The sequence below is a fragment of the Psychrobacillus sp. NEAU-3TGS genome (genome assembly GCF_029955155.1).
Taxonomy (GTDB): Bacteria; Bacillota; Bacilli; order Bacillales_A; family Planococcaceae; genus Psychrobacillus.
On the sequence record NZ_JAPNOZ010000008.1, the window covers coordinates 57672 to 115342 of the forward strand.

A 57671-nucleotide genomic window follows, 5' to 3' on the forward strand; every position below is an offset into this window, starting at 1 on the left:
GCAGAAAAGATGAAAAGATAAAGGCTTTTTTTGAATTACATATAGAGCAAGGACCAGTATTAGAGAATGAAAATAAGAAGATTGGCATTGTTACCGGAATAGCGGCTCCGGTTAGATTTTCAATAAGAATAGTAGGAACCCCTTCCCATTCTGGCACAACCCCAATGAATATGCGAAATGATGCGCTTCTTGGTGCATCCCAAATTGCATTGGAGCTTGAAAAAATTGCGTTAAATGAGCAAAGTTACGGAACGGTTGCTACGGTTGGTGTTTTAGATATCCCAGCTGGTGCGATGAACGTAGTGCCGGGCGAAGTAGAAATCAAAGTTGATATCCGCGGGACTTCATTAGAATCACGCCAGCGCGTGTTAGATCATCTTAATCAAACGATTGAATTAGTAAAGAGAAACAGACAGCTAGAAATCCTAAGTCAAGAAATCATTTCGGAAGAACCAGTGTTACTCTCTACTGAAATTACAGAAACAATGGAAACAATTTGTAAGGATCAGGCTATTTCTTATAAAATGATGCCAAGTGGAGCAGGACATGATGCGATGAACATGGTAAAGCTATGCCCTACTGGACTTATCTTTGTTCCATCTGTAAATGGTCTTAGCCACCATCCAGATGAGTATACCGACCATGATGATATATTAATAGGTATTGATGTGTTAGAGAAAACTGTCATACATTATGCTAAAATGGAATCGAACATTTAGGGAAATAAGAATAAGTGAGCGAGTAAGTAAGTAATTCTCACCTCATAAATATAGATATAACCACTTCTCAAAATCAGAGAGGTGGTTATTTTTTTGCGTTTTGGATTTAATATATGTGGATTACTTTTGGCGTTCAACTATTAGAGTTTTTTAAGATGCATTATCTGTCTTGGTATTAATCAGCCAACTTCAGAGCCTGTCTGTTCTTCTAGTAGTCATAAATTATATAAAGTCTTTTTAAGTAATCAATGAGATGTAATTTTTAGAAATTTCAATAAAAGAGTATAATAGACCTATTATAATTTTCTGTCATTTGTAAATAAAAAATACTAGTGTCGACAAAAAATGATAAGTTCTTTATACTATTATAGTAATATGAAATCGTGATATTAGTACTATTATACTTATAATTGAAAAAGGCAAACTTATCGAAAGGTAAGGACGCAAAGCTACGAGTCTAAAATCCTCTTGGATAATGATAGTCGGGTTGCCAAGAGTAGTAATGAATGATTCTTTGGCTATCCCTATCTAGGATTGGGATAGCTTTTATTTTAGACTCCCCAATAAGCAAATAAATGTCACCTAAGAAATGTAGCAGACTATAGGAAAAAGGAGATTAGAGATGATAGTAGTAGATAAAAGGAAATATAAAATGGCAATTAATGAGGTAGCGAAGGAAGTTCAAGTACAGGTGCATGGATTAATGAGAGCGGAAGATGTAGAAGGGTATTTGGTAGATTTACAGGATACGATTAATAAAGTCTCAAGACAAGAATATACGTTTGTTATCGATGGGACTCACCAAACTCCTGTCCCATCAAAAGTTGTACCGCAGTTGGAGCAAACGATGCAATTTTATTCTAGCTTAGGTTTTAAGGATATCCTTGTAGTAAAGCCTGCCTCTAAAATTGCTCAAGTGCAAATTAGGAATGTGCTTGAAAGAATTGAGTTCACAGGTACATTTATCGATAAAGTACGTCATTCTATGTAATGTTAGATCTACTAGAAAGAAATTTTAATAATTTGGAAGGAAGATCAATAAGTGCAAACAATACAAGAGTTATATACATATGAAATTATAACGAAGGAACAAACAGATGTAATTCCGAAAGCAGCTGCGTGTTTAGCTCGTTCGTTTATTGGAGTAAATGTTTCAGGGAAATGGGTTCAGGAACCAATGGTAGGTCAATTAAATTTAGATTATGATGACTTCTATCAGTTTACATTAGGTTATTTAGAATCTACTGTAGAGCAAGGTTATTGCGCAGTCGCTAAAGATATTCATGAAAATGTTGTTGGCGTGCTTGCTGGAGACACAAATGCACCAGAGATTATTGGAGAAGATGTATTTGAAGGTTCTTTTTATGATATGAATGTAATTCTGCGTGTACTGGAAGATGTAGATAAACGTTTCATGGAAGATTACAAAAAGCGAAACGGTGAAGATATTAAAGATGGAGAGTTATTACACTTATTCATGTTAGGAGTGACAGCTGAACATGGCCGCCACGAGATTATTCAACAATTAGGAAGTAGATTAATGACAAAAGCATCGTTACAAGGAGTAAAAGCTGTTTTAGGGGAAGCAACAAACCCGAAGTCGATACGTGTAATGGAAAAATATCATAATATGAAAAAATATAAAGATTTAGAAGGAAATTATATTGTTCATAAATATCAGGATAATAATAAGTTAAATGGTATTCCTGCAAATATAGCAGATGGAACGTATATCCTTTTGAAGGAGCTTTAAACTGTTCATCATTACTAATTCAATACTAAATAGGAGTTAGGAGATTTATTTATCATGGAAGCTATTATGCTAGGTATAATTGTTATCTTATTAGGGGTCTCGGTGTATTTTGCTTACCGTTATTATTCGCTAAAACATCATCCTCATATTAATAAAGAAATAATAAATGGAATGAAAGAATTGTCAGCAGGTAATATCACAAGCCCAGTGGATGAAAAGAGTGCTGATTATGCTATTTTTAATCAGCTGATTGAGTTTTTCAGCCTTGTAAGGGAAAAGTTTTTTTCATTTTCAAAAAATGTCCAAGAAAAGGGAGAAAATCTAGCGGAGATCGGTGAATATGCTTCTGAGAAAGCGGATATTGTTAGAGCGGCAATTGATGAAGTAGGTAGAGGATTACAAAAACAATTAATAGCTACCGAAGAAAGTGCCGAATCAATGGAAGAAATGGCTCAGGCTATTGAAGATTTATCTGTAAGATCCAATCAAATCTCAGAGCAATCGATCACTACTTTAGAATTGACCGAAGAAGGAAACGGAAAGTTAAAGAATTCCTTAGAAAAAATGGAGCAGTTTAACCAAACGATCAATACTACATTTGATGCCATAAACAAACTTGGAGAAAAGTCTCACGAAATCGGTACTATTGTAAAAGTGATTACAGGAATATCTGAACAAATTAATTTATTGGCATTGAATGCGGCAATAGAAGCTGCCCGTGCTGGGGAACATGGGAAAGGATTTGCGGTTGTTGCTGATGAGGTAAGAAAATTGGCCGAACAATCACGCCAATCTTCTTCTGAAGTATCAAATATAGTAAAGAATATACAAGAAGAAACAGACACAGTTGTCAAGTCAATGCAACAGGGAACAGAAGAATTTAAAGATACAAATACAACTATTGTAGAAGTTGGAACTATGTTCGAAACAATTCTGTCAACTACAAAAATCATTGCTGAAAACAATGAAAACTCCTCTGCAAGCACAGAAGAACTATCTTCTGCTTCTCACCAGATAATGACAACTATTGTTGAGATAGCTTCTATCTCTCGAGAATCTGTTGAAATGTTTGAGGAACTAATAGAAATTAGTGATGATGAACTGCAGACAATGCAAAAGCTTGTTCGTGAAGCTGAGAATCTTGTAGAGTTAAAAAATGAGGTTAACAAATTGATATATGCATGGAATGATGGGGTAGAAACAGCAGAAGCTAAAGCTGGTCAAAGTACTGCACAATAAGGCTTAGGCTGATAAATATAAGAGTGCTTCTTATAGGTTGATCCAACTTGTGGGAAGCATCTTTTTTATGCATAAAGCTACTTCTAGTAAAACATCAAGGAGGTAAAACGATGAAGAAAGTACAAAAGCTTTTTCCTAGTATGGACGGGAATGACTTTCAAAGAGAAGAAATATTATCCTATTTTAGGACTATTTTAACGAAAATAGATGAATTAAAGGATCCTAACAAATTAACGCTAGGAGAAATGCCCAAATACACAGAGGATTACTATAATCGTGTCATTCAAGAGGCGGATGTTCCGAAAAAGGGAGTGCCAATGGAGGAAGTGATCCAAGAACTTCTAAAATTAGTAGAAGGACACCGCTACGTCAATCGAAATTATGTAGCCAATGCAGCGCCCCTTCCGAATATTGCTAGTATTATCGGAAATTTAGTAATGGTACTAGTCAATGGGAACAATCTTTGGGATGTGGAAGGTCCAGCAGCTGCAACAGCAGAAATTGAGATAACTAGCATGCTATCTAAACTTATCGGATACGATGAAAGCACCAGTGCAGGATACACAACTTGGGGTGGACAAGGGGCTGTCTTTAACTCTTTACGTCTTGCCATCGCTCGTTACGCTCCGTCGTCTAATCAAAATGGTGTGCCGCAAAATCTCTATTGCTTCTGTTCTGAGCTTTCACACTATAGTCTGTATAAATCTGTAGAAGCAACAGGGATTGGCGTAGAAAACATGATTCGTGTGAAAGCTAATATTGATCATTCTATAAATCTAGAAGATTTAAAAGAAAAAATGGAGCATGTTATTGCTATAGGCGGCATTCCTCTTTATGTCCTTGCCACAATGGGAACTACTGACACTTTTGGGGTTGATGACATTAGAGGAATAAAGAGGATAGCAGAAGAATTGGAACACACATACGGTATATGTCCAATATATATCCATGCAGACTCTGCGATGGGAGGCATGTATACTTTCTTTAATGATTACAACTTTGAAAGCAATCCTCTCCTATTGGAAGATAACGTGAAGGAAGTATTAAATACCTATCAACAGAAGTTTGAACATATCAAACTTGCCGATAGTATGGTCTTTGATTTCCATAAGCTTGGCCAAACACCATATATTACGAGTTTATTTTTAATCAAAAACAGAGAGTATCTTAAGTATGTTGATTTAGATGTAGCAGAAACGCCGTATGTTGGAAATCGCGGTTATGGTAGTTATCATACAGGATATACGCTCGAATGCTCACGGATGGGAAGTGCTCTGACAATATATGCGTCTTTATTAGCATTTGGAATAGAAGGCTATCAAGAGCTTTTAGCCAACTATATTCGTGTCAATTTTGCTTTTAGAGAGACGTTAACAAAAGAAATTTCGAATGTAGTGATTACGAATGAGGTTTCTCCGATTACAACATTCCGTTTTTATCCAGAACAGATAAGATGGAATGAGGAATTGAACGGAATCTTAACGGTAGAAGAAATAACCGAAATTAATCAATTTAATGACGATTTCGCAGAAGTAATTGGTGCCGAACGAGATACGGTCTTCTATGGAAATACCAAAAAGCAGCGTCTCGTAAAAGCTGCAAACTCAAACAAACCGGTATCCATATATGCACATAAATTTTTTACAATCTCGCCATACTCAACAATAGAAGAGGTAGACCGTTACGTAGGATTTCTAAAAGAACATCTAGCATTCTTTCAGAAAACAAGTAGTAATAAAAATATGATTCTAACAACAGGTTAAAGGTACGATACACTCATATTTCAGGCTTTTAAGAAGGTCTTTCATCAGTTTGCAAAACTGTTGGGAGTCCTTTTCTTCTTGTTTTCTTTACATATTGAGTGCGACAGAAAAAGTGTAAGAAGGGATAATAACACGGTTATTAAACCTCAGTTAGATTAGTAGAAAGAAAATAAATTTACAGTCGCAAGTTTATACGCAAGCAACAAACCAGATTGTTTGAGTAAATACACACTATTACCTATAAAATATAGATACCTCTATTGATTAACTGAAACAAAAGGAGAAGAAACATCTTTCGGTTAAATATTGAAATGAAAAGAGTAAAATAACTAAGTTTGAATCAAACTGTATAAAACGGTTTTGTCTTCGAATCTCTGTGAGAAAACAAGCAGGGTTCTATTAAATAGTTATCTTACAAAAGCAAGGAGTTATATAACATGATGTATACTGCTCACCAGAAATTAGAGGAAATCAGACAGGCGCTCAATTCCAAGTTTCTTGAACGAGAAAATGAGGTGGAGGGAATTCTAGTTGCATTACTTTCCAGGCAGCATATGCTCATGATTGGGCCTGCAGGAACAGCTAAATCAGCTTTGTCGAGTGAATTATCCAAAATTATCGAGGGGACTACCTATTTTCAGTGGTTGCTGACAAAGTTCAGTACACCCGAGGAAGTATTTGGTCCATTGTCGTTAAAAGATTTAGAACAGGGCGTATATAAGCGAATTACTAAAACTAAAATGCCAGAAGCGAATATAGTTTTCTTGGATGAAATATTTAAAGCGAACTCAGCAATTTTGAATAGCTTACTGACCCTTATTAACGAAAGGCTATTCTATAATAACGGGTCACCGGCTAAAGTTCCCTTGATATCTGTAATAGGGGCTTCCAATGAATACCCTGAGGAGGAGGAAGAACTTGATGCACTTGTTGATCGTTTCCTCTTACGATATGAAATTAAGCTTATAGTAGATGAAAAGAATTTCATCTCGATGCTAAAAGCAGAGGAACAAATTATGCACATGCCGTGTATGTCAATGGAAGAATTGATGCATCTCCAGTTCTTGACTGATAAAGTAGTCATTCCTGACGAGGTATATAAAGCATTATCAAAGATTCGCGTGGGATTAAGAGATGAAGGAATTCATCCATCAGATCGAAGGTTCAAGCAGTCTTTAAGTGTATTGCAAGCAAAAGCATTGATTAACCAACGGCAAATCGTTCAGATAGATGATATGAAGATTCTTGAGAACGTTCTTTGGGAAAAGGTGGACCAAAAAGAGGTCGTATCATACATTATTCGAAATAATGCACATGATGTTTTAACTCAAACTCTGTATTCCTTGCAAAATGAAGCAGATGAAGTGTTTTACTCCATACTCCACGATCAGTCACCAGAGGCAGGAATAGAAGCAACTCAAAAAATGAAAGACCTAGTGGCTGATTTAAATAAGCTTAAAAGTCACTATTCAAGTAGAGAGGCTGATATCGATGTCTTACTAAATAAAGTAATCTTAATGCAACATGAAATTTTGAATAGGATTTTAGAACCTTCTTATTTAGATAATCTAGAAGAAAAAAGATGGTCTACAAGTATCTTTTTTAAAATGTGAAAAGGGGTGACATCTATGAATTCTTCTATTGGTTACAGAGATAACCTCTCCGTATTAAATACGGACTCATTCGATAAAAGGCGTTTCAAAGAAGTTTTGGAGATGTCACCTGGTCTTCAAAAGATTAGAGGCGAAGGTGTATTACCCTTGTTCGAACCATTACTGGGAGACATTTGGGCTTCGTTATATAAGATGAAACCTAAAATTACGGAAATCGATATAGATAACGTTCTGATTGTCAATAAATCACTCATGGAAAGAATTATGAAGGATGAATATTTTGTAGACTACCGGCACTTCACTCGATTGGATGATTTGTCTTCGGCTATTGCCACGGTGAAATTCGGAGAGAGGACAAACCAATGGCTAGCTGAACAAGATGAAAGATTTCAGAAACAGCTGAAGGAACTTCACACAATTCACAGGGAATTCCAAAAGCAAAAACGGCAAGAAGATACAGCAAATGAGACGGTGTTAGAAGAGAAACTTAAAGAAGCGATGAATAAGTTTAATGAGAAATTGCAATGGCTGCTTCAAAGCAATAGGGATAACTTTTCCCAAGCCATAGCACAAGCAATGGAGGAAACAAAACAAGTGAAAGAGGGGCTGAAATCGTTATTTGGGGGCTACAGTGCAGGAAGTGGTGATGCAGAATTGAAAAAGATTCCTTTGCGTGATCAAATTACCTTAGCTGAAAAAATTGCATCTAATAGAAAAATGAAAGAAATTGCAGAGTGGGCTGGAAGATTCAAACAGATAGCTCACAATAAGCAAAAGCCTAAGCAATGTGATTCAATAGGAAAAGGTGGAGTTACATTAGGCAATGATGTGGAGAAATTACTACCGATAGAGTTGAGCTTATATATGCACCCTTTAACAAAGAAAGACTTTCTCCGTCGTTTTGTAGAGGGTCAGACGATGCAATATGAGCAAAAAGGGCGGGAGGTATTGGGGAAAGGACCAATCATACTTTGTCTAGATCAATCGGGAAGTATGCAAAGGTTGGATACTCAATCCAAAGGTTTTGCGTTAGCTCTTATGTCCATTGCAAGGAGGCAAAGAAGAGACTTTTGTTTAATATTGTTCTCTTCCTCTATGCAAATATTAACATTCGAAAAAGGACATGTAAAAAGCACTGACATGATCCAGTTAGCCCAAACCTTCTTAGGTGGAGGTACGAACTTTGTGCTTCCTCTTGATAGTGCATTAAATGTAATTAATGAAAGCCGTTTTAAACTAGCAGACATTGTGTTTGTTACGGACGGAGAAGATAAGGTACCGACTTCGTATATCGAAGCTTTTAATACAAAGAAAAAGGAAAAAGATTTTAATGTTCTATCTCTTGTAATAGGAAATAGTATTGATGCCGTTAAACAATTTGCCGATAAAGTGATTCAAATTAATGATCTTGATGAAGAGGGAAGTTTTACTGCATTTGAAATATAAATGTACTTTCCTAATTCGGCTCTTCTTTTCATCTACTTTAAAGAGAAAGAAGAGCCATCAATCATTTCAATATCTTTTCTTGTTTTTACTTCCTCCATTAATGTAAAAAGTGCCTCATCTTTCTTTTTAGCTTCAATCATACAATCAATTTGTGGAGTACTGCCTTTAATTGTGTAAAGGAATTTAAAAAACATATCGATATCCACATAATCTGCATGATGGCGAAAAGCTTTTTCACTCTTTGGACTCGATATATGCATTTTGATGGGAAGAGGAGAATGTCTCCATGTCTGCACAACTCTATTCCAGTTGTTTTCCCAATTAGCATCTTGGTGATAGGCAAGATGGTGGTGATAATCGAAAACTAGTGGTATATCTAGTTTTTCACATAAGTATAGTGTATCTTCTAAGGTAAAGGAGGTATCATCGTTTTCGAGCATAATCATATTTTGAATCACCTTTGGGACGTCCATCCAATTATCAACAAAACGTTCCAGTGACATTTCGGTTTCTTTATAATTACCACCAACGTGCATGACACAGCGATGAGTTGGATCAATTCCCATTGCTTTTAATAATAAGTAATGTAGCTTTAAAGTATTGATAGAATTTTTGAAGATATGCTTTTCTTTCGAATTAATGAGAACAAAGTGATCAGGGTGAAAATCAATTCTAATCTTATGTTTTATTGCAAAATTCCCAATCTCACGCAGTGTTTCTTTTAATGGCTTTATATAATTCCAATCGGGAAGCTCTTCATGGTTTGCTAAAGGAATAAGGTGTGAGGTTAATCGATAAAAATGGATATCAGAAGCAACATTATGTTTTAACAGTCTTAGTGTGTTGTGTAAGTTCGAAAGTGCGATCCGTTCTAATTTACGAATAGCGGCTTCCCGATCATCAATTTTTGTGAATTGGGTAAAAGTCATTGTTTGAGATGGGGATGCGCTTTTTAGTTCCATACTCATTGCGACATAACCAAGACGTACAATTGTCATTTATTTCACCTCATCAATTTTATTTATTCTATTCCCTGCTGTTACCATTCCACAGATGAGCTTGTAATCCGTTTAACTCCCCGAAGTGCAGCTATTTCCTCTACGAGTCTTTGCATTGCAAGGTTCTTTTGTTTTGCTTCTATCATTATGTCAAAGTCATGGTTAAGCTCCTTTGCTAACTTTAAAAAGGGAAGAATAAAGTCTAAGGAAACAAAATTCGCATGGGAACGATAGGATTCATCTGATTTTGGAGAAGAAATGTGCACTTTCGGCACCATATTAAAGCTATTCCAAGTGTTATATATACGTTGTAGGTAAAGAGAGAGTTCATTCTCGCCGGTATTTGCCATGTGGTGATGATAATCGAGTACCATTGGAATGCTTTCTTTTTCACAAGTAATGAGTGTTTCTTTCACATCATACGTTTTATCATCATTTTCAAGGGTCATATGCTTCTTAATTTCGTTTGGAAGTTTTTTAGATTTTGATGGAAACGGTTTATAGTATTGTTTTTATCTCCATAAGCACCGCCGATATGAATATTAATTAATCCTGTATCGAGGGCGTTCATTGCTTGGAGCATTTTATAATGATATTCCATATCTTTTACCGCATTTATTGTAACTTCTTCTTTAGGACTGGTGAAAAGTGTAAATTGATTCGGGTGAAAGCTTACTCTTAGTTTAAATTTATGGATAATACTTCCAATTTCATCCCATTCCTTTTTAAATGGAGTTAGGAAATCCCAACTCACTTCGGGGTGGGTTGCTAAAGGGATAAGTGAGCTGGAAAGTCGGTACAATTCTATTTCATGTGCGATATTGTAGTACAAAATTCTTTTTGTGTGCTGTAAATTTTGTGCGGTAATAGATTTCAGCTTTTCTATTCGCTCATTTTTAGGAAGAGTTGAATACCGTGTAAAAGTTAAAGTTTTTGATGGACTTGCATCCCATAATCCTAATGCATTTGCCACATAGCCGAACCGAATCTTCATCTTTTTCCCCTTTATCTATTGCTGTAGCAGATTTTTTATAATGCATTTATAGCTTATCTTCCGCAAAACCTAATAATGTATACGTAAAACAAATGAAATGGTAAATGCTGCGTTTTACTATGTAGAAATCCAGACTTCCTTCCAAATATGTATAAACAATCAAAATGGTACTTGTTTCAGTTGAGCTGATTTTGTGTCTAAATTATGTATTAGGATACAATTAGAGTGTTAATAAAAACTTGAATTATATCATTTTTTTTTGTTATAGTTAAAAACAGACCGGTTGGTATGGTGGAGGTGTGCTACGGGAATGGATACAAAATCGCTGATAATAGAAATCGCGACGAATCTTTTTCAACAAAAAGGATATAAAGGAGTAGGACTAAATGAAATTATTAAAGCATGTAATATTTCAAAGGGTTCGCTTTATCATCACTTTCCAAATGGAAAAGAAGAATTACTCATTGCTTGTCTTCAATTGTTGAATGAAGAGATTACAAAGGATATTGTAGAGATTTTCGAACGATATCCGACTACACGTGAAGCCGCAGAAGCAATGATTTCAAAATTAGTGGAAAATTTTGAGGCGGAGGGAACCCTTACTGGATATACATTTAGCAGTATTGTGAGTGAAATGGCTTCGTTAAGTGAGCCAGTTCGAAATGCATGTGCTCAGTTGTATCAAAAGATACAAGCTATTTATATGGAAAAGTTATTAGCAGATGGATTTACAAAGGATAAAGCTAATGCTATTGCACTTATGATGACAGCTTCCATTGAAGGGGCCATGCTTCTTTGCCTGACTCAAAAAGAGGCAGAACCGCTTAAGATTATTTCACAGTTATTACCCAAAATGCTTTAGAGGAGATTTATTAAGTGAAGAAAGAAATAAAAACTGGCCCTATAATGACAGCTCTATTAGTTGCTGGCTTCGTAGGACTTTTTAGTGAAACGGCATTAAATATTGCTTTGGGGGACTTGGGTACTATTTTCGAAGTTGGACCAACAACAGTTCAATGGTTGGCAACAGGTTACTTTTTAACGCTAGGTATTTTAATACCAGTTACAGGTATTCTTATGCAAAAGTTCACAACAAGGCAAATGTTTTTAACTTCTATTATCCTAACTATTTTAGGGACAGTTTTAGCTGCATTATCACCTTCATTTGGTTTTTTATTGGCGGGCCGTATTATCCAAGCGGCAGGGCTAGCTATTAACTTACCGTTAACGCAAAATGTCATTTTCACTATTTTCCCTCCAAATCGACGTGGAGCGGCTATGGGGATTATGGGATTAGTTATGTTAGCTGGACCAGCTTTAGGTCCGACAATAGCTGGACTTATATTAGATAAATTATCGTGGGATTGGATTTTCTGGGCTCAAGTACCGTTCCTATTACTGTCACTTATTATCGGAGTCTTTTATGTACCGAATGTGAATGAAGTACGTAAAATTTCCATTGACCTATTATCCGTCATTCTTTCAACGATTGGATTTGGTGGGATTGTGTACGGATTCAGTGTATCCGGTGATAATGGATGGACTAGTTCAATAGTTATCGGATCAATTGTTATTGGTTTAATAGGAGTTATTATATTCTCTATGCGTCAAATGAAAATGGAGCAGCCAATGATGAATTTAAGAGCATTTAAATATCCTCTTTTCGTTCTTGGTGTATTTATGAGTTTTATAACTTTCTTCAATATGCTTTCCATGCTCGTTATTTTACCTATGTATATGCAAATGGCTTTATTAATCGCAGCATTTACAACTGGGCTTGTACTTCTGCCTGGTAGCTTACTCAACTGTATTTTAGCACCTATAATAGGTGGGTTATTTGACAAATATGGTCCAAGAGCAATTATCACTCCTGGTACAATTTTAGTAATTATTGCATATACACTTTACGCACAATTAGGGACAGACGCGGCTCTATGGGTTGTTATCGTCATCCATATCATTATGATGCTAGGGATCGGTGCTGTACTTGCTTCTACACAAACAAATACACTAAATTCTTTGCCGAAACGATATTATCCAGATGGGATCGCTATCACGCAAACCATCCAACAAGTAGCAGGTGCGGTTGGAATTGCAGTAATGGTTTCATTGTTATCTGCTAAACAAAATAGTTATCTAGTATCAGTTAACGATCGTTTACCGGAATCTGTAGCATCTGGCACATCCTTTGTATTTAAGATAGGTTTGATATTTGCAGTGATTAACTTTATATTGTCATTGTTCATGAAAAAACCAGTAGATGTAGATTAATTATTAAAAAAGAAGTCATGACTGAATGTCATGGCTTCTTTTTGTGAAAGTATTAAACCCATTTTGTAGTAATCACTTTTTTTCTTGTGTAAAATTGTAATCCATCTTTTCCGTTGGCATGTAGATCTCCGTAGAAGGAATCTTTCCATCCTGAGAAGGGGAAGAAAGCCATTGGAGCGGGAACGCCAATATTTACACCTAACATACCTGCATCGATTGTTTCCCGGAACTTGCGAACACTTCCACCATCGTTTGTAAAGATACAAGCACCGTTCGCAAAACGTGATTGGTTACTTAAATCAATTGCCTCTTCCAGGTTTTTTACTCTGGAAATCGACAATACTGGCGCGAAAATTTCCTCCTGCCATATTTTCATTTCTGAAGTTACATTATCAAAGATAGTAGGTCCTACAAAATATCCTTCTTGTTTGGCAGCTTCGTCTAGACGACCATCACGGACAAGTTTAGCTCCTTCTTTTTCGCCACCTTCGATAAAGTCAAGTGTACGCGTTTTATGATTATCACGGATGACAGGACCTAGGAAAATCCCTTCATCTAATCCATTTCCAATTTGAATTTGGTTCGCTTTTTCTGTAAGTAATGCAATAAACTCATCCGCTATTGAATCTTCTACCGCAACTACAGAGGCAGCCATACAACGTTCTCCAGCAGACCCAAATGCAGCATTCATAATTTGTGTTGTCGCATTTTCCAAATTCGCATCGCTTAAAACGATGGAATGATTTTTCGCTCCTGCTAGGGCCTGAACACGTTTTAGGTTACTTGTACCTCGTTTGTAGACATAATCGGCAACAGGTTGAGAACCAACAAAAGAAATGGCTGCTGTTTGTTTGTGATCCAATAAACTATTTACAACATCATGTGCTCCGTGCACAATATTAAATACGCCAGCTGGTAAACCTGCTTCTTCCAGTAGCTCTGCCAAGCGATTTGCAAGTAATGGTGTGCGCTCTGATGGCTTCATAACAAATGTATTTCCAGTAGCAATAGCCATTGGGAACATCCAGCAAGGTACCATCATTGGAAAGTTAAATGGTGTAATTCCTGCAATAACGCCAATTGGATAACGGTATACGCCCGATTCCAAATCTGTTGCAATCGATGGAAGTGATTCACCCATCATTAATGTTGGGGCACCTGCAGCGAATTCCACATTTTCAATTCCGCGCTGCACTTCACCATATGCTTCTGTAAAGTTTTTACCGTTCTCTATTGTGATCAATCTTGCCAGTTCATCATGATTGTCTACCAATAATTGCTGATATTTAAATAGAATACGAGCACGTTTTGGAACAGGGACATCTTTCCAAGTTTCGAATGCTTCTGCGGCTACCTCAATAGCATGGTCTGAATCTTTTGTAGTTGAAATTGGGACATGGGCGATTATTTCACCTGTTGCTGGATTATAGACTTCAAGTGATTGGTCTGTATTTGCCTCTATCCATTTACCACCTACATAGTTTTTTAGTGTTTTTAATGTTGTTTGTGTCAATGAAAAAACCTCCTGATGTATTTCTTATTTTATTTTGTTACCATGTTTTCTGAGCTGAATTGATAGTCGAAGCATACTTCATAGAGTTCTTCGATTTCTTGTTTCGTAGGTACTTTTGGATTGTTATTTGGACTTCCGCTTGCTAGTGCATCTTCTGCCATTTTGCTAATTGCATTATTAAATGCCTCTGGTTGGATACCCCAGCCTTTTAAATTAGGAATCTCTAATTCTTGGCAAAGTTTTTTTACTTCGTATACAGTTAGCTCAGCAGCCTCTTTAGTGGAAAGATTACCACAGTCAGGCTGAAATAATCTAGCTAAATCAGCTAAGCGTTCAATACAGGCATCTAAACTGAATTCAAGAACAGCAGGCAGTAGCATAGCATTGGATATACCGTGCGGGACATGAAATAATGCACCGATTGGCCTAGACATTCCATGGACAAGGCAAACGGATGCATTGGTAAAAGCCATTCCAGCTTGTAGGGATCCTAGTGCCATGGCTTCTCTTGCATCAATATTTTTTCCATCCTCATATGCAGTTTTTAAGCTTTTTACTATTTTTTCTATAGCCGAGAGAGCAAGAGTATCTGTCATTGGCTGTGCTTTTATAGATAAGTATGCTTCGATTGCATGGCTTAGCGCATCAATTCCCGTAGCTGCTGTAACACCTTTGGGAGAAGAGAGTGTCAATAATGGATCGACAATGGCAACTTCCGGCATAAATGCGGGTTGCTTAATCATCATTTTACATCATTGGTTGTATTTGTAATAATGGTAGCATCTGTGGCCTCTGAGCCTGTTCCGGCAGTCGTCGGAATAGAAATATGGGGAATTGGCTGCTTATCAGCAAGTTTTTTCCCACCCATGTAATCGCCTATGTAACCACCATTGGTTGCCAACACTGAAATTGCCTTTGCAGTATCAATACAGCTTCCACCACCAAGGGAAATGATTACATCGCAGTTTTCTTTTTCAAATATTTCAAGTGATTCCGCTACATAAACATCTGTTGGTTCGGAGGCGACTCCCGTGTAAAAAGCACTTTCAATTTTCCAATTCAAAAGTAGATTGTTACATTCCTCTATATAGCCTAAGCTTTCCATCACTTTATCACTGATGATCAATGCTTTTTTCCCTTTGGCTGACGTTTCCTCACCGACTTTTTCAAAGGCTTTTCGACCATAGTGAATTGTTTGGGGTGTACGAAAAACAACAGGTTGATCCAATTAAATTACCTCCCTTTCTTTTCACATATAACTATGCAAGAACCATGCCAAGTTATAACGGTAGTAGGGGGAAGTACTCCAATAAAAAAAGTGTAGCTAATAAGCTACACTTTTGTAGAAGGTGTTGCTTTTAAACTACACTAATCGATTACTGCAAGCCGTGTTTCTTCAATTTTTTATATAAAGTCGTACGGTGGATACCCAGTTTATCGGCTGCTTTTGATTTATTTCCTCCCGAATCCTTCATTGCTTGTATGATTATTTCCTTTTCTTTATTATCGTCCTCCTTTTTCAATTGATTGATCGGAGAAAGAGGAGGGATAGAGGAAAAATGCTGACCTTTAATATAATTAGGGAGATGGTGTGAATCAATAACATTTCCATCTGTTAAGATGACTACCTTTTCAATAATATTAGCTAGTTCTCGTATGTTTCCATACCACTCATAATTCATTAAAGATGAAATTGCATTCTCTGTAATTTCTTTTTCCGCCATCTCATATTTCTTACAGATGTCTGTCAAGAAATGAGCGATTAGAATGGGAATATCCACCGATCTCTTTCTGAGTGGTGGGATAGCAAGTTCAATCACATTTATTCGATAATATAAATCCTCCCGAAAAGTACCTGACTGAACCATTTCCTTCAAATTTCGATTCGTTGCTGCAACAACTCTCGCCTTTAATTGGATTGGTTTAATTCCTCCAACTCGTTCAAACATTTTTTCCTGTAAGACGCGAAGCAATTTTGTTTGCATCATTTGGGGCATTTCACCAATCTCATCTAAAAATATCGTGCCAGATTCCGCTAATTCAAATTTACCGGGTTTACCACCTTTTTTTGCACCGGTAAAAGCACCTTCTTCATAGCCAAATAACTCTGATTCAAATAGATGGTCAGGAATTGCCCCGCAATTTACACTTATAAAAGGACCTTGGGTATAGTGACTAAGATCATGAATACTATGTGCAAACATTTCCTTCCCTGTCCCGCTTTCCCCTGAAATTAAAACGGTTGCTTCTGTTTTAGCCACTTTTCTCGTCAGACGTTTGAGATTGGCAATAGCATCACTTGTACCAATGATTTGATCTAAAGTTGAGTTACTTACTTTTGTATTTTCAACAAGCTTTTGACTATTAATTTTTCCGGTCTGTGCCGTCTTTTCTAGAAAACGTTCATAAATACGGTAAAGCTCTGTCACCCCTTCAAAAATCAACATACCAACAGCTCCAACCAACACTCCTTCTTTCCATAATGGAATACGGTGAACGACCATTGGTTGGCCTTGAATATATTGAATGACACCTCGTTCAGGAATTCCAGTATTTACCGTATGATGAAGATTTGTATTGTCGATAACTTCGGAAACAGGACGACCAATTGCGTCTTTTTTATCTACACTTATAAATCGACTGTAAGCATCATTAAACTCTACTATAATTCCGTTCTTATCAACAACAGTTACTCCTTCGTAGGCACTGTTTAAAATGATTTCTAATATGTCCGTAGTATGTAAGTCTGGAGTTTTTCCTGCTAGTTTTCCTTGTCGCAAATTCTCACCCCGTATCATTATATCGAAAGACTAATCTTCTATTAGTATACCTGTTTTTTAAGAACATAGAATAGTCAGATTGGTTATAGAATAATAGAATACGTGAAATAATCTGAAAATTATTCTATAATGATTAATCTATTATGTGTATCATGTAAATATGGGGTTAGATTCATTAACAAACTCCGCAAGTAAATAAATGATTTTAACAATAATAGGAGGGGTATACGTGAAAACTTATAGCTATTTTTGCTCTACTCAAATCGAAATGGGAATCGGAAAAGCAAAACAACTTCCAGAAATGCTGCAATCGCTTGAAATCGGCTCATCTATTTTATTAGTAAGTGATCCTGGTGTAGTCCGCGCAGGACTGGTTGCACCGATAAAAACTGCCCTAGAGACGGCTGGTTATCGTACATTATTATTTGACTCCATTGAACAAAACCCTCGAGATACAGATTGTTTGGAAGGGGCCAAAATATTTCGCGACTTTGCTACAGACGCTGTAGTAGCTATTGGCGGTGGAAGTGCGATGGATACAGGGAAGACTATTGCACTATGTGGACCAAATGGTGGAACTCCTTCTGATTATGCCGATGGTTTACGTGCTTACACGAATATTGCTCCAATTATTTGTATTCCAACTACAGCTGGAACAGGCTCAGAAGTGACTCGATCGGCTGTTATTACCGAGAAATCAACACATCGAAAGATGACACTCAAAAATGCTTCCTTGAGACCGACCCTAGCTGTACTTGATCCTTCCTTAACATTTAGCGTTCCATCAGCTGTTACCGCTGCAACTGGTGTGGATGCATTAGTTCACGCTATTGAAGGGTATACATGTAAAGTAACTAATCCCATTTCGCAAGCCCTAGGTGCTAAAGCGATGGAAACGATTGTTTCTGCGTTGCCTATTGCTTTTCGTGATGGACAAAATGAAGAGGCTCGTCATGACATGTTAGAAGGCAGCTTACTCGCTGGTTTATGTTTTGGGTCTGCGGATGTCGCAGCAGTTCATTGTTTAGCAGAAGCACTTGGTGGGCTTTATGATACTCCTCATGGTGTTGCAAATGCAGTGTTCTTACCGCATGTATTACGTTTCAATGCTGAAGAAGACAAACAAATGCATGCAACATTGGCACGTTATATGAAATTTGCAAATGATTCGGACACAGAGGATATGGCTGTTGAAAAGCTAATAGAAGGGATTACCTCCTTTACAGAGCAACTCAAAATCCCTAAGTTAAAAGATTTACCGGGTGTACAGGAAGAAGATTTCCCACGCATTGTGGAGTTAGCAATGCAGAACAATTCGACCCCAAGCAATGTTCGTTCCGTTACATCTGCTGATTATTTAAAGATTTTGGAGAATGCTTACTATAATGTGCACCGTAACTTTAAAGAAGTAAGTAGATAAACAAGCTATAACCACTTCTCAAAATTAGAGGGGTGGTTATTTTCGTAGATTAAGAGTGAGAAAGGTAACAAAAAACGATGCTATTATGCATTTCAAAAGACCTTTAGTTTGAAGGGAAAAAATGACTTATGAAGCAATTGTAAGATATTAGCTGGATTTCAATTGTTCAGGTCAAGGAATTATGCTAATTATTAGAATATGAAGTAAATAGAATCTACTCATGCATTTATTTCTTTAAGGAGTGCTGTCATGTGGAAAAATTATAGTTTAATAGTATGGCTCGTAATCATTGGCTTAGTAATGGGAGGTTGTCAAATGGGAAAGGGAAGTGAAAGGGATATAAAACCTTTAGAAATGAAGGCGGAGGATTTGCCGGATGTCCGGGCACTACAAGACGAATTTACGCGTAGTTTCATTGAGTCCACTGAAGAGGTGGAGCCAGGATATTATTCTTTCCTTTCGGGGACGAAGCAGTATCGAATGCTATTTCCAAAAGAAGGAGTAATTCATCAAGGGTATGGGGTGAAAGAAGATCAATTTGAAGGCTTTTTAATGAGTACTATAAATGACAATGGAACCGATTCCCAAATTAAAATCAACTATTATGCCTATGCGACTATAGAAAGCGTTGAAGGTGGATTGGAAATGTTGGAAGGGAGTGTTGGACAAAAGCTGGAGTTTGAAAAAGTGAAAGCTGAAACTTCAGAGCTATACTATGCGCCATTCCAATTTGATTCAGATACATTCGGCATAGCAGCATTGGTCGCAAGTCTAAAAGAGAACGGTGTGATTCAAATTGTATATGATACGCAATGTAAGAAGGATCAAAATGAGTGTAAGCAGATAAAAGAAGAAGAAGTGGATAAGATGATCCATTGGGCCGAATCGATTGAGTTCGTAGATAAAGAAATCAAATAAAAGTGTTGATGGAGTAGTTGAATTGAGAACATTTCGATAATCTTCGGGGCAACCAACTTTATTGAAAGGAAGCTTTATCTTAATTTTACCAGATAAAGGGCTTCACTTTACTTCAGATTACAAGTGTAATCTGCTAGTAAAGCTAGGTAAGTTGATGGTGTAATATCTACTTCAATAAGGAGTGCTGACATGTGGAAAAACCATAAACCAATATTATTTATGGTAGGCATTAGTTTAGTGCTGGGAGGTTGTCAAATAGCAAAGGAAAATGGAAAGGAAATAAAATCTTCAGAAATGCAGGAGCTCGATTTGCCAGATGTCCGAGCGCTACAGGATGAATTTACACGAGGTTTCATCGAGTCTACTGAAGAAGTGGAAAAAGGATATTATTCTTTCCTTTCGGGGACGAAGCGTTACCGGATGCTATTTCCAAAAGAAGGAGTGATTCATCAAGGGTATGGAATAAGAGGCGACCAATTTGAAGGTTTTTTAATGAGTACTATAAATGACAATGGAACTGATTCTCAGATTAAGATCAATTATTATGCTAATGAGTCGACTGAAAACGCCTCAGTAGTCTTGGAAATCTTAGAAGGGCGTGTCGATCAGAAGCTAGAGTTCGAAAAAATTACTTCTGAGTCTTCGGAAGTCTACTATGCGCCAATTGAATTCGAACCCGATGTGTTCGGTATAGCTGCATTGGTCGTAAGTTTAAATGGTGAAGGTTCGGTCCAAATCGTTTATGACACGCAATGTAAGAACGATAAAAATGAGTGTCAGCAGATAAAAGAAGAAGAAATAGAGAAGATGATCCATTGGGCCGGGTCTTTTGAGTTCGTGGATCAAGAAGTCCAATGAAAGAGGTGATTACAAATGGAAAATGATATCTTAAATTCTGATATTCTCCGGCTGCGTTTAATTGATTTAGAGTACAAAGGTCTGAAAAATGAAGACTTTGAAAAGGAAATCAGAAGGATTTATTTTGAAGAAACTGGTCACGAATTGAAAGCGGATATCGAAATATTAAAATCGAGCGATGCGAAAAGCATAAAAGGCGATGAATCTGGCTATGACGGTACTGCTGTTTATTTCAAGACGGAAGGCAAGGATAATGACCAATTATATATCCTTTCCCAAGGCAGTCAGCAGGCGAAGGATTGGGAGTACAATATGAATGCAATGTTGGCAGGGCAAGATGCATCACAGACTTATGCCACATATAACTTCGTCAAAGATGCAAAGGAGCACTTTAACGTCAATGATACAGCAAATCAGACAGATATTATCGGAATGTCCCATTCTCTTGCCCACAATAATAATGCATCAACACAATTGATCTACAATGTGTTTGATAAAGTCTACAGTGTGAACGGAGCTCAGACAAATTATTATCAGCTTTATTTTGCAAACGCAGAGTTTCGTCACGAAGTGAATAAGCAATTTTCCTTAAATCGAAATGATTATTTAGCTATTTATAAACTAGACCCAGCACAATTGCGGAATTTCACAGAAGAGTATTATGAGAAGAAAGGAAATACGAAAGGCATTTACCAGCTCATTTCAACAGACGATCCTTTATATGGCATAAGTGGGGCAAGAGGTTTCTTTCCTGTAGGAACTGTTGAAATGATCGATACAAATACAGAAAGACCAGGAATCCGTGACATATTCGATCAGCTACCCGATTCAGAAGTAGCACATTTGCAACAGCTTGCCATCACGTATACGGTAGCAGAGAAAGCAGGCAGCACAAATGGCCTTAAGGAACTGACAGGATTAGACATATCGATATTTGAAGGGGCAAAGGGGAACTGGGATTATGCAAAGTTGTACGTGACAAAAGGCGATGAAATCAATGCGATGATCGCAGACATGAATACAAAAGTTCCCCTGTTGATAGATTCCATCAAAAAAATGACAAGTAATAGTGATGTCATTTTTAGTCACTTTGTCGATGCAGGATATTTGAGTGAAGCTGATAAAGATATTGTCGTCAAGGAATTGACGAATATTGAGGGGCTTTTGGAAGAAATGAAGTCCCTCATCCAGACGAATAACTCCATCCGGGAATCCCAATACGATGGGAACTATTCGGGTAGTAATCCATTCATGACGGTACTCGGTGCAGATATCGGCTCGCTCATCCGTCTATTAAATTTGAAAGATTCATTTACGGAGAGCTTCGAAAAGCTACAACATATATTAGGACCTATGCTTGCAGAAATCGGAGACAGTCATTCCATTCTCGAAATGCTGAATGCACTGGGATTCCAATCCGGTCGTGCTTATTCAGGGAGTGATCTGATTTTAGTGAAAGGGAGCGGAGCTGATAAAATCAAGGTAAATATTTCTGCAACAGTTCGTATGTATCAGCAGGGCAACGAATCATTGGAAGTAAAAAACCGCCATGTAGAGGCGCTTATAGCAGCATTGGATGCCGAATTGGTAGACGGGTTTATGCTAGAGCGGACAAAAGTCGTAAATCGGATCAATGAGATTGAAAGTAATCCATCTTCCTATGCCGACCATATCAATGCATGTGTTGCCCCTTCAGGAAATAAAGCAGAGGTCGTAGGGGCCAATGTCCATGAATATTTACCGCCTTTAAGTGGTATTCAGTTCGACGGCATTCAATCGATTTTACAAACAGAAATTACGAATGCGAAAACATTTCTAACTACGTCGAGAACAGCAATCGAAACCCTGTTTGATAAGGATGAATTTGTTGCAGCGCTGTTTGACTATGTTCCAGGAGGTTAAAAGGGAAATGTATCGTTATTATTCAGTTAATCTAACGGCAAGAATTTTACCTTATGAGAGTCATTTGGATAAGAAAGATAAACTCCAGCAGTATGTGGATGCTATCCACGAAGAGGATCGGAAATTTTTGAAATTAGTGCAAGACATCATGGCGGACGACGCAAGTACTGGTAAAATTGTAGAAGCCATTGATCAAAATGCAAATGAGCAATATCAAAAAAACGAGGCGGCGCTTCAACTTGTTAGTTCAGATATTTCGAAGATGGTTCAATCCTTCGATGATCAAGTGGATGATATGAAAACACAATCGATGACAATTGACTATCGAGTGTGGGAGGAAGAGGCGGAGGCCAACTAAATAGAAGATTAATAATCTTTTATAGACGTCTGAACAAAGAAAGACATAATATAGTTTTACTATAGTAGAAATCGTCCACTCATATTATCGATGAACGATTTCTTTTTTCTTTTGTTAAAGTTAGTAGTTGATTTTTCCCAAAGCATCCGTTAATGAAATAAGAGATTTTGTATCAATTGACCGGAGATAGTCTTCAAAAGTATCTCTCCATACACAAACTTAGTTAATCCAATGTGGAGGACGTTGTAGATGAGGGGGTAATATTGTCTCTACATCACCTTTAGCTGAATTAATTTGCATTTGAGTTAAAAACATGCTCGTTGATAAGTTCGCTCCACTTAAATCAGCATCACGCAAATCGGTACCAATAAAACTCACCGCTCTTAAATCTGTATTTTGCATATCGGTAGCAATTAAATATGCTCCCCTGAAATCAGTTCCCCTCAAATCTTTATCCTTTAATTTTTTTCCTATCCAATCGGCTCTTGCATGGTCATATTCTTTCACCTTTTTAGCTCCAGGTAACTTTGCAATAATATCCTCTCTAATAATATCACTTGTTGCTGTAAGCAATTCATTCAACGTATATCGATACATCACTAGATCAAGAGATAATAGTTCATCAGAATCCAACTTGGTTAAACCCTGCAGCTCCATTAATTTCTGACTCAACTTATCAGATAAGGTAGCTGGAATATCGTACGAAATGGCTTCTGCTGCATACGCAATCATTTCATGGATTTGCTCCATTATAGGAAACACTTGGAACATTTTTTCTCTAATTTTAGGATTATCTCGCCAACTTTGGCCATTAAAAGTAACCTGAGAAACTACTTGCCCAGCACCTAAACAGTCAAATACTGTACAGCCTTTAAAGCCTTTTTCTCTTAACTGGCTATGAATTTGGCAACTATAATCAGATCGTAAATTCATGCAAGGAGTACCTGCGGGTTTAATAATTGGAAAATCACTAGATGGCATAATATTAAGTGCTGTGCAGCAGAGTCCAAAGCATTTAGTACAATCAGCAATTAACCCTTTTCTTATATTTTTGACTGTTTCTTTATTCATTTTTAACCCTCTTTAAATTTCTACTTTTAAGTTGAGCAACTATGGTTTACCAATTACGGGATATACATCCGTTATATCTTCTAAATCTTTAATCAAATCCTTTAAAAACGATTGATTTGACATAAATTCAAAGGACAGCACTGCACCAGTTCCTACTGGATAACAAGTTTCTCCAGACCATTCTATATTACCTAACTTACCCATTTTTCCCTCAAAGTGTATAAAGCTATCTAAAATTATTCAATATAGCCTTTCCCGATAAATGCCTATCCATTAACTTCAAATCATCAACAAAATCTCTAATTTCATCTGTCCTTAAACTTGCTTAAAAATCAACATAATACCCTGGAATTTCAACTTTTACATTGGAAACAACCCAGTTCCCAGTTTCCATCCCAATAATCATAGCTATTCGGATGTTCACGTCCTAAAATCTCTATTTCAACTTTAGTTTTCTCTCCTAACAGACGAAACTTCAACTTACCACCTCAAACTATTTTCCTTATTGGATTAAACTGCGGTGTTAGTTTAAATGCAATTTAATGGAATTAATCAACTTTTTTCTTAAAGAGAGCCTATTATTTATTCAACGAAAATGTTTCTATGTTCGACCAATCTCTCGCATGCTTCAATGTAATTTCGATAAACATTGCTAGTGCCGGGGAAACCCACTTGTTTTTATGATAAGCAAATTGAGAGAAAATCGGATAAAAGCCCCCATCACAAGGAATCACTTTTAATTTACCTTCTTTGATTTCTTCATTTACTGCCATTAAAGGTAGACAAGCAATACCTAAACCACTCATGACACAACGTTTCATCGCTTCGACACTCCAAAGCTTCATGGTATGAGAAGGCGTAATTCCTCTATCTCCTAGGTATTCTTCAAACATATTTCGGTAACTGCAATCTTCCTCATTCACGATTAAACATTCGCTTAGCTTTTGGTTATCATAGCTTTTATCTAACATATTCAGCGAACAGTCAGGACTTCCGACAAGGACAATAGGTTCATCCAGTAACGAATGGACGATTAAATCTGAATCTTGCAGTTGTGGCAACATAAGAAATGCAATATCTGCATTACCACTAAGTATCGCTCTTTTGTTATCTCCGCAAGTGGCGTTACTTAAACTGATGCTCACTTGTGGGAACTTCTTTCTGTATTCTCTTAGTATTGGTTCTAAACGGTATACCGTTAAGGACTCTGGAGCGGAAATCTTTAACTCTCCACTCATCTCCTCTTCATCCCTAGTAATAGTCTCTATCCTTCCATAGGTTTCTAAAATTTCTTTCGTATATGGCAATAACTTTTTGCCGACATCGGTCAATTTTAGTTTCCTACCAATTCGATCAAATAGAGGGGCACCTAAATGTTCTTCTAGTGCTTGAATATGAGAAGTTACGGTAGATTGTGTATATCCTAAATGTTCCGCAGCCTGCGTGAAGCTTCCCGTTTCAATAACTTTTTTAAATGTAACAAAATGGCGTATTTCCATTGTTTCACCTACTTTGATTTTATGTTATTACCATAGTATCAGAGATATCAATAGATAACTTCAGAAATTTCAATTTTACTGATAATTTAATATGGGTTAATGTTAAGGAAAGTATCTTAAGATGGAGGGAATTGTTTTGAAACGTATACATTATAGTTGGTTTATCCTTGCTGTAACATTTTTCTCCATTATTGTAGCGGGAATTACGATGTCATCTTCAGGAGTTTTTATAACTCCATTCGAAAGCGAATTTGGCTGGAATCGATCGGTTATTGCAGTTGCTTTTGCGATTAGCTTGTTTTTATATGGAATATCTGGACCGTTTATGGCGGCATTACTCAATGTGATGGGCTTACGGAAAATGATGATGATGTCGATGGCCACTTTGCTGACGGGGATGCTTCTTACCTTCATTATGCAGCAAGCATGGCAGCTAATCATCATTTGGGGAGTCATTATTGGACTTGGGTCTAGTCTATTTTTAACCGTATTAAGCCCCTATGTGGCGAATCATTGGTTTGAGAAAAGAAGAGGCCTTGCAGTAGGAATTTTAACCGCGAGTACAGCAACAGGTCAGCTAATTTTACTTCCTGTTTTAGCAGGTATTATTGAGAACTATTCGTGGCGCCCGGCGATGGGATTAATTTTGACCTTGAGTTTGATTATGCTGATCGTCATTTTAATATTTATGAAAAACAGTCCAAAAGACGTTGGACTTCTTCGATATGGACAGGAAGAGGAAGTAGAGGATAGCAAGGAAGAACAAAAGGAAAATCCTATCGTAACTGCATTTAAAGGTTTATCAGCTGCGGTGAAAGTGAAGGCGTTTTGGTTATTAGCAGGTAGTTTCTTTGTTTGCGGATTTTCCACGAATGGTTTAATCGGTACGCATTTTGTTTCCTATTGTATCAGCTTTGGGATTCCTTTAGTTACAGCGGCTTCTCTTCTTTCGTTTATGGGGGTCTTCAATTTGGTTGGTACTACTTTATCTGGTTGGCTATCGGATCGTTTTGATAATCGTTGGCTATTATTTACCTACTATGCTTTGAGAGGAGCTTCTTTAGTTTTTCTTCCTTGGGCGTTAAAGGAAGGATCTATGACTTTATTGTTTATTTTTTCTATATTTTATGGATTAGATTGGATTGCTACTGTACCACCAACGATTAGTATCTCTAGACAAATTTTTGGCATAAAGCAAAGTGCCGTCATTTATGGCTGGATTTTTGCATCTCACCAAGTAGGTGCAGCAGCTGCGGCTTATGGAGGGGGACTCATTTATCAATTTTTTAATTCTTACACAGGGTCATTCCTTATGGCAGGGATTTTCTGTTTATTAGCAAGCTTTTTTGTTATTTTTATAAAAAAACAATACTCTGGTCGATTGGCTTAACTACAGAACTACCACTAAGTTATAAGTACTAGAAACAACATAAACCACAAAATAAAGGCATAGGTTTTGAAGCGAAATCCTTCATTCTATAAAGAGGTTTTACAATGGGAAAGCTATTTTGGACTGAAAACGAACAGATGAAAATTGTTTGGTATATATTGATACTGAGCTTATCGGAAAAACAAAGAAACGAACATCTGAAAGGATGAAAATCAAGGATGGCATTGTGAAAAAGGCTATGCTTGATCCTGCTTTTAAGGGAAGATTACAAGCAGTCCGTCCTGAGAACACCATTATGCAACATATAAATGAATGGGTAAAACTTTTAGAAGACGGTAAGAAGAGGCCACCGTTGAAAAGATAATCCAGTACAGTAAGTAAAATTTAATAATCCAATTTAGAGCGTCCCCATAAGGACGTTCTTTTTGGTTCGAAAAAAAAACGGAAACGCAGTATAAGCTAGTGTTATTTTTTATGCTTATTGGTAAAAGTGATGTATAAATCCAAATGTAAATGGCATCAAATGAATTGATACTAGACTAAATGAGCATAATAGCCATAGATAAAAATATAAAGGATGATAACATGATTTATATATATAATGACTATGGCGGAACGCATACCACAGCTTTGGCGGCCGCTTATCATTAAAAGAAATTACCCAATCAGAGAAAAAGTTAACAAAAGAACAAATATTAAATGTAAACTATTTCAATAAATTAACTAAAAAGGATGCTGGACGAATCTTTTTTCATGGTATTGATGAAGATGGAGACTCAGTGTATACAATAGGTCGAAAATCCTCTAAGCTAGTTGTACCAGCAATGAAAGATTTAATTTTATTGATTCAAAATAAACATCAATTCAATGAAAAGATAATTTTCTCCAATACATCTCCAACTGTCCCAATGGTAATGTCAATTGGAGGTTTTTTTTCAAGAGGACTAAAAATTGATTTTATTGGTGTACCATTATTAGTTTTAGGTGCCCAACAATGCTGTGATAATATTTTTCGATTGGTAGAAAATACGAAACAAATGGGACATACTCCAAGTGAGGAACGAGTTATTGTTCTAGAAAATACAGCTTACAAAGACTAATTAATGATGTAGTTAGTTTGGGAACCTAATGCGTCGTAAGAGAAGTGAAAAGAATAAACTTTGGGGGAACGTCACTGGGCGTTCTTTTTCTTATATTGGCCTGTATATTTTTATCTCTTTTTATATCTTAAACATTATAAAAATTAATATATGAATAAAAACTATTTAATATGAGTATATTTATTATAAGTATTTAAGGAAAAGAGGGAGATTATGTCTAAGTTGAGAGTTGTGGAAATTGCAAATGAAGAAGCTGTTAAAGTCTTCCCGGAATTTGAGGTTACTAACCCCTCTTATATTGCAGGGGCAGCGACAAATGTATCAGATAAATTCTTTTATTTATATGGGCTAGCTACAAATGATTCTGATTCTAGTATTCGTCAACTCTTGTCGATACTATTAAGAGATTTAAGGGACTCCATGGATTTAAAATCAACATCTGGGACATAGAATTCTTAAGAGAAAAGAATAAACTTTATGAGGAACGTCCACACGGGCGTTCTTTTTGGCCTGAAAAACTCGTAAACGCAGGATAAACTAGCTTTATTTTTTATATCAAAATATTGTTAAAGGAAACACCTTACTTTTGCCGAAATAGGAAAGATGAAAGGAAGGTAGCCTAATGAAAATATTAACAGATTTAATATCTAAAATTAAAAGCGTTCAAAAACCATCTAATAAGTCATGTCATTTTTGCTTAAGAAAAACAAATGATATGCGAACTTATAAGAATGAAGGAAATCTAAAAGTAAAAGTTTGTCCCTTATGCGTTGAATATGCAGAAAGACGAGCGTTCCGGAAATAAATTTTAGCCGTCCACAGATTGAAGTGGAGGGTGTTTTTTATATTGAGATAGGGGGAATGGGAATGACGGAAGGGAGTAGGCCGTCAATGTTCGAAACAGTGAAAGGGCATGCGGTACAATTGAACAACCACGAAGAAAGAATAAAAGCATTAGAAAAAGTTGATGAAAAGCATGAAGAACGTATTCAAAAGCTGGAAGAACAGTCCATGAAATTAGAGAGTACTATTTATAAAATCAACAAATAAAATGATTGAATTCAAACATAAAAAAGACCTTACGCCTTGATGCGAAAGGTTTTTCGTGTGATGATCTGAGAGGGATTCGAACCCCCGACCCCGTCCCTGTCAAGGACGTATTCTCCCGCTGAACTATCAGATCTTTAGATGTTTCTTCCGCTATTATATAAGTTTGATCTAAAGAGTACAATACTTTAAACGACTATTTTTCTATTACGTCTTTAGATGTATATGTAAATAAAGCTCTAGTCCATTTAATTAAATTTCTACTGGTCTATACTAGAAAGTAAATGAGACAGCGTGAAGACAGGAGAGGACATATGGTTGATTATACAAAAGAAGTAGAGCAACAACTTCAATTTTGGAAGCTTAGAATGACAAAAAAATCTGGTATTTTAGGCCGGGCTGCTAAAAATGTACAGAACAAGGTTAATGGTATTATTCCGGAAAAGTTCCATCACGTGATGACAGAAAGTATTAAAAACATGGTAAAAGCAACGCTTGTAGGCTCCAACATGACAACGAAAAAACGTTTGCCATTTGAGCTCAGCCTATATGAACGAGACGAGTTACTGAAAGAAAAACTTTCTACTTTCAGAAAAACAGCTGTTATTGAAGGCGCTGGTACAGGAGCAGGAGGAATACTGCTAGGGCTTGCTGATTTCCCATTACTTTTATCTATAAAAATGAAATTCCTTTTTGAAGCTGCCGCGATTTATGGATTCGATACGGATGATTATGAGGAACGACTATTCATATTACATATTTTCCTATTAGCTTTTTCAAGTGAGGAAAAACGAAAAGATGCATTATATATAATTGAAAACTGGGAATACCAAAAACATTTGATTGCCGATATGGACTGGAGAGAGTTCCAGCAGGAATATAGGGATCATATTGATTTGGTTAAAATGTTTCAGCTACTACCTGGTATCGGAGCAGTTGTTGGGGCGTTTGCCAACTACAAATTACTTGATCAGCTGGGTGAAACGGCCATGAATTCATATCGGTTGCGTTTATTACACGATATCTAATTGACTTGCATGTGAAATGATGATATATTGAAAATATTCTAATTAAAGGTGTGGTGAGTATGTCGGTTGTAGGTATAAACTAATTTAGTTTAATAAGGCTTTTAATAACTGGTTTTGTACTAGCTTATTAAGCGTGCCTTGTTTCACAATGTTTAAGCAACATTGTGGATACCTACCTTAAGACTGCTTCCTTTTCCATATAATCGATTAACATAATGGTATGTTAAGACGAAGAGCGTGGTGGGATTTGTCCTGCTATGCTCTTTTTTCTATCCTATTATTAGTTAACGATCAAAAATGCCTTGTGACGACCACAAGGCTGATGCCCGCAGGAGCTTTCTATCCATTTTTCGGTTTAAGCCGTAAATATGGAGAGGTAGGAGAGTTCTTGCGGGCATTTTCTAATTTCATTCAGTAGGGGTTTAAACCCTACTGAATGAAATTAGAGCCTCCGGCGGATGTCACAGATTTTGAAAGGAGTGAATTGAGCAAACTCATTTCAAAATCTGGACGCAAATACGCCAAGGCGAATTTGATTAAATAAGGAGGAATAAAAATGAATAAGATGACCTTTGAAAAATTACAATATAACGAACTAAAGGAAATGGTGAAATCCCATTGCGTAAGTAGTTTAGGAAAAGAATTATTGGATAAGTTGCAACCGAGTACCAATAGTAAGGTTGTGAAAAATCGACTAAATGAGACGACAGAGGCTAGAAAACTACTGGATGCGGAAAGCCATCTCCCATTAAAGGGGATTTCCAATATAAATTATTTGATGGAAAAGCTTGAAAAAGGGATGATTCTTGGTCCTTCTGAGCTAGTAGCTATTTCAGATTTTTTAAGAGGGTGTCGGGTGATAAAGAAGTTTATGTTAGGGAAGGAGTTTTTTGCTCCTGTCTTACATGCTTATGCATATTCGATGATGGAATTTCAAAGTATTGAAGAGGATATTAATCACTCGATTAGAGGGAATAGAGTCGATTCGGAAGCTAGCAAAGAATTAAAGCGAATCCGTAATCAAATGGCAAAAGCAGAAGAAAAAATAGAAGAACGTCTAAATAAATTTCTGAAAAGCAATGCGAACAAACAATATATTCAAGAATTTTTTATAAGCAAAAAAGATGATAGGTTTACGATTCCGATTAAAGCGTCGTATAAAAATCAAGTGGAAGGCACCATTATCGAAGCTTCTTCCAAAGGTTCTACAGTATTTATAGAGCCAGCTGCTATTTCTAAATTGAATGCTGAACTTGCTACTTTAAAGGCTGAAGAGTCAATGGAAGAATATCAGATTCTAGCTACCCTTTCAGGAAGCATTCTTGAGCAAACGAGCCAGATTAACATCAATATCGAACTTATTGCTCAGTATGATATGATTTTTGCCAAAGCGAAGTTTAGTAAAACGATGGATGGTATAGAACCAAAGTTGAATGATCACGGGTACATTAAGCTGATAAGCTGTATGCATCCACTTTTAACAGGAAATATTGTGCCTTTAGATTTTGAAATTGGAAAAGATTATCGAAGTTTAATCATTACTGGGCCCAATGCTGGGGGAAAAACAGTCGTGCTAAAAACGATAGGAATCCTAACATTGGCCATCATGTCAGGCTTTCATATAGCAGCAGCTGAAGGTACGGAGCTAGCAGTTTTCGATCAAATTTTTGTAGACATCGGGGACAATCAAAGCATTGAAAATTCCCTGAGTACATTTTCATCTCATATGAAAAACATATCTGAAATCATGAATGCGTCGACGAATAATACGCTTCTACTTTTTGATGAAATTGGAAGTGGGACAGAACCGAACGAAGGAGCAGCACTAGCAATTGCCATACTCGAGGAATTTTATCAAATGGGCTGTATGACGGTCGCAACCACTCACTATGGAGAGATTAAACGTTACTCGGAAATGCATAGTGACTTTATGAATGCTGCGATGCAATTTAATAGCGAAGCATTAGAGCCTATGTATAAGCTTTTAATCGGCAAATCAGGTGATAGCAATGCACTATGGATTTCTAAGAAGATGAATTTGCGTGAAAAGGTGCTACAAAAAGCACAGCGTTATATAGAAAATAAAACGTATGACCTTGAGCGAGTAAGAGACAATAAAATAAAAAAACCAGTTCTAGTTGCGAACCAGGAAGAGGTAACATATGAATTTGAAGTAGGAGACAGAGTAAAACTAACTGAACTTGAGGAATTTGGTATTGTGTATGAGAAAAAAGATAATCATAATAATGTGTCCGTGTTTTATAAAAATGAAATAGTAAAAGTAAATATAAAGAGATTGCAACTGGAAGGAAAAGCAACCGATTTATATCCAGAAGGATATGACTTAAATTCTTTGTTTGTTAGTTATGCAGAAAGGAAATTTCAACATGACATGGAAAGAGGTTCTAAAAAGGCATTGAAAAAAGTTTCAAAAGAAATAAAGAAAAGGCTCATTGAATAGTTCCTCCAAATAGTTTTAGGTAAATTCATGCCCATTATGGGTTAATCGATGGTTTAGAGGGTAGAATAAATTAGGAAATTCTATTTTATAAAATGTTAGGAGGAAATTGGGATGGATGAAAAAATGGGTGGTATTGAAGTTGGCGAAATTCTTACTGTGATGGATGAAGATAATCGAGAACAAGAAATAGAAGTGATTGGCCTGTTAACGATTGAAGATAAGGAATATGCAGCGGTAGCATTTGCAGATGACGCTCAATCAGAAACGATAGATGAGGTAGATGTATTCTTTTTCCAAGTGATAGATGGAGAGGAATTAGCGGAAATAGAGACGGACGCGGAATTTGAAAAAATATCTGCAGCATTTTTAGAAGCTCAAGAAGCGGAAGAAGAGGAATAAAAAAATGATTAAAAAGAGAGGGGATTAATTCCTCTCTTTTTTTAAAGCAATCCCTCTCGACAGTCTGATTTTCCTTGAAATTTATTATATTTTTTAACTTCGCTTATTGTCTCCTCTATTTCTTTAATGTAATGCTCAAATAGATGATCATTCCCTGATTCGTTAAAATTCTGTCGATCAATAGAATTTAACAATGCAATTATTCCTTTACACTTTAAATCATCAGAAGAAGGGATTTTAGATTCTCCCTCAATTTCCCCTTTTACAACTAACTCCCCATGGCTATCTTCCATTTTAAATGCGAATTTTTTTGTGTAATTATGGTGCATTTCAGAACACTCCTAATATAATAATCGAATCCTTTAATATAATATATCCGCGATGAATAGTTTTACTCACATTTTGTATTTGTACCAGTATATCTAAGCGATTTTGATCAATATTATTACTATTGGAATGGTACGTCATTGTTTAAGGTATATACTACTAAATAATTGAATCTATATTGAGGGGCAATACCAATTTTTGTATTGCTAAAAAGCCTGTATTATATGATAATCCAAAGGTACGTTATATAGAGAGTTAAACATTTTACGTGAGGAGGAGTTAAGATGGAACAAAATCAAGAGAAAATTAAAGTAGGACAAATTTTCACCGTGCTAGATGAAAACGATCAGGAGCAAGAAATGGAAGTGCTCGGATTGCTAACTGTTGAGAGTACAGAATACGCCGCTGTAGGATTCATAGAAGATATTCAATCTGAATCAGACGAGGATATTGATGTGTTCTTTTTCCGAGTAGAAGATGAGGAGCTATCGTTTATCGATACAGATGAAGAATTTGAAAAAGTATCCTTAGCATTTTCAAAATTAGAGGATGATACGATTTTATAAAAAAGGAAGGGCTTAACAAAGCTCTTCTTTTTTTTATAGGAATGTTCTCCAGTCACTTAACATAGAATCTTAAGGATTGTGCATGAGCGCCAAGAAAGGAAGAGAATAACAGAATTATAAAATATTATGTTCACAATTTACAGAATATATTGTACAATTCAGAGAATACAAGTTTAGGGGGATTATTTTGGCGAAATTAAAGAAATTTGGAATTGTATTAGCTTCATCTGCTTTATCTTTTGGCATGTTTTCTTCTATTGCAAGTGCTTCCCTCAATGAAGAGGGGCAACAAGAAAGAATCCAAATTCAAGTTGCCTCAACAGAAAATGTTTTTACGAAGAATGATTTAATTAAAAAGTTTCATGAGTTATTTCCTAAGAAGTTTGATTTTTTAACGAGTAGTGACTTTTATATGGGTGGTGCTCACATTTACCCTGATGATAATACTGTACGTTATGATTTATCTTTCAACAAAACGATTGATGGAAAACGAGTGTATGGAAGTGTTGGATTTGTTGGAGAAAAATTAGAGATTGAGCAATTTTACTATCAGCCAGCTCTTGAAAAAGACTCGTTATTTCCAGCAAAAGTCTCTAAAGAAGCTGCAAAAAAATAGCGGTTGATTTTGTAGCACAATTTTTGAATGCAGAAGATTATGAGCTAGAGCCAAACTATTACAACTATTATCCTCAACAAATTTTAACAGAACCGATTCGCTACTCCTTTTCTTTTGCACGTACGGAAAATAAAATTTCTATCGCTGATCAAAGGATAGAAGTATCAGTTCTTGGAAATGGGGAAATCGTTAACTTTTACAAAAATCCTATTAAATCGGAAAAATTCACATTTGACGATGCAAAACAAATAAAGGATCAAAAAGAGATATTAGAAAAAGTAAAAGAAAATCTAACGGGAAGTTTGCAGTATCAGCTAAATAACGATTACCAAACTGGTGAGCGCAATGTTCAGCTTGTCTACCAACCAACAATGAAATGGCAAGGTGTACATGCATCTACAGGTAAATGGCTCACTTCCAATGGTTACGTAGAGGAAGTACCCAAAACAACGAAAATCGAAAAGTTAGCTGCTAATCCATTGCCTCCAAAACAAAAGGGTATTACAGTCGAGTCCGCAAAAAAATAGCGGAACAGTTCCTAAATTTTAAATCCGATAAAGTTAAATTGACTATTTCATCACTAGATGAGATTGAAAATTACAACGGACAGCCTGTTATTAGTGTCCAGTATACGTATAACTATGCGAACGGTGGAACGGGCGGAAGTATAGAAATAAATAAAAATACAGGTGAAATTATTCAGTACTATGATGTTAAAAGCCACCTTCTTGAACAAATTGGAGAAAAACAGAAAACAGAAAAACCAATTTCTAAAGAAGCAGCGCTTGCTCAAGCAGTGAAATACTTAAAGGAATGGGCACCATCTTATCTACACAATTACGCTATGCCTGTGGATGAGCCTTTTTTTGAAAAGGGAATGGGTAATTATTATTTCAATTTCCCGAGAATTGTAAACGGTATTGTTGTGCAGGGAGACCAAATAGGAGTACAGATAGCAGCAGATGGTTCTTTAGGTAGCTTAAATATTAATTTCCAAGAGGTAGAAAACTGGCCAACGATAGATAAAGTCATTTCTGCCGAAGAGGCAAAAGCGAAATTAAAAGAGGCATTAAGCCTTAAATTGAATTATATGAAACAAGGAATTGATGAAGACAATCATCATTATGATTTAGTGTATTCTCCAACTTTCAATGAGGATCCAATGAGTTATTTAGATGCACAAACAGGAGAATGGAAAAGTATTTATGGTGCAAACAATACAACTGTCATTTCACATCCTTGGGCTGAAGAGGAGCTCAACTATCTGATTAGCGCGAAAATATTAGATATCAAAAACAAGAAAGATTTTAATGCAGATGCTTCTATTACAAAAGGAGAAGCGTTAAAAGTAGTGATGAATTCCATTTCTTATTTTTATTCGGGCGGTTATTATGGGAATAGAGAAAATATGCCCCAAACATTTGATAATATAGATCCAAAGCATCCACTATATCAATCCATAGAACGGGCAGTTGAGATGGGCGTTATTAAACCTGCGAAAAGCTTTGATATGGATGCTAAAGTGACACGAGAAGAACTAGCGGCTTGGTATATACGTGTGCTAGGACTTGAGCAAGCAGGCAAACATAGTGACATTTATAAACTGAACTTTGCGGATGCAAATAAAGTGAACAAGGAATATGCTGGATATGTTGCGCTAGCAAGTTCTTTGGGATTATTAGAGACTGATAAAGACAAGTTTAATCCTGAACAGGAAGTAACATACGCTGAGTTAGCAGCCTCAACGATACGCTTAGCTCATGAAATGTCCGAAAAAAGAAATGGCATCTATTATTAATTAATAGGTTAAATTTTTGAAGGCTTCTGCCGTGTATTTATTTATACGGCAGAAGTTTTCACTTTGACTGAGGTGGAGATCGTGTGAGGATAACTGTTAGCACTCTTTCTATTTTATTTGGAGCAATATTAGTAAATACAACTTTTGGGTCCCATAACGTTATAGAAAATTTTATTTCCCATGCTTATGGAATAGTTTTTATCGTTTTATTTTACGGAAGAACGTCGTCGTGTTTCCCTTCACTATCGACTGCTACTAGCACTAATGGATTGTCTGTCACATAACAGAATTTTTGCATATTCTTGACCTTTACTGGATATTGTGGAAAAGCAGATTAGTATACATTTCAGAGAGGTGAAGGTACTCTAGGTATAGAATGTACATAACTTTTTAAAAGGAGAGAAAAAAATGCAAGTTATTACTGGTAAAACTGCTCTAATTACAGGGGCTGGTCGGGGAATAGGAAAAGCAACAGCAATCGCATTTGCAAAAGAAGGTATTCACGTTGGGTTGCTTGCACGTACAATTGAAAATTTAGAACAAGTAGCAACCGAATTAAAAGATTTCGGAGTAAAGGTTTCCATTGCAACTGCAGATGTTGCTGACATGGATTCTGTTAACCAAGCAGTAGAGAAGATAAAAGCTGATCTTGGTTCAATAGACATTTTAGTAAATAGCGCAGGCATTAGTAAATTTGGTAATTTCCTTGATCTAGATCCAGCTGAATGGATGAAAATAATTCAAGTAAATGTAATGGGGACTTACTTCGTAACACGAGCAGTATTACCTGAAATGATTGAAAGAAAAACAGGCGACATTATTAATATCTCATCCACTGCAGGACAAAAAGGTGCACCAGTAACAAGCGCTTATAGTGCATCAAAAGCAGCTGTTATCGCATTAAGTGAATCATTAATGCTAGAAGTAAGAAAACATAACATACGTGTCGTTACACTAACGCCAAGCACAGTCGCTACGGATATGGCAGTCGAGTTAAATTTAACTGATGGTAATCCAGATAAAGTGATGCAACCAGAAGATCTTGCAGATTTTATGGTTGCTCAGCTTAAAATGAATCCGAGAATCTTACTTAAGTCAGCGGGCTTGTGGTCAACAAATCCATAAATACTAAAAGAGAAAAGCATAAATCATGCTTTTCTCTTTTTTGTATAATCCCTTTTTTCAAGGAGAGACTAACTTAAAAGAAAGGATGGGTAATCATGAAAGATAATAAATTTGCGGATCTTGATCGTGAGCAGTTGCAAGAAATTAACGAGCTAGAAGATAGACTTGGGATTACACTTGTTGCTTATGAAATTTCCACAACCTTTGATAGTACATCAAGTGAAATTTCTTCCACATAAAAATATTATACAAATTGAGTTGTCTCATAGTCGGTCAATTGACTATGAGACAGGCTTATGGGGATGTTTTTACAACTAAACTTGTGTAAGCATTACAATGTCGCTATACAAGATCCAAAGTTGTTTCTAACAAAGATGGAATAGTCAATACAACTAACTAATATAAATATTGATATAAAAATATATTGACACATGAGTCTTCTGACTATATATTATTTTTATACCAATTTTCTGAATAAAAGAGCATTTTCTTTTTTTTACTCAAACTTGTACCTACAACCTGTTGACTGGTCGTGTTCGATAAGATATTGTACTAGACTACTTGGAACCATGTAGTACAATTATATAAATTGAAAACGGTTGCAAGGGAAAGAGGTAGAAAAATGGTTACATTAAAAGATATTGCAGAACATGTTGGAGTCTCAATTACGACAGTTTCTCGTGTTATTAAAAATGATTCTTCAAGGAATGTAAATCCTGAAACAAAGAAAAAAGTCTGGCAAGCGGTAAGAGAGTTGGGGTATATACCAAATGAATACGCAAGACATCTTGTCGCATCTTCCGGACCAGAGAAGAAAGAGACCAAAAGAATAGCATGGCTTGCTAGCCCGCGTTTAGCGGAGTCTAATCCCTACTTTTCAAAAATCTATTCAGGTATTAGTGAAACATTAAATAATGCAGGTTACACGCTACTGCTATTAAGTAATGAGGATTTGGAAGATGAAGCCTTTTTCCATCAGATGATTAGAGAAAAGGAAGTCGATGGGGTATTGCTGATTGATAAAGTCGATGAAAAAATACTTCTTGAGATCAAGGAAATGATACCCGTTGTAGGAGTTGACTTTAACTATAGTGATCATGCAATCTCTACAGTAGATTATGACAGAGAAGAAGCTGCGTACAAAGCTATAGAACATTTAGTTTCAAAAGGACACCGTCAGATTGGTTTCATCGGCGGTGGTATCGACATTGAAATGACAAATGAAAAACGATTCAAGGGTTTTAAGAAAGCGATGAATGAGTTCGGAATAACTGTAGAAGAAAATTGGATCATTAATTCTAATTGGTGTTTGGAACAAAGCTACAAATCAACAAAGGATTTATTGAATCTTCCTCAAAGTAATCGTCCAACTGCTATTTTATGTGCTGGAGATTTACTAGCGATAGCGGCAATGCGTGCTGCACACGAACTAGGTCTAATAATCCCTGAGGATATTGCTTTTATTGGTATTGATAACAATGAAATGGCTCAATATGTCGTTCCATCATTAACAACTATATCGATACCTCAATATGAAATGGGAGTAATTGCAGCAAAAGTGTTGATTAATCAAATAGAAGATAATGTGAATATAGCTTTAAAAACCTTATTACCGTTTGAATTATTAGTACGTCAATCAACGTAAAACTACAGATTAGTTTTGTTAACCCATTAGGGAAAACGTTTTCCGGTATTTTGGAGACTTTTTCCCGAATAAAAATATAGATGAGGTGTAGGAATGAGAAAAGTAAGAATTGGGATTATAGGAGCAGGTTTACGAGGCGGACTTGCTCATTACTGGCACAAGCCAGATGGAGAATCGGAAGTTGTTGCGCTAGCAGATATTTCCCAGGAACGATTGGATAAGTTTCAGGAAAAGTTTGATACTCCATTGTTTTTGACTAAGGACTACAAAGAATTATTGAAACGCGATGATATTGATGCAATTGCGGTATTGTCTCCCGATTATTTACATGAAGAACATGTAACTGCTGCTCTTGAGGCCGGTAAACATGTTTATTCTGAAAAACCACTTGCCATTACAGTTGAAGGCTGTGACAGAATTATTGAAGCATGGAAGAAATCAGGAAAACATTTGATGGTTGGTTTTAATATGCGATACATGAGCATGTACCAGACGATGAAAGAACTCATTGATTCAGGGGCTATTGGAGAATTGAAGACGATTTGGGTTCGACATTTTGTAGGTTTTGGTGGTTATTTTTACTACCACGATTGGCATGGAAAATCACAAAATACAACATCTCTTCTCTTACAAAAAGGTTCACACGACCTCGATGTAATTCACTGGATCTCTGGTAAGTATGCGACGAAGGTGTCTGCATTCGGTGGTCTTGATTATTATGGTGGGGACAAGCCAAACAATTTAACATGTCCGGAATGTGACCTTAAAAATACTTGTCCTGAGTATGTACCACATACATTTACGGAATGTGCATTTAGAGAAGAAATCGACGTTGAAGACAATAATATGCTCATTATGGAGCTAGAAGGAGGTATTAAGGCATCTTATCTTCAATGTCATTTTACTCCCGATTATTCGCGTAACTATACGTTCATCGGGACAGAGGGCCGTATAGAGAATGACGACGTCAACGGGAAAATTTATTTGAAAACGCGTAAAACAAATACATGGAAAGAGCTTAGTGATGTTACTTACGAGATGAAGCCAGAGGAAGGTAGTCATGGCGGAGCAGATCCAAAAATTACGCAAGACTTTGTTGAGCTAATTTTGTATGATAAGCAACCTCTTACAACTCCATTTGCTGGGCGAATGAGCGTAGCTGTTGGATGTGCAGCAACAGAATCCATACGCGCTGGTGGTAAGGTTGTTCATATATCTCAAGAATCTAATATTGTTCACAATTAAGTAGGTTTGTAAGAAAAGGGGTGTGATTGTGACAAATTTGAGTAAAGATGTAGGATATGTCGAGAATATCAAAAAAAGTAGGGAAAAGAAGTCTTTTGAAAAACACCAGAAGGAAAAGAAGAATATATTAGTTAGCTGGAAAAAAGCTTTTCGAAAAAATTGGGAACTATACGTATTGCTTACACCAGTCATTTTATATTTTCTAATTTTTCATTACTTTCCTCTCTATGGATTGCAAATTGCATTTAAAGATTTTATCGCAACTAAAGGGATTACAGGGAGCCCATGGGTAGGATTTAAACATTTTGAACGTTTCTTTGATAGTTATTATTTTTGGAGACTTATAAAAAATACTTTAGGAATAGGTATTTTCACGTTAGCAGTTTCATTTCCGATTCCAATAATACTAGCGCTTATGCTCAATGAAATAAAAAGCTTACGTTATAAAAAATTCGTACAGACAGTAATATATGCACCGCATTTCTTATCGACAGTCGTTGTTGTTGGAATGCTACTGCTGTTCTTAAAAACAGATGGACTGGTCAATCAAATAATTCAACTTTTCGGAGGATCACCAATTAGCTTTATAACAGAACCAGCTTGGTTTAAGAGCTTGTACGTGTTTTCAGATGTTTGGCAAACGATGGGGTGGAGTTCTATTATTTATATTGCTGCACTTGCAGCAGTTGACCCAGCGCAACATGAAGCTGCAATGATAGATGGAGCGTCAAAATTTCAACGAATTATTCATATCAATATCCCGGCAATCATGCCTACTATTGTAATTCTTTTCATTTTGAATGCTGGATCTGTCATGGCAGTGGGTTTTGAAAAAGTCTTTCTTATGCAAAACGATCTAAATATGTCGACGTCAGATGTTATTTCAACATTCGTTTATCGAAGTGGAATTTTGGAAGCACAGTACAGTTTCTCGGCTGCAGTGGGACTTTTCAACTCGCTTATTAACTTCATTATGCTTATTATGGTAAACCAGATTGCGAAAAAAGTGAATGAGACAAGTCTATGGTAAGGGGTGGCTAGATTGAGAGAAAGTAAGACTGATCGTGCGTTTAATATATTCAACTATGTTTTTCTTGCAATTGTGGCTTTACTCGTAATCTATCCATTGATTTTCGTTCTTAGTGCATCTCTTAGTAACCCTGAGAACGTAATATCAGGTGATATGTGGTTATGGCCAAAGGAGTTTACATTAGATGCATATGAAAAGGTGTTCCAGAACAAGGATATTATAAATGGGTTTATTAACACACTGAAGTATACAATTTTTGGTACTATTCTAAATGTCGTTATGACTATTTTGGCAGCATATCCGCTATCTCGAAAAGACCTAAAGGGTCGGGGATTTATCATGGCATTTATCGTCTTTACTATATTTTTTAGTGGAGGGCTTATTCCGACGTACTTACTTATCAGAGACCTTGGGATGTTAAATACATTTTGGGTAATGATCATCCCAAACGCAGTTGCAGTTTGGAATATCATTATTATGCGAACGTTTTTCCAATCTATTCCTCATGAATTAGAAGAGTCAGCAATGATTGATGGAGCTGGGAACTTCAGAATTTTATGGAGTATTGTTTTGCCACTATCATTCCCAGTAATAGCAGTTATGGTTCTCTTCTATTCAGTTGGTCACTGGAATTCATACTTCCAGGCACTGATATATTTACAGGATCAAGAGAAGTTTCCACTTCAACTGATTCTTCGACAAATTCTTATTCAAGGTCAAACGGATGACATGATCAAGGCAACGTCAGAAAGCTTTTTAGCCCAACAACTAAGCGTGGAAGGGTTGAAATATGCAGTACTTATAGTTGCAAATTTACCGATGCTTATGCTCTATCCGTTTTTACAAAGGTATTTTGTCAAAGGCGTCATGATTGGATCGCTTAAGGGGTAACAGGGAGAAAAACATATGAAATGAGGGGGAGAATGTGTTGAAAAAACGTTATTTTGTGGGTATGACCGCAAGTCTATTACTGACAGCTAGTATTTTGGGGGCTTGTTCAAATGAGGAAGGGGCAGCTAAAAAAGGGGAAAATGCTAGCAACGTGAAGGCAACGGGTATGCCGATTGTAGAAGAAAAAATTCAAGTGGATGGTTTTGCAGCGAAGTTTTTCGCATCTCAGGACTGGAATAATCTGATGCTTTGGGAAGAGTATGAAAAAATGACCAATATCGATGTGGAATGGGAAACTGTACAAATCGAGGGGTTAGCGGAGAAGAAAAACTTAAAACTTGCAGCTGGTGATTACCCTGATTTATTTTTCGCTTCAGCATTTTCGAAGACAGATTTGCTTAAATATGGTCAACAAGGTGTATTCTTGCCACTAAATGACTATATCGATGAATACGCACCAAACTTTAAAAAGATTTTAGAAGATTATCCTTCTGTGAAACAAGGCGTGACGATGGCGGACGGAAATATTTATGGCTTTCCAACTTTTTATGACCCTAATTTTGAATCACTTCGTGCTGGTACACCATGGATAAATAAAGACTGGCTTAACAAATTAGGGCTAGAGGAACCTGAAACGACAGATGATTTGTATAAAGTATTGAAGGCGTTTAAAGAACAAGATCCAAATGGCAATGGACAAGCAGATGAGCTTGGATGGGGAAGTGGATATGGTATTGATCAGTTCATTCATTATTTGCGCGGGACGTATGGCTTGAACAAACAAGGATCTATGAATATAAACTTAGACTTTAAAGAAGGTACTGAAGAATTCCGCTTTGTTCCTGCGACAGATGAATACAAGGAATTACTTACATTCTTAAACAAGCTTTATAAGGAAGGTTTAATTAACCAAGATGTTTTCACAACCGAACCTCATGTGTTTGCTGCAGAAGCATCTAAAGGAAACTATGGTATGTTGAGTGAAGTTGACCCGAAAGAATTATTTAAACTGGATGGTTACATTGGTGTGCCTGTTCTAGAAGGTCCAACTGGTGAACGTTCTTACAACTTCGTTTCCAATGGTCTTGGAAATCTAGGAATGTTCGTGTTGACGGATAAGGCTGAAAATCCAGAAGCAATGGTTCGTTGGATGGATTACTTTTATGGAGAAGAAGGTTCTAAGATGTTCTTCATGGGATTTGAAGGAGTCACGTATGAAGAAGATGAAAGTGGAAAATTTAAATATTTGGATACGATTACAAATAGTCCCAACGGTTTGAACATGGACCAGGCAATTAGTGAGTACTTAACATGGCCTGGTGGGTATTACCCTGGAATGGTTAGACAGAAATTCTTCCAAGGTGCAGAAGCTACAGAAAACTCTATTCAAAATGCAGAGAAAACTCTACCATATACTATAAAGGATGAAGACATTCTTCCAGGTCTAAATTATACAGTGGAGGAAAGTGAACAAGTCGGTGCAATTATGACAGATATCCAAACGTACATCAATGAAATGACTGCAAGTTTCATCACTGGTAAACAAGACTTTAGCAAATGGGATGAGTATAAGAAAACGCTTGATAAAATGGGATTACAAGATTATCTTGAACTTGCTCAAGGAGCTTACGAACGATCAACAAAAGAAAAGTAAAATAATAATACTCATACAAAGATTCTCATTTGTATGAGTTTTACCCTTTAAGGGAGGTAGCGAGATTGGACTTAAATGGATGGAAAGGAAAACTCTACTGGTTCGTAGAATTTGTAACGATGCTTGCAGTATTGCAACTGATGTGGATTGGGTTGACACTACTCGGTCTAGTAATTTTTGGAGTTTCTCCTGCTACAGTGGGGCTCTTTGGAGTAATGAGAAAAAGAATGCAAGGACAAGATGAGTTGCGAACACTATTAAAAAATTATTGGGTTACGTATAAAAAGGAGTTTGTTAATTCTAATAAGATTGGAGTTATTTTAATAGGTATCGGTTATTTTCTGATCATCAATTTGCAGATTGCACTAACGATGAAAGGGACGTACGCTTTGTTTATGTTAACAGTGATTGTTATGATTTCGATTTTGTATGCTGTAATGTCGATGAATATATTCCAAGTATATGCACATTATGACCTACCCTTTGCACGTTATTTTTCATCATCTCTTTTACTAAGTATTTCGTTCCCTCTTCAAGTTCTTGGGTCCTTTATCGGGCTCTACGTACTATATCGGATTTTCTTATTCATACCTGGACTTCTACCGTTTTTCGGAGTGAGTCTAACAATATTGTTTCTTACTTGGATGTCATCTCAAATTTTCCGGTTGAAAGGTGAATACGATGGAACATTACAGTTGGAGGAAGAGAAAAATTCAATACAGTCATTTAAAGAGGGTGCAATATGATCTATTTAACCAACGCTACTATTGTGCTTGAAAAATCAGTTATACAAGATGGGTTTGTTCATATTAAGGGTGAAAAAATCGAATCTGTCGGAAAAATGGCAGACTGTCCCCCCATTAATAATAAGGAAGAAGTGTTTGATTGCACGGATAAACAATATGTCATCCCTGGAATGATAGATATACATGTGCATGGGGCTGGGGGATATGACTTTATGGATTCAGAGCAAGAGACCATTGATAGTATTGCTCTCGCGCTTGCCGAAGAAGGGACTACCTCTTATCTGGCGACAACGATGACAAATCCGCTTTCGCGAATTAGTAGTACACTTAAGAATCTTGCTAGTTACAAAAGAAATAGTAGTAGAGCGGGTGTCGCAGAAATGGTAGGAATCCATTTGGAGGGACCCTTTATCAACAAAGAACAAAAAGGAGCCCAACCAGAAGATGCTATCCTGCCACCTAATTGTAAATTGTTTGAAGAATGGCAGAAGCTATCTGGAGATGCTATTAAAATTGTAACATTTGCTCCTGAATTAGATGCCAATTTTGAGCTATTAAAGAAACTTCGACTAGCAGGAGTCATTCCATCGATGGGACATACAAATGCAACTTACAATGAAACAGTTCAAGCTATAGGTCAAGGAATAACACATGCGACTCATCTATTCAATGGTATGAAAGGATTGCACCACCGTGATCCAGGTGTTGTGGGCGGTGCTCTTCTACATGATGAGGTTTATGTTGAAGTAATTCCAGATGGTATTCATTTTCATGCGGACTTATTGAAACTAGTAGTAAGAATGAAAGGACTTGAACGGATTTTGGTTATAACCGATGGAATGCGAGCGAAGGGGATGCCTGATGGAATTTACGATTTAGGCGGACAGAACGTGACAGTTCGTGACGGGAAATGTTTATTAACGTCAACTGGATCTCTTGCGGGTAGTATAGTGACAATGAACAAAGCAAGGCTGAATCTACGCACATGGCTTAGTTTGACGATTCTGGAACAGATACAGGTTACATCTATAAACCAAGCTAAACGTTTAGGTCTCTTTGATAGAAAAGGATCCATTCAAGCTGGGAAAGATGCTGACATCGTAATTCTTGGTATAAATGGAGAAGTCGAATTGACGATTTGCAGAGGGGTTATTGCTTTTCAATGTAAAGATGCATTTAAATGATGTAAATCTTTCTGAATTGATGATATATTGAAATTGTGAAGACGTAAGAAGAAGGATGAAAAAGATATGAAGCCGTTAGACCAAGGAAGTATTATTCCATTATATCATCAATTAAAGCAACGGTTAGATGCTCGGATTCGTGCAGGTGAATGGAAGCCGGGAGATAAAATTGATTCGGAAAATCGTTTAATGGAAATGTTTCAGGTAAGTAGAAATACAGCTAAGAAAGCGATTGAAGAATTGGTTCAAGAAGGGATACTTTATAGGGTTCAAGGGAAAGGGACCTTCGTCTCCAAACCTAAATTTGAGCAGTCCTTAGGTGGATTTTATAGTTTTAGTCGAGTTTTACATGAAAAAGGCCTTCATCCAACTGACCAAGTGCTTGAAGTAAAAGAAGTTGAACCTTCTGCAACTGTGAGGGATGGATTACAACTTCCCAAAGGTGAGAATGTAGTTGAAATGAAGAGATTACGCTGTGCGGACGGGGAGCCAATTATCCTTGAATCATCGTTTATGCCAAAGTCGGTTATACAGGATATGTCGGTTCTGTACGAAGTAGGAACCTCGTCCCTATATGATTTATTGGCTGAACGTTATAACGTGACTGTAGTTCGTGCAAAAGAAGCATTCGAGCCGGTTTTAATTCGAGAAGAGGAAAGTATACTTCTTCAGACGAAAGTAGGGAAACCTGCTTTGTTATTGGAGCGAACTGCATATGACACGAATGAACAACCTGTCGAGTTTTGTATTTCAATTGTAAGAGGAGATCGCTGCAGATTTTACACAGATCTTCATTAAACTCATAGAAATTTCTATGAGTTTTAAAATAGATTTAGTTGTACCAACAACCCACTAACGAAAGGGGTCATTTTATGACGCTAGTTACAACGAAAGAAATGTTAAAAGACGCTCATACAAACCACTATGCAATCGGTGCATTCGGAGCGCATAATCTAGAAATTATTAAGTCAGTAATCGCTGGTGCGGAATCAGTAGGTTCCCCAGTCATCCTTCAAACTACTTCCAGTACGTATAAGTATGTGGAGATGCCTTATATGATTGCTATGGCAAAAGCTGCTGCTGAACAAGCAAAAGTACCAGTAGCATTGCATCTTGATCATGGTGAATCATTTGACGTCGTAATGGAATGTTTGCGAGCTGGTTATACATCTATCATGATAGATGGTTCAAAGCTTTCATTAGAAGACAATATCGCACTTGTACGTAAAGTAACGGATGCAGCTGGCCCTATCGGTGTTCCGGTAGAAGCAGAACTAGGTACAATCGGTGGAGTGGAAGATGATTTTGTGGTGGAGGAGAGTGAAGCATTTTTTACTGATCCAGAAGCGGCAGAACGATTTGTGCGAGAGACTGGTATTGATTCGTTTGCTCCTGCATTTGGAACTGCACATGGTAACTATAAGAAGGAGCCTAAACTACAATTTGATCTGCTAGGTAAAATTCAAAAACTGACCAATATTCCGCTCGTTATGCACGGAGCATCAGGGGTACCGGAAGAAAGTGTACGTAAATCATTAGATTATGGAGTAGCGAAAGTGAATTTCTCAACCGAATTGAAAGATTTATTTGCAGAAGAAGTACGAGCTTTTTTTCAAGATAATCCAAATGAAAATGACCCGCGTAAATATTTCATACCTGCAAGAGAGGCATTAATTGAGTTAGTTAAAAGAAAGATCATGATGTTACAAAAATGATTACAACTATCACATTGAATACTGCAATTGATCAAGTGTATGAAGTGGAGTCATTGGATGTTGGAGGGACAAATCGAGTTTCTGCTATTACTCAGGAGGCCGGGGGTAAGGGCATGAATGTTGCAAAGGTACTCCAATACTTAGGTGCAGAAGTGAATGTTGGTGGATTTGCGGGGGGGACTAACGGAAAGAAAATTCGACAACTTTTAAAAAAACGTGCTATTCCAAGTGAATTAATAACAGTTAGTGGTGAAAGTCGAATTTGTTTAACAGTGCTAGATTCATTGAATAGTGAAGTGACAGAACTTCTTGAGAGTGGACCAGAAATATCCATAGAGGAATGGCAATCCATGCTCGAATGGGTAAAACAGAAGTCTAAAATCGTCAAATGGTTTGCATTGTCAGGTAGCTTGCCGAAAGGACTACCAACCACTGCATATGCGGAGCTGATACAAATTATACATGCCAACGGTGCGAAAGCGGTACTCGATTCAAGTGGTGATGCATTACGAAATGGAATCGAAGCAAAACCATTTGCGATAAAACCAAATGAGCATGAAATTGCAGCAATCCTAGGTAAAACTGCTATAACTGAAACTGAATTGCTCGAAGCAGGGGGGCGCTTTGTTAGTGAAGGAATTGAGCATGTATGCCTTACATTGGGGGAAGAAGGGGCAATTTTCGTTAACCAATATGGGTATTTCAAAGCAAATGCACCATCGATTGACGTCATCAATACTGTAGGAAGTGGAGATGCTTTTGTAGGTGGACTGCTATACGGGTTAGCTCAAAATGAAGAAATTAGCACAGCTTATAAACGAGCAATAGCATGTGGATCAGTTAACGCGATGTATCGAGCAATCGGTTTTATTGATTTGGGGCAAGTGGAAGTATTAATGGAGCAAATTACTATCGAAAAAATAAAAGATAGATAGGGGTATGAATTTTATGCATACGTATAATGAAATAATCGGACAGGCGGACCAATTACAAAAGACACTAGAACTTGTAGACAATCTAATAATGGAACACGTGAATGTAGACCACGTATTATTCACGGGGTGTGGAACATCTTTTTATTTGGCAGCTTCTGCGGCTAAATATTATCAAACAGTGACGGGTCAATTTGCTTCTGCAGTTCCTGCGTCTGAGCTATTCCTACACACATCAACGACAATTGTTCCTGGAAAAAAATATTTTGTTGTTGGAATATCTAGATCAGGAACGACTTCTGAAATTCTTATCGCGCTCGATCATTTAAAGGGCAATGCTGATATCCGTACATTAGCAGTCACGTGTAATGGGGATACACCTATGGCAGCGGCAACAGATCAAGTTATTGCACTTGATCATATTACGGAAAAAAGCGTTGTGATGACCCAATCATTTTCAAATATGCTGTTTGCACTTCAAGTATTCGCGGCAAAGCAAGGGCGTTCTACTCAAAATTTGACAGAACTTAAACAAGTTCCAGAGTTGGTAGAGGCTGCATTAACATTAGAAGATTTAACAAAAGGTGTGGCGGAAGATTTAACGAAGAAACGCTTTATCTTCCTTGGATCAGGTTCATATAATGGAATTGCAAAAGAAGCTACTTTGAAGCTAAAAGAAATGACACAAACAGAATGCGAAAGCTACTCAAGCTTGGAGTTTAGACACGGTCCAATTTCAATAGTAGACGATTCAACAGTAGTTATCCTATTAACTCAACTGGAGACAGAAGACTACGATCAACAGCTTGTTATGGATATCCAAAAGCTTGGTGGATACGTACTTACCATCGGACCAGTAGCTGAAGGGTTTGTCGCAGATCACATTATTGAATTGACAAACACAATAAATGATTTGAACCGACATGCTATTTATGTTCCTTATCTTCAATTACTAGCGTATCAACGGGCGATGCATTTAGGGGTCGATCCAGATCAGCCTCGAAATCTTACTCAAGTTGTTAAATTGTCATAATCGGAAGGTGATTATAGATGGGATACATTCTAGCAGCGGATATCGGCGGTACAAAACTTGCAACAGCACTATTTAAAAATGACGGAACTGTTGTGAAGACGAACGAATCACTAAGTGAAAAAAAAGACGAGGAATTGTTGTTTCAGTGCCTGGTTAATTCATTCCGCTCTCTGTGTATAAATGAAGGTGTAAATTTTGATGATATAAATGGGATTGCAGTAGGAATACCAGGAATTGTGGATGCTGAAAAAGGTATAGCTGTTTTTCAGAATAATTTACCGTGGAGAGATTTCCCGTTGGTAGAAAGACTTGAAAGCGAGTTTCCGCAATCCAAAATTATGATGGATAATGATGTTTATATGGCCACTTGGGGAGAGTATACAACTCGTGGCTTTTCTTCAGAAACGATGGTTTACGTGACGCTGAGTACAGGTATTTCTTGCTGCTTGATTCATCAGGGATTGTTTTTAAGAGGAAGTGGAATGGCAGGAGAAATTGGATTTAGTTTAACGGGAACTTCAGATACCAGTCTTGAAACTCTAGTTTCTGGTCCTGCACTAGAATTAAAAGGACGAAAACAATTTAATAATCCCGAACTATCTTTAAAAGAGATGATGGTGGGTTATTATCAAGGAAATGTTCATATTGCAAGAATAATAAATGAAGCAGTAACTGCACTTGCAAAAGAAGTTTATCAAATTCTCGTCTTCACCGATCCGCATTGTATTGTACTTGGTGGTGGTGTATTCAATCATCATCCAACGCTTATTGAAGCGGTCCGAAAAGAGGTTGGACAGTATCTCAGCCACCCTTTATTAAAAGGTAAAGAAGAACGTATAGAAGCAAGCATCTATAAGGGAGAAGCAGGTATACGTGGTGCAGCTTCCAGAATTATAAATATAAAATAAATATAAACCCTCGTCTAAATCGGACGAGGGTTTATATTTTAAAGTTCAAGAAATTTTTAAGTGCGCTTACACCCTTTTTATCTAATACGTCTTTCTGTTTCCTTATCGAAGAAATGGCTTCTTGATATATCAAGGATAGTTCAATTTTTTGACCAGGTTGAATATGTGAATCTGAACTTATACGGGCAATGTACTGTTGTCCTTCGAGTGCAGAATAGATCATCAATTCTGCTCCAGTTAATTCCGATACTTCGATATTTGCTTTTACAGTTGACTCGGAAGATTGAGCTACTATCTCAGGGTCTTCTGATATATGTTCAGGTCTTATTCCTAGAAGAATTTCTTTATTGTTATATCCTTGTGAATTTAGCATCGCAAGTTTCTCTTGAGGAATCTTCAATGCAACATTTCCAATTTTGAAATAGCCATCCGTGATTTTACCTTCGAAAAAGTTCATCGCGGGTGAGCCGATAAATCCACCTACAAATATGTTTTCTGGATTCTCATATACCTCTTTAGGTGTCCCAATTTGCTGGATTAGTCCGTCTTTCATAACGACAAGACGTGATGCCATTGTCATTGCCTCCGTTTGGTCGTGTGTTACATAAATCGTTGTTGTTTTCAGTCGTTGATGTAACTTTGCTATTTCAGCACGCATTTGAACACGTAATTTTGCATCTAGATTCGATAGTGGTTCATCCATAAGAAATACTTTTGCATCACGAACAATCGCACGACCAAGCGCGACACGCTGGCGTTGACCACCTGACAATGCTTTTGGCTTCCTATCTAAGTGAGCTTCGAGATCAAGAATGCTAGCAGCATTTTTTACACGTTTATCGATTTCAGTTTTAGAAAATTTTCTGAGCTTCAAACCGAAAGCCATATTGTCATATACAGTCATATGTGGATAAAGTGCATAGTTCTGAAATACCATTGCGATATCTCGTTCTTTTGGTGGGACATTATTCATCGATTTTCCATCGATACGAAAATCACCTTCGGAAATCTCTTCAAGCCCTGCAATCATACGAAGTGTTGTTGATTTTCCACAGCCAGAAGGACCAACTAGAACAATAAACTCCTGATCTTGGACACGCAAATCAAAATTAGAAACCGCTGTTGCACCATCATCGTATACTTTGTTTATATTTTCAAGAACCATTTTCTCCATTGTAAGCAACTCCTCTATTTTCTCTTTCTATAGATAGGTTACCAATCCTAGAGAAATCATGATATGTAAGATGTGCACAATTTTCTGTTTTTTTAAATGTGCGATTTGTCTACCTCTCGGTTGCAATCAAACTTGCGCAATAAGCAACAAGTGCCCCATCAAAATTACGTACATTAATTTCCGTCATATCTTGAAATTTAGTAAGGCGATATTGAAGTGTGTTTCGATGCACATGCAATTTCTTTGCTGCCACCGAAGCATTAAAGCCATTTTCGAAAAGGAATTGAACTGATTGTAATAATTCTATATCGTATTCAATTGGTTCTAATACTTCTTTGTGAATCATCTGTTTCATTTCTTCTGATATTTGGTCTATCAAGGTAAATGGAAAAGTCTTTTCCATCGAATATATTCGTTCAGCTCGATTCCGTGACAGGCCTTTGAAGAACCATTCTTTTTCTGTTATAAAATGTGAATAAAAGGGCATAGTTGTTGGATGAAATTTCCCTACATACATTTTAACCTTGATGAAAAAATCACTTTCAAGCGCAACGATAAAAGAAGAGAAGTCATCTAGAGTATGTATATAGGAAGACTTCACTTCGATAAGGACTGCATCTTCTGAAGAAATAAAAACGAGTCGCATGGCATCGTCAAAAAATAGTTTGACTGCCTCTTCCAAATGGGATTCTATTTCTTCTTCCACTTTAAAATGCAATTGAATAATGCGGATCTCGGTATCCTCTTTAAGAGGGACAGGTCCTTTGTCATGAAGGAACTTAATCCATTTTTCTGATAGAGATTCATTGGTGAGACCAGTTGGCTTGACTTCTCGAAACAGAGAACAAAGCAGTGCATATTCACGATCAGATACTTCATTTTTGTCGATGGTCATCCAACAGTTCGAATTTTCATTGTGAAAGATATATGTATGTGTTTCATTTAAAATTGGGCATTCAGGTAATAGTTCGATAGATGGAAAAAGTATCGCTAAGTTAGTGGACATTATATGAAATCTCCTATCTTGAAGCTATTGGAACTATAAACGTTCTCTTTTTAGCTTTAAATTTAAATGGTCATGAATAATGGATACTTAAATACATAAAAGAATGAGTCCCTATATATCTATTATAAGTCACCAAAACTTGTTTCACATGGTCAAATTATTAAAGGGAACGTTCTAAAACCTATGAATGTGAAAAAATCCTTCATTTTTGTTATCGAAGCACTCATATGCTTGTCGTAGGATATTTATAGTTTCATTGACACTATATCACTTAAAGTCTATCATTTATTTAAAATAGAAAGAAAATTTGGAATTTCGGAAGAGGATGGCGATATTAAGAATGGAAATAGATACAACTGTGAATAATGCAAGGAAACTAGACGAACAAGATGCTTTACATAAATTTCGAGATGAATTTTATTTACAATCAGATGTTATTTATATGGATGGAAATTCTTTAGGATTGCTGTCAAAAAGGGCAGAACAGTCATTGCTATCATTATTAGATTCTTGGAAGAAATATGGAATTGATGGATGGATGAAAGGGGAGCATCCATGGTTTTATTTCTCTGATAGGTTAAGTGAAATGTGTGCACCACTTGTAGGTGCGGAAAAAGAAGAAGTAATGATTACAGGATCAACGACTTCGAATTTACACCAGTTAGTCGCAAGCTTTTATCATCCAAAAGGTGCACGCACGAAAATTTTAGCAGATGAGTTGAACTTTCCTTCTGATATATATGCGATTAGTAGTCAGCTATCTTTGCATGGGTACGATCCAGAGGAGCATATGGTATTAGTGAAAAGCCGTGATGGGGATACGTTAAATGAAGCAGATATTATAGAAGCTATGCAAGAGGATGTTGCGCTAATTGTATTGCCATGTGTGTTATATAGAAGTGGACAAATATTAAACATAAAAGAGTTGACAAAAGCTGCACATGAACGAAATATTTTGATTGGTTTTGATCTATGTCATTCAATTGGCTCGGTTCCACATGAGCTAAGTGATTGGAATGTAGATTTTGCTTTTTGGTGTAACTACAAACATTTGAACGCCGGACCAGGAGCAGTTGGGGGATTATATGTGAATCAAAAACATTTCGGACAAAAACCAGGTCTTGCAGGATGGTTTGGTTCTGATAAAGAAAAGCAGTTTGACCTTTCGATTCAAATGACACCAGCTTCCAATGCAGGTGCTTATCAGATTGGAACACCGAATATCTTAAGTGCAGCTCCTTTATATGGTTCACTAGAAATATTTGCGGAAGCAGGAATAGATGCTATCCGAGAAAAATCATTGAAATTAACAGATTATATGACATTGTTAATAGAAGAAGAGTTGAGTGACTATCAATTTACAATTGCAAGTCCAAAGGAACACGACCGTCGTGGTGGTCATATTTATTTAGTGCATGAAGAAGCAGCTCGCATTTGTAAAGCATTAAAAGAATATCAAGTCATCCCAGATTTCCGTTCCCCAAATGGCATACGTTTAGCGCCTGTTGCATTATATAACTCATTTCTAGATGTATGGAAAACCGTACAAATTCTTAAGAAGATAATGAAAGAAGAGTCATATAAAAAGTTCGAAAATAAACGAGAAGTTATAGCGTAAAAGGAGGGGCTACATGTCAGAGGATATTTCGAAACTGCATGATAAATTGAAGAGTGAAACAGGAATTCATACTAATTTTCGTGAAGAAATGACGTATGGTGATTATTTGCAGCTAGATAGCATTTTATCTAGCCAACGACGGTTATCAGGTCATCACGATGAAATGCTATTTATCATCATTCATCAAGTAAGTGAGCTTTGGATGAAGTTAATACTGCATGAATTAACTAGTGCTATTCAAGCGATTCAAGAGGATAAAATGCAGGCGGCTTTTAAGATGCTTGCACGTGTAACGAAAATCCAAACACAAATCATTCAAGCTTGGGATGTACTTTCAACATTAACACCCGCTGAGTATTTGGAGTTTCGTGATAAGCTAGGGAAAGCATCAGGATTTCAATCTTTTCAGTATAGACAAATCGAGTTTGCTCTAGGCTATAAAACGAAGCATATTCTTAAAATCTACGAGCAAGATACTGTATTGTATGAGCAACTAGAAAAAGTGTACAATGCACCAAGTATTTATGATGTGTCAATTCAGGCATTAGCAAAAGCTGGGTTTCAACTAAACTCTGCTGTTTTGAACCGCGATTATTCGGTGACTTATGGAGGAGATGAATCGGTTGCTAATGCATGGAAAGAAGTATATCGAGATGTAGATAAATACTGGAATTTGTATCAGTTAGCAGAAAAACTAGTAGATGTGGAGGACTGGCTACAGCAATGGCGCTTCCGCCATATGAAAACAGTGGAACGAATTATTGGGTTTAAAACTGGAACAGGTGGTTCATCCGGTGTGAATTATTTACGTAAAGTGCTAGATCATCGATTTTTCCCTGAACTGTGGGATTTGAGAACTAGCCTTTAAGAGGAAAGAAGGAAATATATGAATTCGAATAGAGGACAATGGTCAACCAAACTAGGCTTTATCCTGTCTTCTGCTGGAGCAGCAATTGGACTCGGGGCTATCTGGAAAATGCCATATGTGACTGGACAAAGCGGTGGGGGTGCTTTCTTTTTAATCTTCGTCTGCTTAACATTACTAATTGGACTTCCGATGTTAATATCTGAGTTTATTATTGGAAGAGGAGCTGGCGAAGAAGCGATTACTGCTTATAAAAAGTTAGTGCCACAAAGCGCATGGGTATGGATTGGGAGGCTTGGTGTCGTTGGATGCTTCCTTTTATTATCTTTTTATAGTGTGGTAGGAGGATGGATATTAGTATACAGCGGCATGTCGGTTGTTGGAAATGTCATTACAGACAATACAAGCTCGGATGTGTTGTTTGGCACAATTATTGGAACTCCTTGGATTACGTTAGTAGGATTGCTTGTGTTTACAATACTAAACGTATGGGTTATTTCTTCAGGGGTACAAAATGGTATAGAAAAAGCAAACAAATTAATGATGCCCTTATTATTTATTTTTTTCTTTATACTCGTAATTAGATCGTTGACGCTAGACGGTGCCATGGAAGGTGTGAAATTTTTTCTTTCCCCCGACTTTTCGAAGACGACAGGGGAATCTATTTTGTATGCATTAGGGCAATCCTTTTTTGCCTTAGCAGTCGGGTTTTCTTGCATGGTCACCTATAGCTCTTATTTAAAGAAAGATGTAAGTTTACCGTATTCTGCGGGATCCGTTGTCATTATGAATATTTTCGTATCGTTGCTTGCAGGGTTAGCCATTTTTCCTGTCGTTTTTGCTTTTGGCTATGAGCCAGCGGAAGGACCAGGATTACTTTTTATCGTACTACCAACAGTATTTGGTCAAATGCCTTTTGGGGAAGTATTTTTAGCGTTATTTTTAATTCTGTTTTTATTTGCGACATTGACATCTTCTTTTAGCATGTACGAAATTATTGTTGCTGCACTTATGGAGAAATGGAAGAACGCACGTAAAGGGATCACTTGGATAATAGGAGGAATAATTTTTGTTGCATCTATTCCATCCGCATTATCATCCAGTTTACTTAAGGACGTGACAATCTTTCAAAAAAGCGTCTTTGATGCAACGGATTTTTTAGTAAGTAATATGATGCTTCCATTTGGAAATCTGTTAATAGCTATTTTTATCATTCATAGGATGAACAAAGTATTAGTCGAGGAGGAGTTTAAGCTTAGCAGCACACTAGCTCCTGGATATTATACAGCTTGGCGCTTTTTGATGACCTGGATGGTACCGGTTGTAATAGTAGTTGTGTTGATTTATTCACTTCGCCCTATTTTAGGAGGATGACAATGAAAAAACAATGGATCGATATTTCACAGCCTTTTTCCCATAAAATCGGAACATGGCCGGGCGATACGCCGTTTCAATTTGAACTATCCTACTCAAAAGAAGAGACCGGCTCCGTTAATATTGGTCGTTTCACCACAAGTGTACATACTGGAACGCATGCCGATGCACCCTTTCACTTTGACAGCGACGCGCCGACAATAGAACAACTCGACATTAATGTTTATATTGGACGCGCAAAGTTAGTAGATGTCACAGGGCTAGATTTAATAGGAAGGGAAGAGCTGGAAGCATTTGAACTGGCTGGAGTCGAACGATTACTTTTGAAAACTGCTAAAAAGGTTAATGAGGAACAATTTCCAACAAAAATTCCCGTATTAAAAGAAAATATCGGCGCTTTCTTGCAAGAAAAAGGTATTTTTTTAATAGGGGTCGATCATCCCTCTGTTGATGCATTAGATGATAAACAATTGCCGGCGCATCATGCACTATATCGACATGGTGTGCATATTTTAGAAAATTTACTTCTACAAGACGTAACACCTGGCAATTATGAATTGATCGCTTTGCCATTAAAGATTCAAGGAGCGGATGGTAGTCCAGTGAGAGCTGTAATCCGAGCAATATGATAAAAGTCTTCTATTTGCGATATTAGCTGATAGAAGACTTTTTTTTGCAAATTTGACGAAATGGTAAACTACGGATGAATTTTAATGGAAACAGGGAAGAATAGTGACGTAAATCATACCGCATTTTTTATTTAGTGTTTATACTAGAGGAAGTGAGTGACACCGGATTTTAGACGAGGAGTGAGCATTTTGAAAAAAGTAGTTGTGGTAGGTGGAGGTATTACAGGACTTTCAGTAATGCATTATTTGCAAAAACTTAAAATAGAAAAAGAGCTAGATATGGAAATGGTGTTAGTAGAGTCTAATCATTACTTAGGTGGGAAAATTCGCTCGGTAAAGCAAAAAGAATTCATTATGGAAACAGGGGCAGATTCGATCGTTGCACGTCATGAAGGGGTACTACCTTTAGTAGAGGATCTACAGTTGGAAGATGAGCTTGTCTATAACGCAACAGGCATTTCTTATATATATACAAATAACGAGCTACATGCCATTCCAGCAGATACAGTGTTTGGAATACCGATGAGTGAGAAATCGTTAGAAAGTAGTACATTAGTTTCCGATGAGGGGAAGGAAGAAGCATTAAAGGATCTTAATCTATCCAATGAAAGCTTTACAAAAGACAGCTCAATCGGATCGTTCCTAGAGCATTTCTTAGGAAAAGAGTTGGTCGAAAAACAAATAGCACCTGTATTATCAGGTGTATATTCAGGGGATCTAGATAAGCTTACGTTGGCCTCCACATTACCATATTTAATAGACTATAAAGAAGATTACGGTAGCATTATGAAAGGATTAGGAGCCAATAAAGAAAAATTCCAAGCAGCTTCCAATAAAAAATTTATTTCTTTTAAAAATGGTCTTTCTGCTTTGATCGACCGCTTAGAAAAAGAGCTTAGTAATGCTACTATTTTAAAAGGGATACATACAACGAAAGTGGAGAAAATGGACGATCGATATGAGGTTTCCTTTGCAAATCATGAGTCGATCGAAGCAGATTACGTTATATTAACAACTCCGCACGATGTTACACAAAGAATATTGCAAAAC

Annotated in this window: 52 protein-coding genes, 1 tRNA gene, 4 pseudogenes and 1 riboswitch (2 of these 58 cut by a window edge); of the genes and pseudogenes, 45 read left to right on the forward strand and 12 right to left on the reverse strand. The window is 36.8% G+C overall.

The features are described from left to right. From OR571_RS07360 to OR571_RS07390, 7 genes are all read left to right on the forward strand, one after another. On the forward strand, positions 1-719 hold the 3' portion of the coding sequence (locus tag OR571_RS07360; RefSeq protein WP_282242189.1) for a Zn-dependent hydrolase. It extends 526 nt beyond the left edge of the window; the window shows 719 of its 1245 coding nt (coding positions 527-1245); its start codon lies beyond the left edge, outside the window; the stop codon is at positions 717-719. Positions 720-1127: 408 nt separating this feature from the next. Then, positions 1128-1214: riboswitch (cyclic di-GMP riboswitch) on the forward strand. A 127-nt stretch (positions 1215-1341) separates the two neighbouring features. After that, a complete protein-coding gene (locus OR571_RS07365; RefSeq protein WP_282242190.1) occupies positions 1342-1710 on the forward strand; it encodes a hypothetical protein in 369 nt (122 codons plus the stop codon). Between the two features lie 51 nt (positions 1711-1761). Then, the gene (locus OR571_RS07370) at positions 1762-2472 is read left to right on the forward strand and encodes a hypothetical protein (RefSeq protein WP_282242191.1); all 711 of its coding nucleotides are present in this window, start codon (positions 1762-1764) and stop codon (positions 2470-2472) included. Between the two features lie 54 nt (positions 2473-2526). Continuing rightward, positions 2527-3711, forward strand: a complete 1185-nt coding sequence (locus OR571_RS07375) for a methyl-accepting chemotaxis protein (RefSeq protein ID WP_282242192.1) — start codon at positions 2527-2529, stop codon at positions 3709-3711. Between the two features lie 110 nt (positions 3712-3821). Then, positions 3822-5474: a pyridoxal phosphate-dependent decarboxylase family protein gene (locus OR571_RS07380; protein ID WP_282242193.1), complete on the forward strand. Its 1653-nt coding sequence runs from the start codon at positions 3822-3824 to the stop codon at positions 5472-5474. Between the two features lie 437 nt (positions 5475-5911). Next, positions 5912-7087 carry an AAA family ATPase gene (locus OR571_RS07385; RefSeq protein WP_282242194.1) on the forward strand — a complete coding sequence of 392 codons (1176 nt, stop codon included), beginning with the start codon at positions 5912-5914 and terminating at the stop codon, positions 7085-7087. A 15-nt stretch (positions 7088-7102) separates the two neighbouring features. Next, positions 7103-8533, forward strand: a complete 1431-nt coding sequence (locus tag OR571_RS07390) for a VWA domain-containing protein (protein ID WP_282242195.1) — start codon at positions 7103-7105, stop codon at positions 8531-8533. Between the two features lie 32 nt (positions 8534-8565). Here the strand turns inward: OR571_RS07390 and uvsE (OR571_RS07395) are convergent, their stop codons facing one another. Together uvsE (OR571_RS07395) and uvsE (OR571_RS07400) are read right to left on the reverse strand one after the other, a co-directional pair. Continuing rightward, positions 8566-9531 carry a UV DNA damage repair endonuclease UvsE gene (gene uvsE, locus OR571_RS07395; protein WP_282242196.1) on the reverse strand — a complete coding sequence of 322 codons (966 nt, stop codon included), beginning with the start codon at positions 9529-9531 and terminating at the stop codon, positions 8566-8568. Between the two features lie 41 nt (positions 9532-9572). After that, positions 9573-10525: pseudogene (gene uvsE / locus OR571_RS07400) on the reverse strand (UV DNA damage repair endonuclease UvsE). A gap of 310 nt (positions 10526-10835) precedes the next feature. Between uvsE (OR571_RS07400) and OR571_RS07405 the strand changes: the two are divergent. Together OR571_RS07405 and OR571_RS07410 are read left to right on the forward strand one after the other, a co-directional pair. After that, entirely contained in the window at positions 10836-11387 is a 552-nt protein-coding gene (locus tag OR571_RS07405) for a TetR/AcrR family transcriptional regulator (protein ID WP_282242197.1), read from the forward strand. A 44-nt stretch (positions 11388-11431) separates the two neighbouring features. Continuing rightward, positions 11432-12796 carry a DHA2 family efflux MFS transporter permease subunit gene (locus tag OR571_RS07410; RefSeq protein WP_282242260.1) on the forward strand — a complete coding sequence of 455 codons (1365 nt, stop codon included), beginning with the start codon at positions 11432-11434 and terminating at the stop codon, positions 12794-12796. 52 nt (positions 12797-12848) lie between these two features. On the opposite strand, the gene OR571_RS07415 is transcribed toward OR571_RS07410, so the two are convergent. From OR571_RS07415 to OR571_RS07425, 3 genes and pseudogenes are all read right to left on the reverse strand, one after another. Further along, positions 12849-14309: a CoA-acylating methylmalonate-semialdehyde dehydrogenase gene (locus OR571_RS07415; protein ID WP_282242198.1), complete on the reverse strand. Its 1461-nt coding sequence runs from the start codon at positions 14307-14309 to the stop codon at positions 12849-12851. A 29-nt stretch (positions 14310-14338) separates the two neighbouring features. Continuing rightward, a pseudogene (locus tag OR571_RS07420) lies at positions 14339-15537 on the reverse strand (iron-containing alcohol dehydrogenase). A gap of 148 nt (positions 15538-15685) precedes the next feature. Next, a complete protein-coding gene (locus OR571_RS07425; RefSeq protein ID WP_282242199.1) occupies positions 15686-17107 on the reverse strand; it encodes a sigma-54 interaction domain-containing protein in 1422 nt (473 codons plus the stop codon). Between the two features lie 211 nt (positions 17108-17318). Between OR571_RS07425 and OR571_RS07430 the strand changes: the two genes are divergently transcribed. From OR571_RS07430 to OR571_RS07450, 5 genes are all read left to right on the forward strand, one after another. Continuing rightward, positions 17319-18509, forward strand: a complete 1191-nt coding sequence (locus OR571_RS07430) for an iron-containing alcohol dehydrogenase (protein WP_282242200.1) — start codon at positions 17319-17321, stop codon at positions 18507-18509. 249 nt (positions 18510-18758) lie between these two features. Further along, positions 18759-19427, forward strand: a complete 669-nt coding sequence (locus OR571_RS07435) for a hypothetical protein (protein WP_282242201.1) — start codon at positions 18759-18761, stop codon at positions 19425-19427. 189 nt (positions 19428-19616) lie between these two features. Continuing rightward, on the forward strand, positions 19617-20285 hold the full coding sequence (locus OR571_RS07440) for a hypothetical protein (protein WP_282242202.1): 669 nt from the start codon (positions 19617-19619) through the stop codon (positions 20283-20285). 15 nt (positions 20286-20300) lie between these two features. Next, on the forward strand, positions 20301-22187 hold the full coding sequence (locus tag OR571_RS07445) for a DUF6792 domain-containing protein (RefSeq protein WP_282242203.1): 1887 nt from the start codon (positions 20301-20303) through the stop codon (positions 22185-22187). A 7-nt stretch (positions 22188-22194) separates the two neighbouring features. Beyond that, positions 22195-22545, forward strand: coding sequence for a hypothetical protein (locus OR571_RS07450; protein ID WP_282242204.1), 351 nt, complete (start codon positions 22195-22197; stop codon positions 22543-22545). Between the two features lie 219 nt (positions 22546-22764). On the opposite strand, the gene OR571_RS07455 is transcribed toward OR571_RS07450, so the two are convergent. From OR571_RS07455 to OR571_RS07465, 3 genes are all read right to left on the reverse strand, one after another. Further along, positions 22765-23616, reverse strand: coding sequence for a pentapeptide repeat-containing protein (locus tag OR571_RS07455; protein WP_282242205.1), 852 nt, complete (start codon positions 23614-23616; stop codon positions 22765-22767). A 39-nt stretch (positions 23617-23655) separates the two neighbouring features. Beyond that, on the reverse strand, positions 23656-23820 hold the full coding sequence (locus tag OR571_RS07460) for a hypothetical protein (RefSeq protein ID WP_282242206.1): 165 nt from the start codon (positions 23818-23820) through the stop codon (positions 23656-23658). A 374-nt stretch (positions 23821-24194) separates the two neighbouring features. Then, positions 24195-25115, reverse strand: a complete 921-nt coding sequence (locus tag OR571_RS07465) for a LysR family transcriptional regulator (protein ID WP_282242207.1) — start codon at positions 25113-25115, stop codon at positions 24195-24197. Positions 25116-25251: 136 nt separating this feature from the next. Here OR571_RS07465 and OR571_RS07470 point away from each other — a divergent pair, with 136 nt between their 5' ends. The 5 genes and pseudogenes from OR571_RS07470 to OR571_RS07490 all read left to right on the forward strand — a co-directional run bounded on the left by OR571_RS07470 (position 25252) and on the right by OR571_RS07490 (position 28655). Beyond that, positions 25252-26505: an MFS transporter gene (locus tag OR571_RS07470; protein WP_282242208.1), complete on the forward strand. Its 1254-nt coding sequence runs from the start codon at positions 25252-25254 to the stop codon at positions 26503-26505. A gap of 148 nt (positions 26506-26653) precedes the next feature. Beyond that, complete coding sequence (locus OR571_RS07475) at positions 26654-26869, forward strand: hypothetical protein (protein ID WP_282242209.1); 216 nt, start codon at positions 26654-26656, stop codon at positions 26867-26869. Positions 26870-27090: 221 nt separating this feature from the next. Further along, positions 27091-27605, forward strand: a pseudogene (locus OR571_RS07480) (DUF3189 family protein). A 213-nt stretch (positions 27606-27818) separates the two neighbouring features. Continuing rightward, positions 27819-28055 carry a hypothetical protein gene (locus OR571_RS07485; RefSeq protein ID WP_142539850.1) on the forward strand — a complete coding sequence of 79 codons (237 nt, stop codon included), beginning with the start codon at positions 27819-27821 and terminating at the stop codon, positions 28053-28055. A 417-nt stretch (positions 28056-28472) separates the two neighbouring features. Continuing rightward, complete coding sequence (locus tag OR571_RS07490) at positions 28473-28655, forward strand: hypothetical protein (protein WP_282242210.1); 183 nt, start codon at positions 28473-28475, stop codon at positions 28653-28655. A gap of 61 nt (positions 28656-28716) precedes the next feature. Here OR571_RS07490 and OR571_RS07495 read toward each other — a convergent pair. Beyond that, positions 28717-28788, reverse strand: a tRNA-Val gene (locus OR571_RS07495). Positions 28789-28966: 178 nt separating this feature from the next. Between OR571_RS07495 and OR571_RS07500 the strand changes: the two genes are divergently transcribed. The 3 genes from OR571_RS07500 to OR571_RS07510 all read left to right on the forward strand — a co-directional run bounded on the left by OR571_RS07500 (position 28967) and on the right by OR571_RS07510 (position 32540). Beyond that, positions 28967-29680, forward strand: coding sequence for an EcsC family protein (locus OR571_RS07500; RefSeq protein ID WP_282242211.1), 714 nt, complete (start codon positions 28967-28969; stop codon positions 29678-29680). A gap of 556 nt (positions 29681-30236) precedes the next feature. Then, complete coding sequence (locus OR571_RS07505) at positions 30237-32141, forward strand: endonuclease MutS2 (protein WP_282242212.1); 1905 nt, start codon at positions 30237-30239, stop codon at positions 32139-32141. Positions 32142-32252: 111 nt separating this feature from the next. Continuing rightward, positions 32253-32540, forward strand: coding sequence for a DUF1292 domain-containing protein (locus tag OR571_RS07510; RefSeq protein ID WP_481900368.1), 288 nt, complete (start codon positions 32253-32255; stop codon positions 32538-32540). A gap of 41 nt (positions 32541-32581) precedes the next feature. Here the strand turns inward: OR571_RS07510 and OR571_RS07515 are convergent, their stop codons facing one another. Continuing rightward, positions 32582-32869 carry a hypothetical protein gene (locus OR571_RS07515; protein ID WP_282242213.1) on the reverse strand — a complete coding sequence of 96 codons (288 nt, stop codon included), beginning with the start codon at positions 32867-32869 and terminating at the stop codon, positions 32582-32584. Between the two features lie 282 nt (positions 32870-33151). Between OR571_RS07515 and OR571_RS07520 the strand changes: the two genes are divergently transcribed. The 18 genes from OR571_RS07520 (at position 33152) to OR571_RS07605 (ending at position 49955) form a co-directional block, all read left to right on the forward strand. Next, a complete protein-coding gene (locus OR571_RS07520) occupies positions 33152-33433 on the forward strand; it encodes a DUF1292 domain-containing protein (protein WP_282242214.1) in 282 nt (93 codons plus the stop codon). Between the two features lie 187 nt (positions 33434-33620). After that, complete coding sequence (locus OR571_RS07525) at positions 33621-34049, forward strand: hypothetical protein (RefSeq protein ID WP_282242215.1); 429 nt, start codon at positions 33621-33623, stop codon at positions 34047-34049. 23 nt (positions 34050-34072) lie between these two features. Further along, positions 34073-34576, forward strand: a complete 504-nt coding sequence (locus OR571_RS07530; protein ID WP_282242216.1) for a hypothetical protein — start codon at positions 34073-34075, stop codon at positions 34574-34576. 38 nt (positions 34577-34614) lie between these two features. Then, complete coding sequence (locus OR571_RS07535) at positions 34615-35847, forward strand: S-layer homology domain-containing protein (RefSeq protein ID WP_282242217.1); 1233 nt, start codon at positions 34615-34617, stop codon at positions 35845-35847. A gap of 408 nt (positions 35848-36255) precedes the next feature. Further along, positions 36256-36972, forward strand: a complete 717-nt coding sequence (locus OR571_RS07540) for a 3-ketoacyl-ACP reductase (RefSeq protein WP_282242218.1) — start codon at positions 36256-36258, stop codon at positions 36970-36972. Between the two features lie 95 nt (positions 36973-37067). Beyond that, positions 37068-37211: a hypothetical protein gene (locus OR571_RS07545; RefSeq protein WP_282242219.1), complete on the forward strand. Its 144-nt coding sequence runs from the start codon at positions 37068-37070 to the stop codon at positions 37209-37211. Between the two features lie 383 nt (positions 37212-37594). After that, positions 37595-38617: a LacI family DNA-binding transcriptional regulator gene (locus tag OR571_RS07550; RefSeq protein ID WP_282242220.1), complete on the forward strand. Its 1023-nt coding sequence runs from the start codon at positions 37595-37597 to the stop codon at positions 38615-38617. 93 nt (positions 38618-38710) lie between these two features. Continuing rightward, the gene (locus OR571_RS07555) at positions 38711-39862 is read left to right on the forward strand and encodes a Gfo/Idh/MocA family protein (RefSeq protein ID WP_282242221.1); all 1152 of its coding nucleotides are present in this window, start codon (positions 38711-38713) and stop codon (positions 39860-39862) included. 124 nt (positions 39863-39986) lie between these two features. After that, positions 39987-40892, forward strand: a complete 906-nt coding sequence (locus OR571_RS07560) for an ABC transporter permease (RefSeq protein WP_282242262.1) — start codon at positions 39987-39989, stop codon at positions 40890-40892. Positions 40893-40904: 12 nt separating this feature from the next. After that, a complete protein-coding gene (locus OR571_RS07565) occupies positions 40905-41783 on the forward strand; it encodes a carbohydrate ABC transporter permease (protein WP_142539887.1) in 879 nt (292 codons plus the stop codon). A 34-nt stretch (positions 41784-41817) separates the two neighbouring features. After that, positions 41818-43437, forward strand: a complete 1620-nt coding sequence (locus OR571_RS07570) for an extracellular solute-binding protein (RefSeq protein WP_348775030.1) — start codon at positions 41818-41820, stop codon at positions 43435-43437. Between the two features lie 65 nt (positions 43438-43502). Then, positions 43503-44183 (forward strand): YesL family protein, encoded by a 681-nt coding sequence (locus OR571_RS07575; RefSeq protein WP_282242223.1) that lies wholly within the window; start codon positions 43503-43505, stop codon positions 44181-44183. Continuing rightward, a complete protein-coding gene (nagA, locus tag OR571_RS07580; protein WP_282242224.1) occupies positions 44180-45367 on the forward strand; it encodes an N-acetylglucosamine-6-phosphate deacetylase in 1188 nt (395 codons plus the stop codon). The genes OR571_RS07575 and nagA overlap by 4 nt, the downstream gene beginning before the upstream one ends. Before the next feature lie 66 nt (positions 45368-45433). Then, complete coding sequence (locus OR571_RS07585) at positions 45434-46165, forward strand: GntR family transcriptional regulator (protein ID WP_282242225.1); 732 nt, start codon at positions 45434-45436, stop codon at positions 46163-46165. A 74-nt stretch (positions 46166-46239) separates the two neighbouring features. Beyond that, on the forward strand, positions 46240-47082 hold the full coding sequence (locus tag OR571_RS07590; protein WP_282242226.1) for a class II fructose-bisphosphate aldolase: 843 nt from the start codon (positions 46240-46242) through the stop codon (positions 47080-47082). After that, a complete protein-coding gene (pfkB, locus tag OR571_RS07595) occupies positions 47079-48017 on the forward strand; it encodes a 1-phosphofructokinase (protein ID WP_282242227.1) in 939 nt (312 codons plus the stop codon). Before OR571_RS07590 ends, pfkB begins: the two co-directional genes overlap by 4 nt. Positions 48018-48030: 13 nt before the next feature. Further along, a complete protein-coding gene (locus OR571_RS07600; protein WP_282242228.1) occupies positions 48031-49047 on the forward strand; it encodes an SIS domain-containing protein in 1017 nt (338 codons plus the stop codon). Positions 49048-49064: 17 nt separating this feature from the next. Next, a complete protein-coding gene (locus OR571_RS07605; RefSeq protein ID WP_282242229.1) occupies positions 49065-49955 on the forward strand; it encodes an ROK family protein in 891 nt (296 codons plus the stop codon). 77 nt (positions 49956-50032) lie between these two features. On the opposite strand, the pseudogene OR571_RS07610 reads toward OR571_RS07605, so the two are convergent. Both OR571_RS07610 and OR571_RS07615 read right to left on the reverse strand, forming a co-directional pair. Further along, a pseudogene (locus OR571_RS07610) lies at positions 50033-51129 on the reverse strand (ABC transporter ATP-binding protein). A gap of 109 nt (positions 51130-51238) precedes the next feature. Beyond that, positions 51239-52135, reverse strand: coding sequence for a PucR family transcriptional regulator (locus tag OR571_RS07615; protein ID WP_282242230.1), 897 nt, complete (start codon positions 52133-52135; stop codon positions 51239-51241). Positions 52136-52460: 325 nt separating this feature from the next. On the opposite strand from OR571_RS07615, the gene kynU reads away from it, so the two are divergent. From kynU to OR571_RS07640, 5 genes are all read left to right on the forward strand, one after another. Then, on the forward strand, positions 52461-53753 hold the full coding sequence (gene kynU / locus OR571_RS07620) for a kynureninase (RefSeq protein ID WP_481900369.1): 1293 nt from the start codon (positions 52461-52463) through the stop codon (positions 53751-53753). Between the two features lie 13 nt (positions 53754-53766). Then, entirely contained in the window at positions 53767-54621 is an 855-nt protein-coding gene (gene kynA / locus OR571_RS07625) for a tryptophan 2,3-dioxygenase (RefSeq protein WP_282242231.1), read from the forward strand. A gap of 18 nt (positions 54622-54639) precedes the next feature. Further along, positions 54640-55992, forward strand: a complete 1353-nt coding sequence (locus tag OR571_RS07630) for a sodium-dependent transporter (protein WP_282242232.1) — start codon at positions 54640-54642, stop codon at positions 55990-55992. 2 nt (positions 55993-55994) lie between these two features. Further along, entirely contained in the window at positions 55995-56621 is a 627-nt protein-coding gene (kynB, locus tag OR571_RS07635; protein WP_282242233.1) for an arylformamidase, read from the forward strand. A gap of 189 nt (positions 56622-56810) precedes the next feature. Then, positions 56811-57671 carry the 5' portion of a protoporphyrinogen oxidase gene (locus tag OR571_RS07640; RefSeq protein ID WP_282242234.1) on the forward strand. The gene runs 525 nt beyond the window's last position, so only the first 861 of its 1386 coding nucleotides appear in the window; the start codon lies at positions 56811-56813; its stop codon lies beyond the right edge, outside the window.

Bases quoted from the DNA above. Each gene is read 5' to 3' on its own strand.
- OR571_RS07585 (WP_282242225.1), top strand. From the start codon at position 45,434: ATGAAGCCGTTAGACCAAGGAAGTATTATTCCATTATATCATCAATTA.
- OR571_RS07405 (WP_282242197.1), top strand. From the start codon at position 10,836: ATGGATACAAAATCGCTGATAATAGAAATCGCGACGAATCTTTTTCAA.
- OR571_RS07410 (WP_282242260.1), top strand. From the start codon at position 11,432: ATGACAGCTCTATTAGTTGCTGGCTTCGTAGGACTTTTTAGTGAAACG.
- OR571_RS07450 (WP_282242204.1), top strand. From the start codon at position 22,195: ATGTATCGTTATTATTCAGTTAATCTAACGGCAAGAATTTTACCTTAT.
- OR571_RS07465 (WP_282242207.1), bottom strand. From the start codon at position 25,115: ATGGAAATACGCCATTTTGTTACATTTAAAAAAGTTATTGAAACGGGA.
- OR571_RS07590 (WP_282242226.1), top strand. From the start codon at position 46,240: ATGACGCTAGTTACAACGAAAGAAATGTTAAAAGACGCTCATACAAAC.
- OR571_RS07485 (WP_142539850.1), top strand. From the start codon at position 27,819: ATGTCTAAGTTGAGAGTTGTGGAAATTGCAAATGAAGAAGCTGTTAAA.
- OR571_RS07385 (WP_282242194.1), top strand. From the start codon at position 5,912: ATGATGTATACTGCTCACCAGAAATTAGAGGAAATCAGACAGGCGCTC.
- OR571_RS07365 (WP_282242190.1), top strand. From the start codon at position 1,342: ATGATAGTAGTAGATAAAAGGAAATATAAAATGGCAATTAATGAGGTA.
- OR571_RS07505 (WP_282242212.1), top strand. From the start codon at position 30,237: ATGAATAAGATGACCTTTGAAAAATTACAATATAACGAACTAAAGGAA.
- OR571_RS07425 (WP_282242199.1), bottom strand. From the start codon at position 17,107: ATGATACGGGGTGAGAATTTGCGACAAGGAAAACTAGCAGGAAAAACT.
- kynA (WP_282242231.1), top strand. From the start codon at position 53,767: ATGTCAGAGGATATTTCGAAACTGCATGATAAATTGAAGAGTGAAACA.
- OR571_RS07390 (WP_282242195.1), top strand. From the start codon at position 7,103: ATGAATTCTTCTATTGGTTACAGAGATAACCTCTCCGTATTAAATACG.
- kynU (WP_481900369.1), top strand. From the start codon at position 52,461: ATGGCGATATTAAGAATGGAAATAGATACAACTGTGAATAATGCAAGG.
- OR571_RS07455 (WP_282242205.1), bottom strand. From the start codon at position 23,616: ATGAATAAAGAAACAGTCAAAAATATAAGAAAAGGGTTAATTGCTGAT.
- OR571_RS07545 (WP_282242219.1), top strand. From the start codon at position 37,068: ATGAAAGATAATAAATTTGCGGATCTTGATCGTGAGCAGTTGCAAGAA.
- OR571_RS07375 (WP_282242192.1), top strand. From the start codon at position 2,527: ATGGAAGCTATTATGCTAGGTATAATTGTTATCTTATTAGGGGTCTCG.
- OR571_RS07515 (WP_282242213.1), bottom strand. From the start codon at position 32,869: ATGCACCATAATTACACAAAAAAATTCGCATTTAAAATGGAAGATAGC.
- nagA (WP_282242224.1), top strand. From the start codon at position 44,180: ATGATCTATTTAACCAACGCTACTATTGTGCTTGAAAAATCAGTTATA.
- OR571_RS07600 (WP_282242228.1), top strand. From the start codon at position 48,031: ATGCATACGTATAATGAAATAATCGGACAGGCGGACCAATTACAAAAG.
- kynB (WP_282242233.1), top strand. From the start codon at position 55,995: ATGAAAAAACAATGGATCGATATTTCACAGCCTTTTTCCCATAAAATC.
- OR571_RS07550 (WP_282242220.1), top strand. From the start codon at position 37,595: ATGGTTACATTAAAAGATATTGCAGAACATGTTGGAGTCTCAATTACG.
- OR571_RS07460 (WP_282242206.1), bottom strand. From the start codon at position 23,820: ATGGGTAAGTTAGGTAATATAGAATGGTCTGGAGAAACTTGTTATCCA.
- OR571_RS07500 (WP_282242211.1), top strand. From the start codon at position 28,967: ATGGTTGATTATACAAAAGAAGTAGAGCAACAACTTCAATTTTGGAAG.
- OR571_RS07605 (WP_282242229.1), top strand. From the start codon at position 49,065: ATGGGATACATTCTAGCAGCGGATATCGGCGGTACAAAACTTGCAACA.
- pfkB (WP_282242227.1), top strand. From the start codon at position 47,079: ATGATTACAACTATCACATTGAATACTGCAATTGATCAAGTGTATGAA.
- OR571_RS07520 (WP_282242214.1), top strand. From the start codon at position 33,152: ATGGAACAAAATCAAGAGAAAATTAAAGTAGGACAAATTTTCACCGTG.
- uvsE (WP_282242196.1), bottom strand. From the start codon at position 9,531: ATGACAATTGTACGTCTTGGTTATGTCGCAATGAGTATGGAACTAAAA.
- OR571_RS07540 (WP_282242218.1), top strand. From the start codon at position 36,256: ATGCAAGTTATTACTGGTAAAACTGCTCTAATTACAGGGGCTGGTCGG.
- OR571_RS07445 (WP_282242203.1), top strand. From the start codon at position 20,301: ATGGAAAATGATATCTTAAATTCTGATATTCTCCGGCTGCGTTTAATT.
- OR571_RS07435 (WP_282242201.1), top strand. From the start codon at position 18,759: ATGTGGAAAAATTATAGTTTAATAGTATGGCTCGTAATCATTGGCTTA.
- OR571_RS07555 (WP_282242221.1), top strand. From the start codon at position 38,711: ATGAGAAAAGTAAGAATTGGGATTATAGGAGCAGGTTTACGAGGCGGA.
- OR571_RS07490 (WP_282242210.1), top strand. From the start codon at position 28,473: ATGACGGAAGGGAGTAGGCCGTCAATGTTCGAAACAGTGAAAGGGCAT.
- OR571_RS07630 (WP_282242232.1), top strand. From the start codon at position 54,640: ATGAATTCGAATAGAGGACAATGGTCAACCAAACTAGGCTTTATCCTG.
- OR571_RS07510 (WP_481900368.1), top strand. From the start codon at position 32,253: ATGGATGAAAAAATGGGTGGTATTGAAGTTGGCGAAATTCTTACTGTG.
- OR571_RS07380 (WP_282242193.1), top strand. From the start codon at position 3,822: ATGAAGAAAGTACAAAAGCTTTTTCCTAGTATGGACGGGAATGACTTT.
- OR571_RS07615 (WP_282242230.1), bottom strand. From the start codon at position 52,135: ATGTCCACTAACTTAGCGATACTTTTTCCATCTATCGAACTATTACCT.
- OR571_RS07440 (WP_282242202.1), top strand. From the start codon at position 19,617: ATGTGGAAAAACCATAAACCAATATTATTTATGGTAGGCATTAGTTTA.